General features: G+C 64.9%; 42 protein-coding genes (1 of these 42 only partly in view). 14 read left to right on the top strand and 28 right to left on the bottom strand.

Annotated features, from left to right (window positions below; all coding sequences use genetic code 11):
• Positions 1 to 2,000, top strand: the 3' portion of a protein-coding gene (locus tag HT579_18210; protein QKS30682.1) for a conjugal transfer protein TraG N-terminal domain-containing protein. The gene continues 952 nt to the left of window position 1, outside the view; 2,000 of the gene's 2,952 nt are visible here — the last part of the coding sequence; its start codon lies beyond the left edge, outside the window; it ends in the stop codon at positions 1,998 to 2,000.
• A gap of 13 nt (positions 2,001 to 2,013) precedes the next feature.
• Here the strand turns inward: HT579_18210 and HT579_18205 are convergent, their stop codons facing one another.
• The 8 genes from HT579_18205 to HT579_18170 form a co-directional block, all read right to left on the bottom strand.
• Positions 2,014 to 2,274: a hypothetical protein gene (locus tag HT579_18205; protein ID QKS30681.1), complete on the bottom strand. Its 261-nt coding sequence runs from the start codon at positions 2,272 to 2,274 to the stop codon at positions 2,014 to 2,016.
• A gap of 122 nt (positions 2,275 to 2,396) precedes the next feature.
• Complete coding sequence (locus HT579_18200) at positions 2,397 to 5,543, bottom strand: hypothetical protein (protein ID QKS30680.1); 3,147 nt, start codon at positions 5,541 to 5,543, stop codon at positions 2,397 to 2,399.
• A gap of 41 nt (positions 5,544 to 5,584) precedes the next feature.
• Complete coding sequence (locus HT579_18195) at positions 5,585 to 9,121, bottom strand: DEAD/DEAH box helicase family protein (GenBank protein ID QKS30679.1); 3,537 nt, start codon at positions 9,119 to 9,121, stop codon at positions 5,585 to 5,587.
• Positions 9,122 to 9,175: 54 nt separating this feature from the next.
• Positions 9,176 to 12,454, bottom strand: a complete 3,279-nt coding sequence (locus tag HT579_18190; GenBank protein QKS30678.1) for an ATP-binding protein — start codon at positions 12,452 to 12,454, stop codon at positions 9,176 to 9,178.
• A 41-nt stretch (positions 12,455 to 12,495) separates the two neighbouring features.
• Positions 12,496 to 15,732, bottom strand: a complete 3,237-nt coding sequence (locus HT579_18185) for a DUF1156 domain-containing protein (GenBank protein ID QKS30677.1) — start codon at positions 15,730 to 15,732, stop codon at positions 12,496 to 12,498.
• On the bottom strand, positions 15,729 to 16,385 hold the full coding sequence (locus tag HT579_18180) for a hypothetical protein (GenBank protein QKS30676.1): 657 nt from the start codon (positions 16,383 to 16,385) through the stop codon (positions 15,729 to 15,731). Before HT579_18180 ends, HT579_18185 begins: the two co-directional genes overlap by 4 nt.
• A gap of 4 nt (positions 16,386 to 16,389) precedes the next feature.
• Positions 16,390 to 17,208: an MBL fold metallo-hydrolase gene (locus HT579_18175; GenBank protein ID QKS30675.1), complete on the bottom strand. Its 819-nt coding sequence runs from the start codon at positions 17,206 to 17,208 to the stop codon at positions 16,390 to 16,392.
• 89 nt (positions 17,209 to 17,297) lie between these two features.
• A complete protein-coding gene (locus HT579_18170) occupies positions 17,298 to 20,873 on the bottom strand; it encodes a DUF3883 domain-containing protein (GenBank protein ID QKS30674.1) in 3,576 nt (1,191 codons plus the stop codon).
• A 226-nt stretch (positions 20,874 to 21,099) separates the two neighbouring features.
• On the opposite strand from HT579_18170, the gene HT579_18165 reads away from it, so the two are divergent.
• The 5 genes from HT579_18165 (at position 21,100) to HT579_18145 (ending at position 27,307) form a co-directional block, all read left to right on the top strand.
• The gene (locus HT579_18165) at positions 21,100 to 21,519 is read left to right on the top strand and encodes a MerR family transcriptional regulator (GenBank protein ID QKS30673.1); all 420 of its coding nucleotides are present in this window, start codon (positions 21,100 to 21,102) and stop codon (positions 21,517 to 21,519) included.
• Positions 21,516 to 23,870 (top strand): VWA domain-containing protein, encoded by a 2,355-nt coding sequence (locus HT579_18160; protein ID QKS30672.1) that lies wholly within the window; start codon positions 21,516 to 21,518, stop codon positions 23,868 to 23,870. The genes HT579_18165 and HT579_18160 overlap by 4 nt, the downstream gene beginning before the upstream one ends.
• Positions 23,871 to 23,962: 92 nt before the next feature.
• Positions 23,963 to 24,715 carry a hypothetical protein gene (locus HT579_18155; protein QKS30671.1) on the top strand — a complete coding sequence of 251 codons (753 nt, stop codon included), beginning with the start codon at positions 23,963 to 23,965 and terminating at the stop codon, positions 24,713 to 24,715.
• Between the two features lie 6 nt (positions 24,716 to 24,721).
• Positions 24,722 to 25,510, top strand: coding sequence for a hypothetical protein (locus tag HT579_18150; protein QKS30670.1), 789 nt, complete (start codon positions 24,722 to 24,724; stop codon positions 25,508 to 25,510).
• Positions 25,511 to 26,440: 930 nt separating this feature from the next.
• Positions 26,441 to 27,307 carry an integrase domain-containing protein gene (locus HT579_18145; protein QKS30669.1) on the top strand — a complete coding sequence of 289 codons (867 nt, stop codon included), beginning with the start codon at positions 26,441 to 26,443 and terminating at the stop codon, positions 27,305 to 27,307.
• A 163-nt stretch (positions 27,308 to 27,470) separates the two neighbouring features.
• Here the strand turns inward: HT579_18145 and HT579_18140 are convergent, their stop codons facing one another.
• The 11 genes from HT579_18140 to HT579_18090 all read right to left on the bottom strand — a co-directional run bounded on the left by HT579_18140 (position 27,471) and on the right by HT579_18090 (position 36,383).
• Positions 27,471 to 28,535, bottom strand: coding sequence for a DUF932 domain-containing protein (locus HT579_18140; protein QKS30668.1), 1,065 nt, complete (start codon positions 28,533 to 28,535; stop codon positions 27,471 to 27,473).
• A 134-nt stretch (positions 28,536 to 28,669) separates the two neighbouring features.
• Positions 28,670 to 29,263: a DNA repair protein RadC gene (gene radC, locus HT579_18135; GenBank protein QKS30667.1), complete on the bottom strand. Its 594-nt coding sequence runs from the start codon at positions 29,261 to 29,263 to the stop codon at positions 28,670 to 28,672.
• A gap of 88 nt (positions 29,264 to 29,351) precedes the next feature.
• Positions 29,352 to 29,792 carry a DUF3577 domain-containing protein gene (locus tag HT579_18130; protein QKS30666.1) on the bottom strand — a complete coding sequence of 147 codons (441 nt, stop codon included), beginning with the start codon at positions 29,790 to 29,792 and terminating at the stop codon, positions 29,352 to 29,354.
• 118 nt (positions 29,793 to 29,910) lie between these two features.
• Positions 29,911 to 30,246, bottom strand: a complete 336-nt coding sequence (locus tag HT579_18125) for a hypothetical protein (GenBank protein QKS30665.1) — start codon at positions 30,244 to 30,246, stop codon at positions 29,911 to 29,913.
• A gap of 50 nt (positions 30,247 to 30,296) precedes the next feature.
• Positions 30,297 to 31,235 (bottom strand): TIGR03761 family integrating conjugative element protein, encoded by a 939-nt coding sequence (locus HT579_18120; protein ID QKS30664.1) that lies wholly within the window; start codon positions 31,233 to 31,235, stop codon positions 30,297 to 30,299.
• Positions 31,232 to 32,647, bottom strand: a complete 1,416-nt coding sequence (locus HT579_18115; protein QKS30663.1) for a hypothetical protein — start codon at positions 32,645 to 32,647, stop codon at positions 31,232 to 31,234. Before HT579_18115 ends, HT579_18120 begins: the two co-directional genes overlap by 4 nt.
• Before the next feature lie 21 nt (positions 32,648 to 32,668).
• Entirely contained in the window at positions 32,669 to 33,043 is a 375-nt protein-coding gene (locus HT579_18110) for a hypothetical protein (GenBank protein ID QKS30662.1), read from the bottom strand.
• Positions 33,040 to 33,582 (bottom strand): DUF2857 family protein, encoded by a 543-nt coding sequence (locus HT579_18105; protein QKS30661.1) that lies wholly within the window; start codon positions 33,580 to 33,582, stop codon positions 33,040 to 33,042. The genes HT579_18110 and HT579_18105 overlap by 4 nt, the downstream gene beginning before the upstream one ends.
• On the bottom strand, positions 33,582 to 34,889 hold the full coding sequence (locus HT579_18100; protein QKS30660.1) for a ParB N-terminal domain-containing protein: 1,308 nt from the start codon (positions 34,887 to 34,889) through the stop codon (positions 33,582 to 33,584). The genes HT579_18105 and HT579_18100 overlap by 1 nt, the downstream gene beginning before the upstream one ends.
• On the bottom strand, positions 34,886 to 35,731 hold the full coding sequence (locus HT579_18095) for a ParA family protein (protein QKS30659.1): 846 nt from the start codon (positions 35,729 to 35,731) through the stop codon (positions 34,886 to 34,888). The genes HT579_18100 and HT579_18095 overlap by 4 nt, the downstream gene beginning before the upstream one ends.
• A 61-nt stretch (positions 35,732 to 35,792) precedes the next feature.
• Positions 35,793 to 36,383, bottom strand: coding sequence for a sigma-70 family RNA polymerase sigma factor (locus HT579_18090; protein ID QKS30658.1), 591 nt, complete (start codon positions 36,381 to 36,383; stop codon positions 35,793 to 35,795).
• 390 nt (positions 36,384 to 36,773) lie between these two features.
• On the opposite strand from HT579_18090, the gene HT579_18085 reads away from it, so the two are divergent.
• The 3 genes from HT579_18085 to HT579_18075 all read left to right on the top strand — a co-directional run bounded on the left by HT579_18085 (position 36,774) and on the right by HT579_18075 (position 44,393).
• Entirely contained in the window at positions 36,774 to 37,178 is a 405-nt protein-coding gene (locus tag HT579_18085) for an AlpA family phage regulatory protein (protein ID QKS31706.1), read from the top strand.
• Between the two features lie 190 nt (positions 37,179 to 37,368).
• Positions 37,369 to 40,497, top strand: a complete 3,129-nt coding sequence (locus HT579_18080; protein QKS30657.1) for a hypothetical protein — start codon at positions 37,369 to 37,371, stop codon at positions 40,495 to 40,497.
• On the top strand, positions 40,497 to 44,393 hold the full coding sequence (locus HT579_18075) for a helicase (protein ID QKS30656.1): 3,897 nt from the start codon (positions 40,497 to 40,499) through the stop codon (positions 44,391 to 44,393). The genes HT579_18080 and HT579_18075 overlap by 1 nt, the downstream gene beginning before the upstream one ends.
• Before the next feature lie 79 nt (positions 44,394 to 44,472).
• Here the strand turns inward: HT579_18075 and HT579_18070 are convergent, their stop codons facing one another.
• The 4 genes from HT579_18070 to guaB form a co-directional block, all read right to left on the bottom strand.
• Positions 44,473 to 45,240, bottom strand: coding sequence for a DUF429 domain-containing protein (locus HT579_18070; protein QKS30655.1), 768 nt, complete (start codon positions 45,238 to 45,240; stop codon positions 44,473 to 44,475).
• 9 nt (positions 45,241 to 45,249) lie between these two features.
• Positions 45,250 to 46,509 carry a tyrosine-type recombinase/integrase gene (locus tag HT579_18065; GenBank protein QKS30654.1) on the bottom strand — a complete coding sequence of 420 codons (1,260 nt, stop codon included), beginning with the start codon at positions 46,507 to 46,509 and terminating at the stop codon, positions 45,250 to 45,252.
• A gap of 297 nt (positions 46,510 to 46,806) precedes the next feature.
• A complete protein-coding gene (guaA, locus tag HT579_18060) occupies positions 46,807 to 48,372 on the bottom strand; it encodes a glutamine-hydrolyzing GMP synthase (protein QKS30653.1) in 1,566 nt (521 codons plus the stop codon).
• Between the two features lie 58 nt (positions 48,373 to 48,430).
• Positions 48,431 to 49,888, bottom strand: coding sequence for an IMP dehydrogenase (gene guaB, locus HT579_18055; protein ID QKS30652.1), 1,458 nt, complete (start codon positions 49,886 to 49,888; stop codon positions 48,431 to 48,433).
• Positions 49,889 to 49,950: 62 nt separating this feature from the next.
• On the opposite strand from guaB, the gene HT579_18050 reads away from it, so the two are divergent.
• A complete protein-coding gene (locus tag HT579_18050) occupies positions 49,951 to 50,406 on the top strand; it encodes a DUF4124 domain-containing protein (protein ID QKS30651.1) in 456 nt (151 codons plus the stop codon).
• A 10-nt stretch (positions 50,407 to 50,416) separates the two neighbouring features.
• On the opposite strand, the gene HT579_18045 is transcribed toward HT579_18050, so the two are convergent.
• Together HT579_18045 and HT579_18040 are read right to left on the bottom strand one after the other, a co-directional pair.
• Complete coding sequence (locus HT579_18045; GenBank protein ID QKS30650.1) at positions 50,417 to 50,731, bottom strand: RnfH family protein; 315 nt, start codon at positions 50,729 to 50,731, stop codon at positions 50,417 to 50,419.
• Positions 50,724 to 51,167 carry a type II toxin-antitoxin system RatA family toxin gene (locus tag HT579_18040; GenBank protein QKS31705.1) on the bottom strand — a complete coding sequence of 148 codons (444 nt, stop codon included), beginning with the start codon at positions 51,165 to 51,167 and terminating at the stop codon, positions 50,724 to 50,726. The genes HT579_18045 and HT579_18040 overlap by 8 nt, the downstream gene beginning before the upstream one ends.
• A 77-nt stretch (positions 51,168 to 51,244) precedes the next feature.
• On the opposite strand from HT579_18040, the gene smpB reads away from it, so the two are divergent.
• A complete protein-coding gene (smpB, locus tag HT579_18035; GenBank protein QKS30649.1) occupies positions 51,245 to 51,691 on the top strand; it encodes an SsrA-binding protein SmpB in 447 nt (148 codons plus the stop codon).
• A 19-nt stretch (positions 51,692 to 51,710) separates the two neighbouring features.
• Here smpB and HT579_18030 read toward each other — a convergent pair whose 3' ends face one another.
• On the bottom strand, positions 51,711 to 52,463 hold the full coding sequence (locus tag HT579_18030) for an FCD domain-containing protein (GenBank protein ID QKS30648.1): 753 nt from the start codon (positions 52,461 to 52,463) through the stop codon (positions 51,711 to 51,713).
• Positions 52,464 to 52,724: 261 nt separating this feature from the next.
• On the opposite strand from HT579_18030, the gene HT579_18025 reads away from it, so the two are divergent.
• The 3 genes from HT579_18025 to HT579_18015 are packed head-to-tail and all read left to right on the top strand — an operon-like array spanning position 52,725 to position 55,611.
• Complete coding sequence (locus HT579_18025) at positions 52,725 to 53,510, top strand: (Fe-S)-binding protein (protein ID QKS30647.1); 786 nt, start codon at positions 52,725 to 52,727, stop codon at positions 53,508 to 53,510.
• Positions 53,507 to 54,175 (top strand): lactate utilization protein, encoded by a 669-nt coding sequence (locus HT579_18020; GenBank protein QKS30646.1) that lies wholly within the window; start codon positions 53,507 to 53,509, stop codon positions 54,173 to 54,175. Before HT579_18025 ends, HT579_18020 begins: the two co-directional genes overlap by 4 nt.
• Positions 54,172 to 55,611: an iron-sulfur cluster-binding protein gene (locus HT579_18015; protein QKS30645.1), complete on the top strand. Its 1,440-nt coding sequence runs from the start codon at positions 54,172 to 54,174 to the stop codon at positions 55,609 to 55,611. The genes HT579_18020 and HT579_18015 overlap by 4 nt, the downstream gene beginning before the upstream one ends.
• 79 nt (positions 55,612 to 55,690) lie before the next feature.
• Here HT579_18015 and HT579_18010 read toward each other — a convergent pair whose 3' ends face one another.
• Complete coding sequence (locus HT579_18010) at positions 55,691 to 56,422, bottom strand: alpha/beta hydrolase (GenBank protein ID QKS30644.1); 732 nt, start codon at positions 56,420 to 56,422, stop codon at positions 55,691 to 55,693.
• 121 nt (positions 56,423 to 56,543) lie between these two features.
• The gene (locus tag HT579_18005) at positions 56,544 to 57,545 is read right to left on the bottom strand and encodes an AAA family ATPase (protein ID QKS30643.1); all 1,002 of its coding nucleotides are present in this window, start codon (positions 57,543 to 57,545) and stop codon (positions 56,544 to 56,546) included.
• Between the last annotated feature and the right edge of the window lie 126 nt (positions 57,546 to 57,671).

The raw sequence follows: 57,671 nt of genomic DNA, 5'->3' as shown, positions 1-57,671 counted from the left end.
CGTCGGTGAACTCCGCGTTCCTCACCATGGGCAAGATCGCCGAGCAGGCGCTGCCGCTGGTCAGGAACGTGATCGAGGCCGTCATCTACGCGGTGTTCCCGTTCGTGTTCCTGCTGTTCTTGCTGGCACAGGGCCGCGGCCTCGCGATGGCCATCAAGAGCTTCGCGATGAGCCTGGTGTGGATCCAGCTCTGGCCCCCGCTCTACGCCATCCTCAACTACGTTGCCACGCTGGCCAGCGCGCGCAACCTCGAAGCCGCGGCGAAGATGGGCACGGTTGCCCAGGGCTTGGCCCTGGAAACCGCCGCCAGTATCTACAGCGGCGCCGTCTCCGACCAGGCGATCGCCGGCTACATGGTGATTTCGATCCCGATCATCGCCACCGCCATCATCAAGGGCGGCGAAGTGGCGTTCCAGGCGGTGACCGGCGTCGGCGCCGTCCAGTCGGCGGCATCCAGCGAAGCGACAGCCACCTCAAAGGGCAGCATCACCCAGAACGCGGTCTCGATGGATCAGCAGCAGCTGGCTCCGACACGATCGTCCGCCTTCATGTCGACGACCAGCGACGCCTACGGCACCACCATCCAGGGCAGCGGCCCCGATGCCGGCGTCTTCCGATACCAGGCAAACCTGAGCCGGCTGGCCAGCACTTTCACCTTCACCGAACGGCAGGCGAACGCCCTGGGCGAAAGCGCACGCGAAGCCGAGACCCTTGCGCGCACCGAGCGCGAGGCCATGCAGCGCAGCCAGGCCACGGCGCTGACCCGCGCGCTCGCCATCCAGGAAGGGTACGAGCGCTCGCAGCAGCGATCGGGTGCGACCAGTGCCTCGGACGGCGGGTCAACCTCGACCCAGCTGCAGACGCTGAGCTCAGTGGCGAAGGACGTGAACCGCAAACTGGGGCTGAGCGAGGACTCGACGGTCGGCAAGAGCATCGCTGCTGCAGCGTCCGCCGGCGCGAAGATCCCGCTGACCGAGATCGGCGGCCAGCTCTCGTTCGAAGGCCGCAAGGTAGATCAGCAGCGGCTGCAGAGCGCCTACGACTACGCCCGCAAAGCGGTCGAGAGCTCGCAGCTCACCGAAGCCAGCGCCTTGATCAAGGACTTCAGGACTTCCGACGCCTACCAGTGGGCCCGCAGCAACCGCACGGCATCCACCGCCGGCTACGACTCGTCAGCCCGTGAGTCCATGGAGCGGCAAACCTCCAGCGATAGCGCCTACGGCCAGGCCCGAGAGCTGGCCCGCACCGCGCAGTTCATGCGCGAGTGGAGCAGTGGTACGCAGACCGACTTCACCAACTACGCGGCGCGGCGTCTCTCCGAGCGCGGACTCTTACGCGAGGAAGATCCAATCAAACTGCAGCGCGCTGTGACCGACATCGCCCACTCCTATGCGCGCGGCGGAAGCTCGGCAACGGGCTACGTCCCCAGTGACAGCCCGCTCGTTCCATCTCGGCCCCTGGCGGAAACCATGGGCTGGCCCGAATCGTCGCTTCGCGAGCAGTACGACGCCGGTGCACGGACGGGGAACGCCAGCACAGTTCGCGAACAGACTGCGACCAACGAAGCCGAGATCCGCGCGCGCCTGACTCGCCAGCGCGCCGTACCCGGCCAACCGGTGGGCAATGACCTCTCCGGTCGCGTCGGCGCCAGCGAGACCGAAGCGAGGAACAAGATCGACAAGGGCCGCAGCCAGCTATCTCAGAACGCCGGAACCCTCAGCGAGTACTACAAGGCCTCGGTGCGCATCGGCAAGGTCAGCCCCAACCACGGCGGGAACCAGGCCGTGTGGGACACGGTCGGCGCCAACGCGAGTCAGCCCGACCTCGGCACTCCGCCCAAGGTCGAGCCTATCGGCGAATGGCACTTCGACAAGGACGGCGTCCCTATGGCCGGCCCGAAACCGACGGCGCCAGAAACGGACGGCAAGCCACCATCGTCGAGCGCGGATGACAGCGTTGGTCGGTCGACTACCGGGAAGCGTGAGACCAAGAAACCGTGAGCGACCGCGCGGATTAGTCGTCGGCGGCGCCGATCTCCAAGCTGCCGAGCCCGTTGCGTGTCAAGTAGCCCGGCGCATCCTGACCGAACCGGCTGCCCCGGATCCGCGTCCCCATTCGTTCGTTGCCCGGCCCCGCATCAATCGCGGAATCCGCCTCCTGCTCGGCGGCGTCCTCCTTCGGGAAGCCCACCGACAACGCCGCCCGCACTTCGGCGGCGCGGCCATTTAGCCACGTCGCCAAGAAATCCCGCAGTCGCGCCCCAACTTCACTCACTTGCTTCACCTTCAGCAGGCAATGCGCATCTAGTCACAGCGATGGCTCTCGACAGACTACGCCGCGTAAGCAATGCTCGCAACGGACGGCATTGGACAGGCGAACGTTCGAGCTCCTGCCTCCTACCCTGCAGACCACAGCGCCTTCAGTCGAAGGAAGTGTGGCTCGGAGAAGCGAATGTTCTTCTCCTCCCCAACGATCCGCACGCGAATTGTGCGATCCCGCTCGTTGCCCCCCTCGACCGCCGGACGAAACGCCTTGATCTTTGCTTCAAGGTCGTCGACCCACTCGAATGAGCCGTAGAGAAACCGGGCCGCCATGTCGGCACTCAGGCAAAAAAGATTGCCGGGGTGATTGAGGTAGTCGGTCCCTTGGTAGGGAACGAGCGCGACTGCGACAAAGTAGTTCGAGCCGTCGGCCTTGGCGAACGTCTGTCCTGCAACCTGGCACGCCCCCTTGTACTGCTGATACAGAAACTGCCGCGCCTCCTTGTTGTCGTCTCGTTCCCGAACGACTACGAACCGAGGCGTGCGCACTGGGGGCGCGTTGGTCTTCTGATCATCAATCTCTTCGCGAAGCTTCGTTTCGTAACGGTGTGGGTTCCGGACATCGTTGGGGCGATCATCATCGCGCTCGTCCTGCGTCTTCTGGCGCCGATAGATCGCCCGAACTGCATCCCGAAAGCTCGGAGGCGGCTTCGCCGTTTCCGCCTTCGGCAGCAACTTCTCCATCCGGTCCAGGACATCGTCGGGGAGATCACCTCGCGCCAGCGTCTCAATCAGGCGTCTCTTTCGCTCGTCTCCGGCAGCGAGGGCATCGATTGCCTTCACCGTCTCTGGCTGCTTCATGCCCAAGGCCTCAGCCAGGCGCTTAGCCTGGGCAGACTCCCGATCAAACTCGACCGGCAGATCAACGAGCATCAATTGCGACGGCTTGTGAAGAACTCCCTCGAGGTCCGGAAGCCAGGCGGTGTCGCGCAGAAACTCGCCAGTCCCAGACCACTCCTCCCTCTTCCGGGAAGATTCGAAAGTTTGCCTGGATGACGATTCCACCTGCCCGCGAATGAGATGTGCATGTGGAACTGCTATTCGGTTCCACACGAATGCCGAGACCTGTGCGGTGGCCACAGCGAGCGCGGACTGCAACCCGTCAACCGACCAGCTCGGATCGAATCCCGCCAATCCGCGCTTATGATGTCCCCAGCTGTTGGCGAGAGTGACGTGTCCCTCGTACGAAGGGGGCCGGACCTTGATCCTGGGAGCGCGCGCCACGCCAAGCGCAACCAACGTTTCTACCTGCTCGTCCGTGTAGTAGCCCTCCGCGAGAAATCGCGCCTCAGCGTTGACTCTGAAGTACAGCTTCAGTTCGTCGCTTGGTACGTACGCATGGTCAGGCCCCACAAGATAGAGGGCGTCAGCTTCAGCGGCTTGCACCAGGATCCAGTTTGGCCCCTTCAGTTTCTCCGACAGCCGATATCGCTTTGCCAGGTCCGCGCCTTCAAGGGCGCCGAGGATCTTTCGGAAGTCGCTCTGCCAGACCTTGATCTCCACGCTCTTGCCGCCCGCATACCGAGGCAACACCGTCTCGATGACTTCATCGACGATATCCGGTGTCGATAGACCGAGCTCCTTGAGGAACTCGACAACCTGCTTGTCCTTGCAGAGCGTGCGCTTGACTGTTGGCAGTTCAGAGTCCGCCCCGGTGGGCAGATAGGCGTTCGGTGCGGTACGGTTGCCGGAGAAGGGCGGCACGTGCTTCCCGCTCTCGAGCCGAATCAGAGGGCGTGATGTGAAGTTTGTGTACAGCTGCCCGCGGCCTTCCTGAAGGAATCGGTACAGACTCAGGACCCATGCATCCGACTGGTCATCCATGAACTTCGCCGTGAGCTTCTCGGCGAAGTCCTCAACGCGGACCTCCATGCCACGGGCGAGCGGCTTGACGAGCCAATCCTTGCCCCACGCGTATTGCTTCGCCCCGACGAAGTAGCGGTAGAGCACTGGGTAGTTGTCGGCCGTGATGCCGGCATCCAGCCATTCGAGCTCTTCTTCTCCGAAGAGCGCGCCCAACTGCTTCGACGTCAGAAGTTCGGTCAACTTCTGACCCCGCGCAAGCTTGGCACGCACGGCGGGAACGTGCTTTCCCTTGGCGGTTGGTAGCAGTGCATCTTCCTTAAGAGCTGTCCGCACAGCTTCATACAGCGGCCTGAAGAAGCTGCCCTTCTCGAACTTCGACTCGTCCAAGGGGAGTCGAGACAACAAGTCTGCGTCCACCACGCCCAGTGGGCGCATGGCGTTCAGGCTATGGCGCAGCAGCGTTGCGGTCTCTGCCACGAGGTGCCGGTTGAACTCGTCATCGGCTGGGACGTTGTCGCGAGCGGGCGTGGTGCGGTAAGGCCCCTGAATGATCCATCCGACATGCGTTTCCTTGTCGGTTGGAAAAAACACCCACAGCTTGCGGGCGTCAGGCCCGTGCACGCGACCGCCGCTCTTGTACGACTTGTTGAGCTCTACCGCCACTGCGATGGGGCGACGCTCAGAATCGACCCCGTCGTCGTCGGGCCACGCGATCGCCCTTTCGTACACGAGGAAGTACTGGTCGCCGGCGTCTCCTGAAACGATCAACGTTTCACGCCCCCCTCCCCGGAGTGGGGTGTCCTCCCGCAGGTACTGACCGCTGCTCCGGCCATCCGACCACTGAATCTCCCTGAGCGTCTTGGTGAAGAGCAGCGTGGCACCCCCTAGGGCCTTGAGCTTGCTTCCGATTTCCGCGCGCGCCTTGTCGGCGCGCTTGAGCTTCGACACCTCGATATAGACGGGCCGCCGCTGAACGTGATCGAACGGCAGTATGAATCGCGTTCGTCCCTTCGGCAGATCCCGGGGGCGATCCACCGATCGCAGCGTGTATAGGTCGACCAGTTCGAAGTCGTCTTCGGTCGAATGAATCCTCGGTGATGCGGTGTAGGCGAAGACCGACTTGAATCCCAATCCGAAGTGTCCGATAGCGGTCACCTCGGTCTTCCCCTTTCCAAAGTAGCTGATCGCCCGAACGTCTTCCTCGTCGAACGGCTTCCCGTTGTGCTCAACCACGAGTCCATCGCTGCCGAGGACGAAGCTGATCTCTGTCGCTCCAGCGTCGTCCGCGTTCTGAAGCAACTCGTACACGAAGTGCGCGGTATCCGCGTACATCGCCACCTGCGACATTCGCGACTTCCGATCTTTCCCGAGCTGCTCCTCGTTGTATCGGGAGATCGCGTCATAGTCTCGCGGCATGATCTGTTCCCGCTGAAGGAATGATGTTCCGGGATCGCTTGTCAACCTGCCGCGGTGACTGGCTCGACCACGAGCACGCCGAAGGCAATCGGTTCAGCGACAACATCCGCACGCGCCGGCGCGTCGGCTAATTCGGCTGAGCGCCTTTCAAAATCGAGACCCGCGGTGTCGATCTGCGACTCGCGCATCCGCCGAATCCGCTCGTCGTTCGCCTGATCCCGCTGCTCCTCCAGCAGGGCAATGCGCGCTTCATGCGTTAGCCGGAGCGATGCGAGCCGTGCCGCTGACATCTGAGTGACCTGCTCGATGTGATCGGCGCGTGCCTGGCTCCACGCGGCGTAGTGCGCGGACTCCAGCTGCTTCTCCTGCTCTCGCGTATGCCCGTCGCCCTCCGCCGCGCTGGCAGTGCCGAGCAGATCCAGAAGTCGGGACGCGACGTGCGGGTCGCTACAGACCGTTTGAAACGCGAAGTCTTCCTTGAGGCCGAGCTTCCGCCACCGGTAGACCGCAAAGGGGTAACGGCCCTCCGTCACCTCATTGGTTCGCACAGCGATCACCGACCCGACTGCTCCGGTTGGACCGAAGCGCTTCGCCGCTTGTCTGACCAGTGGGTGCGTCGGCGTGATAAACGCGATGTCGCGCCGCTCGTCGGCGGTGGCCGGATCAAAGGTCAGCGTGAAGTACGGGTCGCTACTCTTAAGCCAGCGCTCCCACGCCCTTGCTGTGGCTCCACTCTGCGCGATATCTCGGAAATCCGTGAGCAGTGCTTCGCGCACCTCCCGCGCCAGCCGAAGGGTTGCGATCTTCTTGTCCCTGATGCCAGGCACTTCCCTCCCACCGGCAAGCGCTTCGAGGTAGTTCGCTACGAGATTCGCAAGCATCAACGGCGTCAGCCAGTAGCTTGATGCCTCGCGCACCATGTCCTCGAATGACCGCGACGGCACGGCGATGCCAAAGAGCTTCGACTGTTCATCCTCCAGTCGAGCTTGTTCCTGCACCGCCCTGACTTCGTTATCTGCAAGCTGCTGAAGTCTTGCGACCCGCTCCTCCGCCGTCAGCGTCAGGTTCTCCACGACGTCCCGAATCTCTCGGGTCAGTCTGCCGAGTATCTCCTCGCTGCCACCTAGCGCTTCCCGGAAGACGCCGATCCGCAAAAGACAGCGTTCGTAGATGTCAGCGTCAACCGTTCCTGGCGTCACGAAGTTGTAGACCGCCACGGTTTCGCTGCGCTGTCCGTAGCGATCGATGCGGCCAATCCTCTGCTCGACCCGCATCGGATTCCACGGCAGGTCGTAGTTCACAAGGCCGTCGCAGAACTGGTAGTCGAGACCTTCACACCCGACCTCGGAGGACATCAGAAGATCGATGGCCTCGGGGTTCGCGCGCGCAAGCCCAAACCGGTTGCGCAGCACCCGGCGCTCGTCCTCCGCGATGTCACCGTGGATCAGTCCAATCCTGATGCCTTCCACCGCTAGGCTGTCGAGCAGGTAGGCCAAGGTGTGCCGGAAAGTGCTGAACAACAAGAGCTTGTTGTTGGGCAGTTTCTGCTTGTCGCGAACGACTTGTCGTAGCGCTTCAAGCTTCGGGTCGACACGTGAGAGATTGCGCGAGCGCTTAATCAATGCCTCGATCTCAACACGGAAGTCCGCCAGCTCATCTCCAATCTGATCCGGCGTGGTTTCGTCGCCTGCCTCACTGAGCTCGAGCGCCGACAGGTGCCTCGACAAGATCGCCTCGAGCATCGGAGCCAGTCCGAAGATGCAGCTCGCCGCTTGCCGGCGGATAGTTGTCAGCAGGAACTGCAGGTTCGCATTGCCATGCCGGCGCTCCATGATCCGAGCGATCAACGCAAGCAGATCGTCATGCAAAGCCCGCTGCTCAACCGTGAACTCGACCGAGACTGTCTCTGGCTTACGCGTGGTAAAGCTGCCGATGTCGCGACGACGCGTGCGATTGATGTAGCTGGAGAACGTGTACGTCTCTTCGAGATTTCGAACGAACTGGAGACGTCTAGCCGCCTCGTCGCCCAATGAACCCAAGCTGTCGAAGGTCTCCTGAACCTTGGGGTTAGGCGCCAACACGGTCCTCCCCCAGGGCGTCGCGAACGCCGCCTGAAGGCAGGCGCGCGCTTCGCCCTCCCATCCTGGCTGTACCCGCCGCGCGAGTTCGATCGCACGGTTCAGATGCGGATTGGGTTCGGCCATGCGGTCGAAGTCGCGTCGTGAGGGAAGCACATCCGGCCGCAGGAGATGCAGAAGGTTGAATAGGTCGTTATCGCTGAGTTGTATCGGCGTTGCCGACATCAGAACGGCGGCCTCAGCGTTGTCACAGAAAAAACGGACGGTCCGATATGCCCATGTCTCCGTGTTGCGGATGTGATGCGCCTCGTCGACGATGACCAGGTCGAAGGTCGGGGGAGGATCGAGGTCGAGGAGCCCCCTCTGCGTCTTGTTGCCTTTCTGTCGGCCGCCTAGCAGCACTTCGTCGAACAATGAGTAAGGGACTATGGCCTTGGAGTACTGCTGCGGCCACAAACCGTCCAGATGAGTCTCTTCGATGCAATAGCGAAGGGCGTCGCCATCGAGGTGCACGAACTGTTCATCGAAGCGCTTCAGCTCCTCCAGCCACTTTCGCTCTGCGACGAGCGGTTTGGGGCATATGACGAGGACCGAGCGCACCTCCCGGCGGGCCTGCAACTCCTTCAAGATCAACCCGGCTTCAATCGTCTTGCCGACACCGACTTCATCCGCGATGAGCAAGCGCGGGCGATCGGACTGAATAAGCTTTAGGACCGGTCGAAACTGGTAGGGGACGAAGTTGATGCGGGCTGCATAGAGGGAATAGAGATTCGCAGTGCTGGGATGCAGCAGCTGACAGGCCGTCAGTGTTGCGTTCAGCTCCGGAAGCTGGACCCCGCGTGCTATAGAACGTGGCACCTCGACTGGTTCCAGTTGTGAGGCGTAGTACGTGGTGGTCGTACCGTCGTGAAAGACCACGTAGCGATCTTCAGGCGCGCCGGGTACGTGATCGACGACGGCCCCGGTGACCGCTGGCCTTGCCTTCAGTCGAACAAGGGTGCCGCGCCGCAAAGCCCCCTCGCTGTTCGACGCCTGAGGCTCTCCTGTTGGGGGCCGCCCGGCGCTGCCCAGCTTCTGCAATAGCGCGGCCTTCTCCTTGCGTATCTCGTCGAGACTGCTGGAGCTACCGCCAATAGCGGTCAGAAGCCGCTCCATGGTGTCCAGGTCCCGGTAGGTCTCGTCCGGTGGAAGACCGCTTGCGGGGGCATGGGCCCAGCGGTTGCGAATGGTCTGCGTCTCCTTCAGCCAAGTCCGCGCGATCGGCGGCAGATTGCGCAGCGGCGCAATCTCATGCCAGTTCTGGTCAAGCACGCGCATCAGGGCCGCCACATCGAGCCCGTCGAGAGTTGCGGTTCCACTCGAGCGAACGAAGCTTTGCTGCTGGAACGTGAGGCGGTCTAGTACGCGCCGTGTCCACCAATCGGTCTCGATGCGCGGAAGCGTTTCTCCCAGCAGTCGGCAGATCGCGTCACCGAACGCGTCAAGGTACCTTCGAACCATTTGCTTCCCCCTCTCTGGCGCAACGCGTGTGGCTTGTGGCTACGCACAACTTCGCTACTCGAGCCGCATCCCCTTCTTGATCCCGACCAGGATCTTGTTCATCTGTTCCACCACGTCGTCTGGCGGCGCCTTGTCGGTTCCCACCTGGATCTGAATCGAGAACTTCAGCTCGTGACCCGCGGCAGCCTTCGTCAGCTCGCCGAGCTGGTCGGCGAGGTCCTGGATCTCGTTCGGGCGCAGTTCGGCTGTGACCTGCTTTGCGCCGTAGCCCTTCTTCGGCGGCGGCTCCTTGACTTCGGTCCGAACAACCATCTTCACGCCGGCCGCGCCGCCGAAGTCGGTGGGCCAGTCACGGGAGTCGGCCGTCCGTTCGAGCACTCCCAATCGGAAGGCTTCGTCGAGCGCCTGCCGAACCGGTGCCCAGGGCAGGGGCTTGCCGCGCTTGTTCGACAGCGAGGCGTGGATCAGATGCGCGGTTGTGACCTTCTCCGTCCAAGCCGCCGGCAGATTCGCAGGCAGGAGATCGGCTGTCGACAACGGCGCTGGCGGCGGCAGCAGCTGCGCTTCGTCTGTCAGAAAGCCGGCAGGAACCTCATCACCGCAGACGCTGATCGTCCCGTTCAGCAGCCACACCCGCCCCGACTTGACGGAACCCGACACCGCAGCCTTGATCGCGTCCGTTGATGCGCCAGGGATCGACAGCGGCTCCGTGTAGCCTCCCTTGTCGATCTGCACGTAGTGCTTTCCGGAGAAGTACGCCGCGACATCGCTGAGCTTGATTGCATCCGTCTTCCACAGCTCCGGGAGAGCTCCAGGCGCAACCAAGGCGGGTTCGAGGTCAACCAACGTTGCAGCATCCGACAGCACCACTTCGAGCGACGGATCGCGCAGCGCCACGTCATCCGGCCGCGCCTTCCAGAACGTACGGACCGACTTGTCGGCCCGGGATACCTGCAGCACGAACTCGCCGGCCTCGCAACCGAGCAGCAGTGTGTCGAGGATCGCGCCCCGATTCAGCATCTTCGGCAACTTCGCGGTGGAAGCAAACGCGCCGACCAGGTCCTTCACGTAGCGTGACTTCTCGCCCGCCTGCCACAGGTCGTACGGCCCACCCGGCAGGAGCGCCTCGGCATTAACTGCGGTGCTCTCGATGCGGGCGCGCTTGTCGTTGACGATTTTGGTGAACAGCGGCTCGTTGTCGATGGCCAGGCGAAACGCCGCGACGTCGTTCGCCTCGTTCACGGTCACGACGATGCAGTAGGCCATGATCACCTGTGACGTCATCTCGCTGCGTGCCGCCTTCAGGTTGGCCTCAAGCTGTGCGAAGCGGACGGTGTCGACATCGTCGCGGCTCTTGAGCAGCTCCCGGACCTTCTCCCAGCCGAGCGCATCGCGCACCTTCTCGCGGGCGAGCTCGATGCCATCCTTGGACGGCACCGCGAGCACGACGGCGTTCCGGTTGGTGGCGCGGGGACGATCGGCCGCCGTGGTCTCGTCGATGAACCGCTTGGCCTCCGCACTCGGCTTGCCCGACTCGGACGCGGCCTTGGGGCCCAGCACCGCGTAGTGAAACTCGCCGTCGTCTTCGATATCCGAGGGCTTGGACGGCAGCATGTGGACCGCAGCGCCCATAGTGCGCGCGCCCTCGGTCAAACGCTTGGTCTGGCCGATCTCCTTCTCCAGCACCTCGTCCAGCACCGTCTCAGAGATGTGCTGCCGGGCGTCGTGGTGCATCTGCTTGAGGTTCGGCTTGGAGCCAAGCCGCCACACCTTCGGCAGGTTGCCTTCCTTCTCCGCCGTGAAGGTGTCATCCAGGTACCACGACACGTCAGCCCAGCGCGCAAGGCCTTTGCTCAGATCGATCTTGTCCGAGCCGTTGGCGCCGAGCATCACCATCAGTTCCCGCGTCTGCGCCTTCTGGCCGATCGGCTGGGAGTGCAGGAAAGTCGCGACCACGGCCTGCTCGATCTCGCGGAATTTGAGCCCAAAGCCCTCCTCCTGGATCTCGCGCGCCTTCTTGATCTCGCCTTCCAGGATCGCCTGCCAGTCCTGCCGCTTGCCCTCGTACTGCTCGGTGCGGGCGATCGTGGCCAATTCGCGCGTGGCATCGGTCAGCGCGACATCCGAAGGCGCGGACAAGAAAGCTGCTGGACCAACGTTGGGTGAAGGATCGCCCCACCTCTCCGCGTCCCGCAGGGCCATCGCGAAGGTCCGCAGTACGCCACGAGTGCGCTGGAAGCCCTCCAACTGCGTCCACTTCTCGAAGAACGCATCGGTCAGGTTCGGGTGGAACGGGAATGCCGCCAGGAAACGCTCTTCCTCGTGTGAGCGGTTCTTTTTCGTCTGGTCGTCGAGATCACAGATGCCGTTGAGCGCGCTCACCACCTGCTGCTTCCACTCGCCGCGGTTCGTGTAGCTGGCCGGAGTCAGCAGTCGCCGCCGCAGCACTTCGGCGACGTCCTGCCGTTCCACCGGCTGCACGCCAGCATCCGACACGCGCTGGAAGATCTCGTACAGCGCCTTTTCGATCTTCTTGCCGAGCTCGTCGCTCTTGGCTGGGTCAGAGGCCAGCAGCGAGGCCACCAGCGCGCAGCCCGGGACGCGCCCTGCCGCCTGGGTCAGGCACTGAAAGAAGTACTCCGCCTTGCCGAGCCAGGCCGCGTCGACGCCGACGACCTGCCGCGCCCACATCAGCACCTCGTCGAGCAGGATCAAGGTCGAGAGACCGTCCTTAGCCGGCAGCGCGAGCAGCTCTTCCAGGACGTTCGTCGCGGGCGCCGTGTCGCGCTCGCCGTCCTCTTTGCCCAGGACCTTCAACCCGGTCTTGCCGCCCAACTGCCAGGCCAATGCGCTCCACGGCATCTTGAACCGGCGCACCGTCCCGTCAGGGGCTTTGACGTCCATGCCCGTTTCGAGATCGAGCTGGTCGAAGGCCAGCGCGGCAATGCGCGCCTTGGGGGGCACGGTGCCAATGTGAGTGGTGAACTCCTCTACTGCCGGCAGCTTGGGCAGCTTGTCCGGTGCGGCGGTCAGGTGCACCAGCGTGATCAGCGCGTGCGTCTTGCCCCCGCCATAGGTCAGCTGGAGCTGCCGGACAGCCTTCTCCGACTTCCCGGCAAGCCTGAGGACCACGTCGCGCGCCAGATCGCGCAGCTTGGTCGTCGGATAGGTCAGCGCGAAGAACTCCTTCGGATCGTGGTAGACGGAGCGGTTGCGTTCCAACATCACGTCGTAGAGGTCCGCGGCGAACTCCTTCTGTGAAAGTTCGCCGCTGCGGATGTCCGGCCTCAAGTCGACCACCTTGTGCCAGGGCTTCGTGCTGATCTTGGCCATGTGCAAGTCCTTCTTCTGTATGTCGCGTCGCCGCTGCGCTCTCAAACGGGCAACGCACCTTGGGCTGCAGCGCCCAGACTGCGGACGTGATTCGAAAGGCTTTCAAGGATCGACCGCTCCTCGTCTCCATGCGGTGCAAGTTCGATCAAGGCCTGCAGCAGCTGCGCAAAGATGGGGCTCCGGCGCAGTCCACGCGAGTCGAGGTATTCGTTGACCTTGTTGACGTCGCCGCCCTTCCACAGGTGCATCAGCTTGTGCACCTGGTCGATCAGCGGCGCCGCGCGACCACCTTCGGTGTCCAGCCCCAGCATCCGATGTTTGCGATGCGACCATGCACGTAGCCGGAACGTGCCGCCCCCCCCGGTGGTCTCGACCTCCTCCGCGCCCTCCTCAGCCTCCGCATCCTCGTCTTCCTCTTCTGCGGCCGCGCCCTTGCCACGGCTGAGGATCTCGTACTGATCGGCCAACTGACCCTCCGAGAGGTTGCAGGAGACCGAGTACAGAATGCAGGCGCCTGCGGGCGCGTCCTTCAGACCGAAGTCGTTGCGGTGCAGGAGGTAGTACGTGGTCACGTCGTCGAGGCCAGCGCTGTCGGTCGCAACCGCGTCGCCCCGCGTCAGCACGCGGCCAACCACGAAGTCGACGACGATGCGGCGCACGTGGCGCAAGAACTCCGTCACCGTCATCAGCGCACCGGGTTCGGACGCCTTCTTGACTGCGGGATACTGGCTATACGCCTCAAGCGCCGGGCCAGTAGCCGCCCAAACAAAGTCTGGACCACGAATCCCTGAATCCCAAAAATCGCGAAGGCGCGCCGAGATCCGTGCCTCCATCTCCTTGATGACGGCGCTATCCCATCCTGCTCTGGCAGAGAGCTCTCGCTTGCGACAGACCAACCAGACCGAAGAGGCCAATGCCGCGGCCGACAGTGCGTTGCTGCGACTGGCACGCTCCGTTTGAATCGGCCACGACCCGTCAACGACAAAGCCGGCACGTATCAGCGCAGCAACCAATGTTTCCCATGCATTTGGCTGCTTGTTTGCAAACACAACAACAAGCCGTCCGTCTTGCGTCAGTGCGTCGTGGCAACGCGTGAACACGGCCGCCATGCCCGTCTCATATGCACGCCGCGACTGCGCACCGTCAAAACCGAATCGCGACGGCTGGTCGACAAGCTCACCAGAGGACGACGTCTTATCCCACTTCGGCCCAAGTGAGTCATGAAACGCTGTCGAATGCTCAGCAAGCACGTCCTTCACTGCACGCCTCAGCCAGACGTGATAGAAGTCCATGAGATCCGAATACGGGATCGCATCGTAGTAAGGGGGGTCCGTCAGGATGACATCTACGCTGGCAGCGCGCAGATCTGTGGCAGACGTTCGAAGGCACTGTGCATCGTGCGAGGTCCGTCCGGCTTCAAGAGCAAAGGCAACAGCCTCCGCGACCCAATCCATCGAATTCTCATAGCCCCCGGCGAGAGCAGATAGCGGGTTTATCTCTGTAAAGTCCCACACCATCGGGAGCGCAAATCTTCCGAACGTATGTCGGATACTGGTGGTGTTGCAGTTCCAGGAACAAATGGTGGTTGAGTTCGTCAGTAACTTGTCAAAGGATGCGAATAGGTACGCGATGAGGGCCTCGTGCCAGCCACCCAGTGAGTTTGCTTGGCGTATTGCATTCCAGGCGTCGTTGCGAGTCTTTCGGAGCACGGTTGAAAGCGCTAGCAGCTGCCGAGACGAGAAGATGGCCCCCCAGTTGTCGAAGCCGTAGCGAGTCAGGCCAGACGCCCCGCGCGTGTTCGGCGAGGGGCGATCTGGCGAAATTGGTTCGTTTGGAGCGCCGTAAGGGATCTGCTCAAACGCATCGGTTAAGGCGTCTCCAGGCGGCTGGCTTGCGGTCAATTCGTCTTGGGTTGGAGTTCGGAACTCCTTCCCGCCTGGCGAATCGACCACGACCGCGGTCAACACCTCGGATAGGCGGCCTGCACGACCCTCCAGCTGTATGTCCTCCATGGTCATGATCGCGGAACAACACGGACAGGTGGCACCCGATCGAGTCATGGTCCCGGAACCAAGTCGCTTGTCATGCTCGCGCCGCTGGGCGGCATTGCCGCCCTGGACTTTCGCTTCAGGATCGATACCGAACACCACGCCCGTGCGTTCGGCGTTCGGTTCCATCGTCAGCACGACCCGCTTGTTGTCCTTCTTAGCGAGCCAGCGGGTCTTCAATAACGGCACCGTGGCACGGCAGGCTTTGCACTTGACGGTACGGGCCCACAGGTAGGCGACTGTCGGCTTGGCCACCCAGCGCGGGTTCTTGTCATTGTCGAGGTACGTCTTCTTGTCGAAGCCGGCATTCAGCAGGTCGATCTGTGGCTCCCCTGCCTCATTGGTCGGCACCAACTTGAGCTGCTCTTCGGCTTCGCGAGCGAGCGGCACGCGCCGGTAGGGGTCAAGCGAGCAGAACTCGGCGTACGTTGGATAGAACCGTGCGAGTTCACGACGCGCCTCCCGCAGCACCCACCGTCCCCAGGCCCGAACATGCCAGGCGAGATCGGCCTCCAAGAGCGAGGGATCGAGCTGCAAATGCTCGAACATCTCTCCCTGGGTCTCCTTGGATGCGTGCCTGGCCAGCAGGTCGAGCTGCGTCCGGATGGCCGCAGGCTTGAGCCCCAGGGCCTTCAGGTAGGCCTCCATGAACTCGCGGTCAGCAAGCGCGAAGTCGGGCAAGCGCCGCTTCTGCCCGGCGAGCTTTTGGGGGTACTCCAGCGTGCACTTCAGGATGAACCACGCCACGGGGTTGATGTCGACCGCCGTCACGTCGCAGCCCAGGCGCATCGCCTCCAGCGGGATCGCGCCGCCACCGGCGAATGGATCCAGCACCTTCGGCGCACGCCCACCGTAAGCCTTGCGGATCTCCGCGCGGAACCAGTCCAAGTCCGGTCCGGACTCGCGCCCCCAGTGCAGGATGCCGCCCTGCGTTTCCTCGGAGACCACGTCTTCGACCTTGCCGGAGGGCAGCTTCTTTCGCTTGACCGACTGGACGACCGTGCCGCCGAGCCGCCTGAGCATCTCGTCGCGTTTCTCCTTGTCCCCCGGGTCGGGAAGAAGAGTCGCGATCAGTGCTGCGCGGGACGCCGCCAGCGGCCGCCGCGCGGGCCAGATGTGCAGCGTAGAGATGTGCCCGTGCCGAACGTTCTTCTCGTGGACGGAATCGATCGACGCCTGCTTCAGCGGGAAGGCGACTTCGATCAGCCGCTTGCCGTTCGGACCACTCATACTTTCTTCTCCGATGGTTGTTCTCTGGTCGGCAGCTGAAGGAACTGCACGAACAGCTCGCGCGCCTGGTGCTTTCCGAAGCGGTGCATGCGTGCGAGCGCAAGGCCGATTGCCACGCCCAAGCCGCCCACTACAGCCCAGTCGGCGGGCGTCGCGATCAATGCCATGACAAGCACCACGGCAAGGGCGGCGACTAGGCCCCGATTCAGGCCGTAGTTGCCATTGAGGGTCTGGATACGTGACCCACGGCCGGCCGCGTCGACGGCGGCGCTTATCTGGCGGGTGATCGAATACCACTGCTCGCGGCTCGTTGCTCGCAGGTCAACGTCTGGAAGCTTCAGTTGCTCGGCGATGGCCTTGGGCAGCACGGCTGCCTGCGACTCGGCCAAGAGGCACGTGGGGTTCTTGCGCACCCAGTCGGTAGGCATGCCCCCCCAAGCCTTCCACCAGAGCCATTCCGCGAGGTTGCCGACCGCCTGGACCAGGTGGCCCGCGACATAGGCAAGCACCACCAGCAGGCCGAAGCCACCGATGCTGAAATCCTTCACCGCAGACACCGGCATGAGACCCGGTACCAACATCAGCACGCCAGCCAGGGCGGCCGCTCCTGGTACGAGGATGCCGGTGAACTCGTAGAAGTCGAACTGGCGCATGCGCTTACCTGCGGCTGATCCAGACGAACCCCATCCCGGGGCCGTGCTGCGAGAGGCGAATGGCGCCGTTGTTTCGCGTCGTCAGGACGTAGCGCGTCTCACTGTCGAAGAAACGGACCCCTGCGGCATGCTGTCGGTACAAGGCGGCGGTCTTCTGGGTTTCATGTGCGACGCCCTTGTCGGAGAAGATCACGATCTCTGGCGTGCAGTATTCGAACACCTCCGGGCAGTAGCCACCCTCCCGACCGTGGTGTGACGCGACGAACACGTTGACGCCGCGGAGCGCAGCACGGAAATCGACGCGCGCCAGCAGTCGATACCAACCGGCACGCTCGAGGTCCCCCGGAAAGATGACACCCAGGTTGTGGTAGCGGAGGATCGTTACCAGGCTGAGGTTGTTTTCGTCGTCGAGCGCGGGGTAGGTGTTCCAGAAGTGCGCGATCTGCAGTGCACCGTAGTCCTGCGGGCCGACGACCGGCGCCGTGTAATGGTTGCCGGCCATGTAGGCGAGCGTGCCGATGCCGCGGCCGACCCCGTTCTCCGCCTTCAGCGCGTACAGATCGGCTGGACGGACCGAGGGATTGCGGACGAGCACCGGCACGTGCACGTTGCGCAGAAGGTCCGGCAGGTCGCTTACATGGTCCTCGTCATAGTTGGACACGACGAGGCTGTCGACTCGCGTGATCCCACGGGCAGGCAACGAACTCGACGGCCGCCAGTCAGTGCTGGAGTTGTGACCGCAGTCGAACAGCAATCGCTTGCCGTTGTCCGTGGTGACCAGGGCGCACGCCCCGTGCTCGACGTCAAAAATCTCGATCTCCATCCGTCACCCCAACCTGGCACAAGCACACCGCAAAGCACCAGCGCTGCGACAAGCGACTCGTGCGCAGCCGTTGGCCACTCGTTTCGCCGTCACGCCACCACCTCCGCCACTTCTCGGATCGCCGCCGCGGATAGAACAACCGAACCTTTGGCGCGTGCAAGGAGCCGACCGAAGGGGTCCTGCACACGGAACAACCTCGGGGACGACGAACCGCAGTTCATGACGACGTACAACCAATACCTGCCGCGGAGATTGATCGCTTTCGCCCATTCGTTCTCTGTCAGCTCGACATCGCCGGTTTCGACGCGTCCTTTCACCTCGATGGCTCGCTCGTGGTCGGAGCGCCTGGAGAAGACGTCGAATCCTGGGTAGTCGGTCAATCCCGCAAGCCGAGCCTTCTCGGGGGTGGATACATCGCGCGCGTCGGCGCCTGCTGCCGCCTCGAATGCCATGGAGATCTCCATGGCGATGCGCTCGACCTCGAAGTCGCGGGCCTTGACGTCCTCCGGGTTGGTCGACGGCTGCACGAGGGCGGTGGCAATCAGTTCGACCTGGCCTGGCTGGATCAGCTCGGCCTCGCGCCGGGCCTGCGCAATCGCGACATCGCGGCGCTCGTACAGCCCGCGCTGCTGCTGCTTAATGCGTTCGAGCTCGGCCAGGGCACGCTTATCGCCTTCCCGGGCACGTTCGGTGAAGCGCTTGCGTGCCGACGCCAGCTCGGATTCCTGGTAGTCGTAGGCGCGCCGCAGGTACTCCTCCGTGTAGCGCAGCCGGTCCATCGCTTGCAGGCGACGCACATCGCTCATTCGATGGAGCAAGGTGCCCGAGACGAACTCCTCAGCGGCGAGCCGGTAGGTGTTGCCTTGGGCAACGAAGCCGACGCTGGCCGCGTCCACCTTGGCGGCCGGTCGCAGGAGCAGCATCTGCTCAACGGAGGTCTCCTCGATGCGGTTGTCCGCGAACTGCTTGACGGCAACCAGGCACTGCTCAAGCACCTCTTCCTGGTGCAGGGCCGGAAACGCCTCGTCCACTCGCCGCACGACGCTCACGCGCATGACGTGAAGCAGATATGGCGCCGAAGCGGAGACATCGACAAAGACGGCGCCGCGCCGGCCAGCCAGGCCGCAGCGTTCCACCGCAAGGGCGGACATGCGCTCGAAGACCGGTTCACCCGGATGCAGAAACACCGCATCGCGGCTGTCGGCGGGGCGATACACGGTAAGTCGCGCGCGGGCAGGCTCGGGGTAGGTCTCCAGCAGTGGAATGACGCTGTCGAGCGCGCCCTTCCTCCGAGCACGAAGGAAGAAGGTGCTGTCGAGGTCGCCAACGAGATCGACGTCGATGGTCGGCGCGGCGTGCTCCAGGTAGCGGCGGACGTAACCGGGCAGCAGGCGGCGCATCTCCTCGATGTGCATCGCCTCCTGCAGCTTGGGCAGGTCCTTCGCCACCTCGCCGCCACGGCCGAATATCGCTTCCTCGCGCGCCGCGATCGCCCGGATCTGCTCCACCGTCAAGTGCCCGGCCAGATCGAGCGCTTCGCGATCGGCCGCGTCCTCGGAAACGATCGCACGCTGGATGTAGTCGTTGAGGGAAAGGCCCTCGAAGATGCGCCCGATGACGTCGAACACCTTGTCGGATCCCAGTTCCTTGCGGATCTCCTCCATCTTGTTGAGCAGGGTCTGCACGACACGACCTTCACGGGTCTTGCCAGCAACGAGGTTGAGGATCGCGACCCGATCCTTCTTCTGGCCGTAACGGTGGATCCGGCCCATGCGTTGCTCAAGACGCGCCGGGTTCCATGGCACGTCGTAGTTGACGAGCACCCAGCAGAACTGAAGGTTGATGCCCTCGGCCGCGGCATCGGTGCCGACGAAGAAACGGGCGCCTGATCCGTCAGGTCCGGCCTTGGCACCGTGCGGGCGGCGAAACAGCTCCACCTGTGCGTCGCGTGCCTCGAAATCCAGACCACCGTGGATGTATGCCACCTGCCCGGCGTACCCCATCGCTTCGAGCCGTCGCATCAGGAAGTCCAGCGTGTCGCGGTGCTCGGTATAGATGATCACCTTCTCCTGCTCGAACTCCGGGCTGCGCAGAAGCTCGCGCAACTTCTCGAACTTGCTTTCGAGGCCGCGCGCGTAGACAGCCTCCGCGAGACCAACAAGTTCCCTGACCTTCTCACGCTCGGCGACCAGCTCGGCCAGATTGGTGGCGACGAACGCGGCAAGTGCCTGTGCCTCGTCCTTCTCGTGCTCTTCGATGCCGCCCTCGGCGCCCTCCTCGTCGGCGGTTTTCTCGTCCAGCGTGTCGCGGACCTGGCGATCGAGCCGCCGCTGCTGCTCCCGCAACTGCTCCTCCGGAATGCGACCGGACTGGATGTCGTCAATGAGCGTTTCGAGTTTCTCCAGGCGGTTCCGCAGCGAGCGCAACAGCGCCCAGGTGCTGCTGGCAAGGCGGCGCTGGAAGATGGTCATCGCGAAGCGCGCCGCGGAGCGGTTGAGCAGCCGAGCCTGGTTGTAGAAGTGACGGATGTAGGCCGTGGTCTTGTCGTACAGCTCCTGCTCACTCAGCGGCCCCTGGCTCAGCTCGTAACTGTGCGTGTCGCACACGCGCAGCGGGTACAGCGGTGCGCCGCGCAGATTCACCATTTCTTCCTTGACCCGCCGGGCGAAGTACTTCTTGCGGTCATCTGCTGGAAACGAACCGAACGCCGTCTCGGTCGAGAAGATCTCCGGCTCGAGCAGTCTCCACAGGCAGTAGTACGGGAACGGCTTGCCCATGTGAGGCGTCGCGGTCAGAAGCAGGAGGTGATGAGCGCTCCACCCGAGGCGCCACTCGTCTGGGATATCGCGCACCCCAGCCAGCGCCTCGGCAAGCCGATAGCGGTCGGTTGGCCTGAAGGTGCCGTCGGGATCGCGGTTGGCGCTGAGCTTGTGCGCCTCGTCGAACACGACAAGCTCATACGGGGTCACGGACGGGTCGCTCAGACATCCGAACAAGGCCTGACCCCGGAGGCTGTCGACGCTGACGATCACGAGGTCGCTGTCCGCGCCCGTGAAGGGGTTGCCTTTCCGCGCGTCGCTGCCGGTGACGATACGGAAAGACAGTTGGAACAATGTCCGCATCTCGCGGTACCAGTTGCCCACCAGCCCGGCCGGAACGACGACCAGGACGCGGCGCAGCGTGCGTCGTGACAGGCTCTCGCGGATGTAGAGCCCCGTCATGATCGTCTTGCCGGCGCCGGCATCGTCGAACAGGCCGAACCGCAGACGCGGCTGAGGCAGCATCCGCTCGTACACGGCGATCCGCTGGTGTGGCAGCGGATCCACTTGGCTGATCTCGGTTGCGAAGGCCGGGTTGAACAGATGGCCGTAGCTGAGCCGCTCGCCCTCGACGAGCGTCCGCACTTGATTCGGGTCGCCGAGGAAGTCCAGCTTCTGGGCTTCTAGTTCTGCCGCGTCCACGGCAGCCGAGGGGGACGGCGCGGACGCCGACGGAGACTCCGCGCCCTCCAGTGCGCGCAACCGGCCCACCGCAAGCGCAGACGGACGGCTGCGCCCCAGTTCCCAGCGGGAAAGGGTCACGAAGTTGACCCCGAGCTGCGCGGCCATGGCCGCCTGGGTCAGCCCAAGCCTCTCTCGCAGCCTTCTGATCTCGGTCGCTTCCATCCAGCGATGTCCCTAACAAACTAAACAGCCGTTGCGTTCAATTCTGTACGCCACGCATCTTACATTTGTGATCGTGTGCTGTCAATGATAGTACTAGTCGCCTGCATAGTTTCGCGCTTGACCTGGCACATGATCGCCTGTCCCAACCCCGAACACCATCGGCGAGCCGCATCTCAGCAAGTCAAATCTTGTTTTTATGCCAGTTTCACTGTATTGTATCACTGTCATGCAAGACCAGAAGACCTTCACCCTCGACGAGATCGCCGCGCTGGCCGAGTTGCCACGCCGCACGGTCCGGTACTACATCCAGTCCGGACTGATCGATCGCCCGCAGGGCGTCGGCAAGGGCGCCTACTACACGCAGCGCCACGTCGAGCAGCTTCTCCTGGTGCGGAAGTGGCAGCTGGCGGGGTTGTCTCTGGAACGGATCGGCGAGTTGCTCAAGCAGCAGGCCACCGGCCCCCTGCCCCCGACGCCACGGCGCGCCGGGACGGTCGAGGTCTGGAGCCACCTGGTCGTCGCCGACGGCGTCGAGCTCACCCTGGAGCCCGGCCGCGCCGGCCTGACACCGGAGCAGGTGCGGGCCTTCTTTCGCGCGGTGACGCAGGCGTACGCGCAGATTCATGAAAGCGAGGAAAAGGAATGAACAAGCTGGCATCGGCCCTGACCGGCCTGGGGGGCGAACGCGTCGCCCTGTGCGACGTCTCGGTCTCTGCAGTCCTGCAGGATCTGCTTGCGGAGGTCGCGGTCTCGCAGACCTACCGCAACGACGAGCGCGTGAACATCGAGGCGGTCTACACGTTCCCTCTGCCCCTCGATGCGGTGCTTCTCGAGCTTGAGGTCGAAATCGGCGGGCGCCTGCTGAAAGGCGTCGTCGTCGAGAAGAAGGCGGCGGAGGGGAAGTACGAGGACGCGGTCGAAGCCGGGGATGCGGCCGTGATGCTGGAAGCGATCGAGCCGGGCCTCTTCACGATGAACGTCGGCAATCTGCTCCCGCAGGAGACGGCGAAGATCACCTTCCGCTACGCCATCCTCTATCGATGGGCAGGCGATCGGCTGCGGTTCTTCCTGCCGACCACGATCGCGCCGCGCTTCGGCGAATCGCCCCACCTGCCCCACCAGGCGCCGAAACCGTCACTCACGGTCGAGAACCAGTTCTCGCTGCGCGTCGAGGTACGCGGTGCGCTGCGCGACGCCCAATTCGTCTGCCCATCGCACGCCATCGAGCTCGTGAAGTCGCCGGAGGGCGTCGTGCTCTCGCTGAGCCAGCCCAATGCGGTCATGGACCGCGACTTCGTCTTGAACGTGAAGGCTCCGCAGGCGACGCGCAGCTTCGTCCTCTGCGGCCAGGACGGCGTCGGGCTGGCTGCCGTCGCGAGCTTCCAGCCGTTCTTTCCAGGACTGCAGCAGCCGCGGCCGTTGAACCTCGCCATCGTCATCGATTGCTCCGGCTCCATGCAGGGAGACTCGATGGAGCAGGCGAAGCAGGCGCTCGAAGGCATCCTCGATGGGCTGCAGCCGCACGATCGAATCGCGCTGATCGCGTTCGGCAACTCGACCAACGTGTTGTCCGATCGGCCGCTTCCATGCAACAAGACCAACCTCGCCAAGGCCAAGCGGTTTGCCAAGGCGCTCGACGCGAACATGGGCGGCACCGAGATCGGCAACGCTCTGCGCGAGGCCTATGCGGTGGCCGGCCGCTCGGAATCGGCCGACGTCTTTCTGATGACGGACGGCGAAGTCTCCGATTGGGAGACCGTCGTCGACGATGCGAAGAAGTCGGGCCACCGGATCTTCACGGTGGGCGTCGGCAGTGCAGTCTCGGAGGCTTTCGTTCGCGAACTCGCGGCAGTCACCGGTGGCGTGTGCGAGCTCGTCTCGCCCCGCGAGGGCATGGCGGACCGCGTCGTCCGTCACTTCGAACGTATGCGCGCGCCGCGGGCGAAGCGGGTGGCAGTTCGCTGGCCCGATGGCGCCGCGAACATCACTCCGGCCCGGATCGGCGCGGTCTTCGAGGGTGACACGGTCGTCGCCTGTGCACGCTTCGATCGCGCGCCGGCGCAAGGCGCCGCGATCCTAGAAGTCGAGACGGACAAGGGCGAGACTGTCCGACAGGAGTTGGCGTTTCCAGCGACAACACCTACCCCGGACGGCTTGTCTACGGTGGCTCGCGTGGCGGCTGCCGCCCGCTTGAAGGAACTGGATGATGGCGTGGGCTTGGAAACGGCGCTCCGTTACCGGCTCGTGAGCCCTTGGACCAACTGGCTGGTCATTGCACCCAGGACCGACGAAGAAAAGGCCCAGGACCTTCCGGCCCTGCGCAAGGTCCCGCAGACGTTGGCGGCGGGCTGGGGTGGCGTGGGCAGCGTGGCGATGTCCCTCAGCATGGATGCGTTGGCGGCCCCGCGTGCGATGTATTCGCGCAGCGTCGATTTCGCGGCCATGGAGGACTTCGACCTCTCCGAAATCGAGACGCCGCGGCGTTCACTGCCTCTCGACCTGCCAGAGCCCTATCGCCGACTGCTCGAACTTGTCGATGCGAATGCTTCCCGGCTCGACGTTGCAGGCGCGCTCGATCTACTGACGGAATCCGGCCTTGCAGCCGAGTTCGACGACCTCTTCCGGCACACGGCCGACCTCGGCCTCAGTGTCGACGTCGTTGCCGCGATCGTCCTTGCCCGCCTCCTGGGCGGTCCTCTCGGCGAGCCTCTTTCCGGCGACGCGCAAGTGGCGTTGGCATCTCTGCAGGAGCGGGCCCGGGAAGCTACGGACGCGCTTCAGCAGATGGGACGTCACGGCGTCGCCCTGGCTCGCCTGACGCAGGAGCCGGCTGCACGCGAGGTACTTCGGCGGCGTTCCGACGGCGAAGACCTGGAGCGCTTCGCGCGGATGCGAGAACTGCTCGACCATCTCGACGAAGCAGTGCGCAGGTCGGGAGAGCGCTTGCAGCACGAACGAGCCCGTCATGCACACCGCGAGGGAGGCGCGATCGCGTAGCACGCCGGTCGGGAAGGCTTGAGACCGCACCGGTGAATTGGCCCATTCGCTTCACTACCCAGAATCGCGCTCTCCTACTGAAATCCAATCAGATGAAGCTGCAATGGCAAATCGAAGACAAGGACGTTGTTCGCGTGAAGGAGCTCGTCGCCGGTCAGGCGGGTAATGCACTGATCCGTGCACGCCAAGAGCACAACTTGGCAAAGACGAAGCCGGCCGTCACCAAGGAGCGCTTCTGGCGGGCCATGGTCTCCATGCGGCTAACCACCCGGCAGAAGTCTGGACCCGAGAGCCACGTGGCACGGTTCATCCGCTTGAATTCGTTTCCCCTTACGTACCCGACCGTCCACCAGGCACGCGATGCCGGCGTCCTGATCGCGAAGGTCCTCAGGAAAGCGGGAGGAATCCGGTTCGCCGACAAGATCGCGAGCGAGCTCGCCCAGAACCTGGAGATTCTCGAAGATGGCTTGTGGACCGACACGCTCGCCCAGTGCAATCGGCTGACGCAGTTGGTGTCAAGAGATGTCGAAATCGAGGTGGCGCGGCACATTCAGGATCACTTCCTCGGCTTCGGACCGAAGCAGTCCCGCAACCTGCTGCAGTCCTTGGGACTGACCCGCTACGAGATCCCGATCGACAGTCGCCTGACCGACTGGCTGAACGAGTTCGGGTTCCCAGTGCGCCTGACGGCTACAGCGCTGGGGGACGACAACTACTACCGTTTCATCTCGGATGGCATTCAAGCTCTCTGCGAGCGCAGCGGTGTACTGCCCTGTATCTTCGACGCGGCGGTGTTCGCGTCGCGAGATTCCGTGGCGTGGACCGATGACAACGTAATCTTCTGAACGCCCGTGCGCATCACCAAGAACGGCCAACTCATTCAGTCCGTCGAAGATTGGTTTCGATACGCGCCGCCGAAGGGCGGTGCCGACCAATGGCGTGACGGCCGCAGTGCGAAGGAGTTCGCCCGGGCGTGGGTCGAGTCCGGTTCTGTTTCAGTGCCAGATGAACTTGTGGCATTGCTCTCATCACACCCGGATACGCAGTCCGCAGTGCTGGAGAATGGTGAGCCCGAGGCGCGACTTGCATTCGATAGGCGCGTCGGCGAAGTACGCAATGCGGACTTGGCAGTACGGGCGGTTGCAGGCAGTGCGCCACTCGCCCTGACCATCGAAGCGAAGGCCGATGAGCCATTCGATCAACTGGTTGCTGACACCCTCGCAGATGCGCTCGATCGCATTCTCGAGCGTGGCCGCGGCGGTGGCGTTGACCGGGTGCGTGATCTCGCGACCTCTCTACTGAATCCTCCCGCGCGAGGGTTACCTCCGCTTCGTTTGCTGCGATACCAGCTATTGACGGCAGTCGCCGGCAGTCTTGCATGGGCGCGACAGCTTGAGGCGCCGCGTGCGGTACTCGTCATTCACGAGTTTCAGACGAGCCAAACTTCTACTCGCGAGCTCCAGAGGAATGCTCAGGACCTCGACCTCTTCGTCACGAGGCTCACGGCTGGCACACTGCGCGGGCTTGCCGTCGGGTCGCTCGTGGGTCCCATCCGCGTGCCGGGCGATCCGCTGTTCGACAAACCTGCCGATTTGTACCTTGGCAAGATCGTCAGGCGCGTTTCGCCACCCGGTCCTTAGCCGCGTCCCACAACGCTCGGAAGGGAGAGGCTTATCCACGGCCGCGCGATCGGCGCCTCACACGCAAGACTCGCGCGGCGGTGGGTAAGTCGCCTGCACGGACCGAGGGCTGTCCCGGCCGTCCGCAGTGCTGACGATGTTGTCGAATGCTTGGACGACGTATGCCTGCCGCAGTCGACCACTGCGGTTGCGCTCCGGAAGGCGTTGGCGCAGGATCGTTGCCGCTTACGCTGGCTGAGTCAGCCCGGTTGATGCCCGACACCGCATCGCCCCTGCCCGCATCCGTGGGCGCATACGCCGGCCTCATCTCCTGAAACCCGGCGGCCAAAAGGCTTGGAGATACGCGTCAGGCTTCGGAGACGAAGCGTCTGCCCTGCCCCAATCGAGCATGCGGGACCGTAGCGGCATCAGCCGAGACGCCACTGCTGCAATCACGCCCGCACTCTGCCCCAGCCCCCTGCGCCAACCGCGTCGTCACTACGCGGTGCCAGCCAGTAGTGACGACGCGCACGCTGCCCCAGCGCACGAGCGTTTTGCCGGGGCTGTCGCAAGTGATGACCCCACGTGACGGGCTCCCTGGCGCGTCAAAACCTCGGACCGTGCAACGCGGTCTGCACCCGCCCGCTCCCCGCGGGCCATGTCAGCCATGGCGCCAACCGGCGCACCCAGGGCCTTGGGGCAATGGCTCACCCGATGGATCACCTTCCCGCAGGAAGCGCCATCGACGCCAATGCCGCGTGCCGCGGCGGCCAGCAGTAACTCGGCACGAAACGGGAGTGGTGTCCCGTGTCCCTCGTGGTTCCCGCAACGCCCAGGCGTTCGGGACGGACAGAAACACTGACCTGACCGATCACACACCAGCGACAACGAAGCATCTCGCCCCAGGGGCAACCGACAGGAACGAGGACGGCAACCGACAGCAGCAATCGAATGCGTAACCTGAACTACGAGCTGAAGCAGCTGTGCCGGCGCAACCGCGACGGCAGCTTCGCGACCCAGCGCGACCGCGAGCGCGTGCTGGACCTGGTGGCAAGTCAGCTTCACGAACTGGGCTATCGACACATGGCTGCAGCAAGCCTCAAGCCCAAGCACGTCGAGGGCTTGGTGGAGCGATGGCAGGCGGAAGGCCTCGCCGTGGGCACGATCAAGAACCGGATGGCGGAGCTGCGATGGTGGGCCGAGAAGATCGGCAAACAGAACGTCATCGCCCGCGAGAACGACCACTACGGCATCGGCAACCGGCAGTACGTCACCAATGTCAGCAAGGCGCGGCAACTGACCGGCGGCGATCTCGCCAGGATCACGGATCCTTACACGGCGATGTCGCTGCGGCTGCAGACGGCCTTCGGCCTGCGGCGCGGCGAGTCGATCAAGATCCGTCCCGAGTGGGCCGACCGTGGCGACCGGCTGGCGCTCAAGGACACCTGGACCAAGGGTGGGCGGCCGCGCGAGATCCCGATCCGCAACGCGGAGCAGCGCCAGGTCCTCGACGAGGCCAAGGCGCTGGCCGGCAGGGGGAGCCTCATCCCGGCCGAGCGAAGCTACGTCGAGCAGATGCGCCGCTTCGAGTATCAGTGCGCGGCGGCCGGCGCGCACCGCATCCACGGCCATCGCCACCAGTACGCGCAGACCCGCTACCGCGAGCTGACCGGATGGCCGGCGCCGGCGGCCGGCGGGCCGCGGTCGAGAGACCTCACACCCTCGCAGCGCGAGGCCGACCGCGAAGCGCGACTCACGATCAGCGAAGAGCTGGGGCACGAGCGCGAGCAGATCACGGCGGTCTATCTCGGCAGATGAGTTTCTCGTTCGCTCGACCGACCGACAGCCGGGGCAGCCGTCAGCACTGCTGACAGACGAAAAAATGCCCGGGCAACCGTGAGGCTGCGCCGGGCGAGGGGGGAGGACTTCAATCAGGGGCAGGAGTCCCGAAGCACCGCCGGTAGCGGTGCTTCGGGGGTTCTCAGGCGGCGTGGGCCAATTCCTTCCAGTCGCCAGGGGCCAGCTCGATGAGCTTGCCGCCCAGCGCCTCAAACTCGGTGGCACGGTCGTAGTCCTCGACGTCCTGCGAGAAGTGCGTGACGGCGTTGACCAGCCCATAGGCACTGAGATCGCCTTCGACGATCAGGTGCCGCAGCACGCCGGCCCGCTCGGTGTCGTTGAGCGTGTAGCGGTTGGCCAGCACCTCGACGGACTTCACCGGGTCGCCGGTCAGACGGATGTCGCGCGTCTTCTGCAGCTTCTGTGCGACCTGGCGGAACGTGGCTTCGGACACCGCAGCCTCGACCACATCCCGCACCTTCAGGAAGAAGGCCCGGTCGTCTGCGGCCAGGGTGTCGTCCCTGAACACATTGACCGACTCCGCTTCCGTGGTCAGCGAGCGCCCGACGTGCGTCTTTCGCAGCGCATGGTCCGATGCGATCAGACCGTTCTTGCACACCAGCCGGTAGATCAGCGGCTGCACCGAAAGCGTGCCGCAGCCGACTTCCGAGTTGGTGATGACGATGCCGGCCTGCACGATGTCGCCGGGGGCGACCTCGAACTCGACGCGAGGCGTGATGACCTTCAGGTACATCTTCGTCTCGGTCAGTTCGACCGATTCGAAGCGGGCACCCTCCAGCCGCTGCAGGATCGGCAGGACGTTCTCCGCAAGATCGAAGTTGTCCAGTCGGCGATAGCGGTCCGACAGCACCGCCCTCACCTGCCCGTCCAGCGTGCGGATCATCCGGCGGTCGCCGTCCGATTGCAGCCAGGTGTTGACGTTGCGATCGAGCAGTTGCGGCTGCTCGGTACGCATGCGCTCGAAGTAGGCGAACGGGATCTTGAGCTTGTCGGCGAGCTGCCGACGCGCCAGACCCGTGACGCCGTATTCGCCGTCTCCCTGGCAGGAGTCGACGATCAGCTTGAGGCTGCCATCCTCATCGGTACGGCACTGCAGGAAGGACGAAGGCACGACCAGGTCGCGCTTGGAGGAGATCTGGCGCTCGAGTTCACGGGCCAGATCGACGAGAGAACGTCCGCTCTTCATGGTGAGACTCCAGAGAAGTTGCAGGAACGGCCCCCCGCCATGCGGGGATGCACATCCCCGCTGGGGTGAAGAACCAGACCGGGAAGTCCCGATCCGGATGGGATGCGCGACGGGCGTCGCGCAGGGTTCACGGGCTACAACAGGCCGCGTTCGGCGAACGACGTGGCGTTGCTGCCTGCGATCACGATGTGGTCGAGCACGCGGATGTCGACCAGGGCCAGTGCGGAACGCAGCGACTGGGTCAGGAACTCGTCGGCCCGGCTGGGCTCGGCGACGCCTGATGGGTGGTTGTGCGCCAGGATCACTGCCGCAGCGTTCAGCGACAGCGCCCGCTTGACCACTTCACGCGGGTACACGCTGGTCTGCGTGAGCGTCCCTCGAAACATTTCCTCGGGCGCGATGACCCGGTTCTGTGCATCGAGAAACAGCACCATGAAGACTTCGTGGTCGCGCTGGGCCAGCATGATCCGCAAGTAGTCCCGCACCGCGGCCGGTGAGGCCAGCATGTCCCGCTCGCGCATCGTCTCGGCAAGGGCACGACGGACCAGTTCCCTGGCCGCCATCAGCTTCGCTCCGACGGAGGACGACGGGACTTGCTGCGCTACGTCTGCGTTCAGCAGCCGCGACAGGCTGCCGCTCGCGTCTTTCAACAGGTTCGCTGCCGTTCGGGGCCCGACAAGTGTGCTGAGCAGGGCCGCGTCCGACATCGACTCGATCGGTCGACACATGGAGTTCTCCTTCGTATGACGAATGGGGAACTCCTCCCCCAGGGAGCGAGCTCCCCGGGGGATGGATTGAGACTGACGGTGCCGGCGGTCAGAACGGAACGCTCTCGTGTTCCTCCGCGCGCGCCGGTTGCGGCACATCGATGGGTTCGCCGTTGACCTTGGCGAACTTGATGCGCAGCAGTCGACCCTTGATGCTGACGCCCGGCTGTCCTTTCCTGTCGCCCTTCTCGAAGGTGAACATTTCGGGATAGATGTCGGCGATCCGGAAGCCGATGATCACGGACTTGTCGGCCGCGACATCGTTTTCCAGGCGCTTGACGATCGCCTGAGCGTCAGCACCGCTGACACGGCAGTCGAACTTCGTGTAGCTGACGTCACTGTCGCTGCCGCGGAGGGCAGCCACGGTGCAGGCCAGGAACTCCTGGCCCTTCTTCGGCTTCACGGTGCGAACACGATTGAGATAGCCGACGCCTTCGACGTGCAGGTTGAAGTACGACGGCTGGCTGCTGGCTTGGGATGACTCGGACATGATGGCCTCCTATGACATGGAAAACATGAAAATGGGGAGACCATCCCAGTACGGGGATGGGACTCCCCGGCTGGGTAGAAGCACTGACGAAATCTCCGGACCTTGCGGCCACCGGTTCTCAGGAGATCTGACCGGTTTCGGGCGATGCGTAACGGGCATCAACCGGGCTGACACAGCCAGCGAGAGACTCGGAGTGACGCGCAGCGATTGCCGGCGCACGCGAGTGATCGATGCGGCATGCTGATCCCGGGTCCGATCGGAATGCAACTGCAATGCGGACACTGTCGAGCGGCTCGCCGCCGCGATTGCCAGCCAGCGTGATCTCGACGAATGCGCCATCCGTCCCGGCGGTGCAGAGGCGCGTGGCAGCGACGCGATAGCCGCGGAATGACAGCTGCGCGGCACCGTGTAACGTGGCGTCGGCGAGTGCCTCGCGCGCAAGCACGCGAAGCATCGCCCACTCCTGCGCACTGGGGTGCCGTGCCGGCGGGCATATCCCCGTCGTCACAGGAGCTGCCCTTCCGATGGTGGCGGCGGCCCGGCGTCCGCGCCGAGCGAGACCTGCTGCATCAACCGCAGTTCCGCCGCGGTCGGGGTGACGCGCCGCTGCGAGTGCCGTGGCGCCTCCTCGCCGGTAAACACTTTGCGCGGAAGTTCGCCGAACAACGCCACCGCGGCCCGCACGCGCTGCCGAGCCGCTTCGTCGGCGCCCGGCAGGAAGTCGCGCCGGCTCAGCGGGAGCATTTCCTCGCGCAATAGGTTGCGCTCCCAGCGGATCGGCTCGAGGAAGAGCGCGCGCAGGCCGCGGCCGATGGCGCGGATCTCGGCCCTGCCCGTCTCGTCGCTCATGCGGTCCTTGAGGACGAGGGTCTTGACCATGCGCACGTGGTAGTCGAACTCGACGATCGCCTCGGCCGTGGCGTAGCCATACGGACTGCGAAACCCCAGCTCCACCGTGACCGGGCTGCGCGACGCGAGCACCGACAGCGCAAGCCCTCGGCGGCGAAGGCGCTCGAACTCGGCCTCGCGCTCTTCGATGACCTGACCCATCTGCGAGCGGATGCCGGACAGCGACTGGTAGACACGGATCAAGATCCAGTCGGCGTAGGGGTTGTCGTTCGCCGACAGGTACCAGATCGCCTTGAGCACCGCCGCGAAGCGCCGGCCGCCTGGAATGGCCGGCGCGTTGCTCGCCGGATCGGCGGCGCGGCCGGTGAACATGCGGTACGCGTCCTGCGTGTGCAGGGTCATCGCATCGGGTGTCTCGTCGACGAGCTGGCCCAGCGACGATCCTGCGGGCCGTGCTGGCGCCGCAGGCGCGGAGATGGCTGGCGCGGGGTCGGGCACCGGACCGAGTGAGGACGGCGCGTCTTGTGCTGTCATGGCGGACTCCGTGTTGGCGTGTTCTGGCATCGACGGGGCGGGGGCGCGCGGTGTGCTCATGGTTGCCTTCCGGTGCTCATGCGCGTCTTGAGCTCGCCGAGCATCTGCCTGACCTTCTCGCGCTGCGCGCGAGCCCTGGCCTGGTACTCGGGCGTGGCGCGTTCGGCCGCGAGACGCCGTTCCTCGGCTTCGCGTTCGCGACGCAGAGCGGCCTCCTTCTGGCGCTGCGCACGCGCGGCCGCCACGCGGAGACCGAGCTCCGGTACGAAGCTGCCGGCGCCAGCGCGCGCGATGAGCCCGCGCAAGTACGCGACCGAACTGCTGCGCACGCCGCCCATCTGCAGGCGGCCGGCCAGCTCGTCGAGCAGAGCCTGGGCGTGATCGCCGCAGGGGCGAAGCAGCACGCGTGCTGCCTGGCGCTCGTCCGGCAGCATCTGCTCAGGAAAGATCAACTCCCCACCACCATCCACGGCGGCCGGCGCAGGCGTCGGCGAGCTAGTGTTCTGTGGTTGTAGTGATTCACCTGTACTGTGATTCATAAGAAGAGCGGCGCTTTCGGGTGAACCGTGTTCGCGGGTCGGGCCGAACTGTGGTGGCGGATTCGGCGTGGCAAGGCTGCGGGGATGCCACAGTCTTGAATCGCTCTTCGGTGAATCGTTGGCTGCGCCAAGGTCACGCTCTGGATCGACGCCGCGCAGGTCGGTGGCCCGTGCCGGCGAGACGTCTTCGGTCAGCAATGTCAGCAGGCAGTCGAGCCTGATGCGTGCCACCAGGCTCGGCGGAATGCCCCGCAGGCACTCCTCCCAGAGCCCGGCACGCACGAGATCGCGCCGCGCCGTTTCCTGTTCGCGCCGCGTGAGACCGAGCTCCTCGAACCAGCGCGCGGCCGAGCTGACGATCCACTGGTCCAGACGACGTCGAACCTGCAGCCGCGTGAGGTGCAGCGCGCGCGACAGCATCAGCCCGCCGTGCACGCCACCCGCGACCTCGACGAGCGTCCGGTGGAAGGCCACCGACGGACCGAGCAGTTCCGCGAGCACGAGTCGGTCGCTCCAGTCGACCGCTTGCGGATCGCCGGCAATCCGATCGGCGAGCCGCGCGCCGAGCTCGTCCAGCCTCAACCTGAAGTGCAGCCGCGCGGGAATACCGATGCGCTGGTCGTCCAGGAGCGCGAGATTGCGAAGCACCTCGCGCGCGCTGGCCTGTTCCTTCGGCGACAGTCCGGTCTCGATCGCCCACTGCTCCGTCGTCTTGTGGAACCAGCCGCCGTTCCGGGCGATGTCCCGACCGTGGCGCGTCCAGTAGATCGACTGCGACAGCAGGAGCGCCGCCTTGACGCTGGACGTGAGATCCACCAGCCGCCGATGGAAGGCGATGTGACGGCCCAGCAGCGGCCAGATGACGGCGAGCGGCGCGGCGTCGCCAGGCGCCGCTTGTGATTCCTCGTGCTCCCGGCGCGCGTCTTCATTCACGACGGCTGCCTCCTCCGGCGCTCACCGGTCAGCCGCCCCGGCATGGGCCTGCAACGCGCGCCAGACCGCATCCGCGCGGACCCGGAACCAGAGCTTCGCCGGCATGCCAACGCGACGTTCTTCGAGCAGGCCCGAGCGGCGCAACGCGCGGCGCGCGGTCTCCTGCTCCCAGCGCGAGAGCCCCGTCTCCTGTGTCCACTGTTCCTGGGAGCGGAGGAACCAGCCGTCGGCAGAAGGCTCCAGCGCCTGACTGGTCCAGATCGCCTGCGACAGCATCAATGCCGATGTGACGCCGCCGGTGATCGGCACCAGGCAGCGATGAAAGCTCACCGGAATGTCGAAGACTTCGAGCAACAACTGCGGCGTGATGCCGAGGCTCTCCATGCGCGCGTTCATTCGTCGGCCTCGAACTCGCGGACGACCGCCTCCAGCACGGCGATCGGGATGTGCTGGAACTCCTGGTGCAGCCGGTAGTAGCGAGCGCGGGGCGACGGATCGGCGATAGCCCGCCACGCCTGGTAGATGCGCTCGCGCGTCGCGTAGTCGGGCAGCGGCACGCGACCGGCCGGACGCCGGGCACCGATGTCTCGTCGGCGCTTGAGCGTCAGCTTGCGGCGGAGCTTGAAGAGCGCGGTCATCAGGTGCGTGGACGCACCGTGCCGGATGAAGTACGTCTCCAGCGCCTTGGCCTCGTTGACCAGGGCCACCGCGCGCAGCCCGGCCCTGAGGGCCGCACCGTCGAAGGTCACGCCGATGGTCAGGCTGCGCATCGCGGCGAGGCGACTGAGGTCGACCGCCGAGAGTTGCCGAAGGTGCGCCAGCTGCTCCATCTCGATGCCAGCCGCGTGGAGCTCGTCCTGCGCGGCGTCGGCCAGACGCACCGTGACGTGGTTGAGGAGGACGAGCCGCACCTGGGCGTCCTGCAGCGGGAGCATCACGCTGCCTCCGAGGCAGAAGCCGCCTCGCCCGCGACGCCGGGTTGCCGGCGAAGGCCGCCCGATCGCCTGGCGCAAGCCAGCAGCTCCCAAAACGCCGTTGACGACGGGTCGTCGGGATCGACGAGCCATTGCAGGAACGCCGGCTCCGGCGCGTTCGACGACGCCGCGTTCGGCTCGAGCTGGCCGAGGAGCGTCGCGAGCAGGCACCAGGCGCGGTGGCGCGCAGGATCCTCCGCGTCGCCGCCGGTGAGCGTCGCGACGCGCAAGCCGGCGGGGGACTGCTGTTCCGGCTGAATCACGCCGGAGATGCCGACGGCGTCGGCAAAGCGCCTGGCATGCATCAGCAGTTCGTCCACATCTGCGCCATCGGCGGAGGAGCGGGCCACCGGCGTCGACGGGTCCGCCTGGGACTCGCGCTCGCCCTTCGACCTCAGTGCCAAACGTAGCGACTCCACGGGTTCGCCAAGGTGATGAGCCAGGCCGACTTCGCAGGCCTCGCAGGTGGCGGAGACGCTGAACGTGCCGGTGTGCGGGCACTGCTGCGCGATGCGTCGAAAGACGGGTTCGAACACCTGCGCGTAGAGGTCGTCTTCGGAGATCGAGCTCCGCGTCTGGGCGTAGCGCTTCAGCGCATTCAGCCGCGGCTGCATCGTCTTGACGTCGAGGCCGGAGAGATCCGTCACTGCTTCGCCGAGGGTTCGCAACCGCTCGGTGGCGAAGAGATGGAGACCGAGAGTCGCGGTGTTGACCGCCAGGCCCAACGCGTGGAGCGCGTCCTCCAGCGGCCGCAGCGTCAGGGTGCGGCCCTGCTCCGCTTCCAGGCGGGACTTGAGCGCGACGATGCCGCACGCCTTGTCCCAGAAGGTCATCTCGCCGCGCTGTTCGTTCTCGATCAGGTGCGCAGTTAGGACGTGGCTCTCTGATCGCCACGGCCGAAACAGCGCCACCAGCTTGCGGAAGCGCGGATCGCGCGTCTCGGCCCACAGTTGCCGCAGCGCGAGCAGCCGCGTGTTGCCGCCCGCCTCGACGATGAAGTGCGATTCGCCGGGGCGGCGGGTCACGGTGAGTGGGCTTCTCAGGCCGCTGGTGCGGATCGACTCCTTGATGTCATCGAACTTCGCGTTCGTCGCGCGCCGCGGGTTGTGCTCGTAGGGGTGGATCTCGTCGACCGCGAGCTCGATCTGCGATTCAGTTCGCGGGTCGACCTGGCCGGCGAGATCGCGGGCGTTGTTGCCTGGGTTTCCGACGCGCAACGACTCGGCGACCAGTCGCCGCCGCTCGTCGACCGACACCTTGCCGCTCATGCCGATCGTTCCTCGGCAGCGGAGTCGCCGGCGTGAACGCCCTGGAGGCTGGGGATCAGCTCCCAAGCGAGCTGGTGCATCACCGTGGACGCGCTCGGCATGACGCCGTCCCTCCGAGGCTCGTGCCGGTGCACCGGGATCCGCAGAGTGGCCGCCTCCTTGTAGGCCTTGGCGTGCGGCACGACGGTGTCGAGCACCGACACCCTGCCCTTCAGGCGGATGAAGTCCTCGCGGATGCCGCTCGCGATGAGACGGGCGTCGGCCGTGCGGTCCTGCCGGTAGATCACCGCCTTCACCGGCCCGAGCGTGGCGCCCAGGGCGCTGCCCGGCTCCAGCCGATCCAGCAGCTCCATCGTGCCGTCCTTGAACTCGCGCGCGGAGAGAACCTCCGGCGTGATCGGCGAGACGAGCATGTCGGCAGCCATGAGGGCCGCGTCCTGCAGAGGGCCGATAGCACCCTGCGTGTCGATCAGGACGCAGTCATAGGCGTTCGCCACGACGGCAGCCTGCAGTGCGAAACGCAGCCGGAATCCGCGGTCGATCCGGTTGAGCAGCCAGTTGGGGAGATGGCCTTCGGGGTCGTCCGACACGACGATGTCGAGGTTCGGGAAGACCGTGGCCGTGATGCACGCCGCGGTCACCTCGCCGCGCAGGATCACCTCGGTGAGGCCGGCTGCCGGCTGCGCCTCCGCGAGCGGGAAGTACTTCGACAGCGAGGGCTGGACGTCGGCGTCGACCAGAAGGACGCGCAGCCCCATGTCGGCCAGCAGGGCGCCGAGGTTGGCCGTGAGCGTCGTCTTGCCGACGCCGCCCTTGGTGCTGGTGATGGTGAACTTGATCATCGATTCCGTGCCGATTCAGGTCGGTCCTCAGGCATACGGAATCGCGTCGAAAAGTGTCGGGCTACTCCTTCAGATAGTCGCCAAGCCCCTGATCTGCGAACACCCGACGGATGCGCTTGATCTCCTCGTACAGGGTGCCGCGGGGGATTCGGAGCCGCTCGGATGCCTCTTTGATCGTCAGCCCCTCCTCGCCGAGCATCCGGCACAGCTGCCGCTGGACCGGCGTCAGCCGAGCCAGGGCGCGGCCGATGTCGATGCGCGCGTGGTGGCGATCGACGGCACCAGCCTCGTCCTGCTGGGCCGACTCCTCTTCGGCCAGCAGGTCGGCCAGCGTCAGGCCATCGTCCGAGCCGTCGAGCGCAGCATCGAGCGACAGCGCCTCCCGCTCTCCGGCGCGCTTGTCGGCCGCCTTCTCCCGGATCAGATCCGTGAGCTTGTTGCGGATGACCTGCGCCATGTAGCCCACGGGTGGCGCATCGGGATCGGGCGCGAGCTTCCGTCGCACCACGATCCAGTGCGCCAGGCACTCCTGCATCAGATCGTCGAACTCCTCCCGCTCGAGGCTTCGAGACCGCCTCCTGAACTCGCCCACCAGTTTCTTCGTAACCGCGATCTCCCATCGCTGGAGACCCTCTCCCGCCTTGAGCGCCATGACTCTCCCCGTCGGTTGCCGGACGGGGAGGAGATCGAGCGGGGGTCAGCGGAAGGAAAAGAGCGACAGGTGACCTAATTCGTAGGGCCGACAACGGCAGTGGTGGTCGATGTGTCCCGACACTTCTGCGCCGGATTCCGTAACCGGAAGCCAAGGGCCTCGCGATAGCTGGCGAATGCCGGCGATCCATGGCGGAAGGCGCCAGGACGCCACGTCGGAGCCCCGAGGCTCGCGAGCCGCCGAGTCGGTGGCGGCGCGCGAGGTCGACGGTTCGGAGAGTCGGTCGGGGACGCTGCGGTGGCCCCTGGACCGACGACGGAGGTGCGGATGAAACGTGGGAATCAGTTCGTCAATGTGGCGCGCGCGGCCGGCGCCGGGAGGGCGCAGGCGATGCCAGCTGCACTCGACGGGGACGTCTCCGACGATCGTGATGCCGGGCGAGATGGCGACTCGGCGCTTCGCCAGACGGTGCGAGAGACGGAGCCGACGGGCGCGTTCGACGCGCGCGCGATCCGGGATCTGTACAAGGCGGCGCCGACGGATCCCAAGGGATTGCGGCGCACGATTCGACGCAGCGAGCTACGTCAGATCGTCCCGCTGGCGGACTCGACGATCTACGAGTTGGAGCGCCGCGGGGAATTTCCGCAGCGGTTCTATCTCACGGCGCGCTGCGTGGTGTGGGACCTGGCCGAGGTGATGGCCTGGCTACAAAGCCGGCGGCAGGCTGGGAGCAACGGGGTGAAGAAGGCGCCGATGCCGGACTTTCGACGAAGGGCGCATCGGAGACCCGGTTAGTCGAGAGCGCGCCCGCCAAGGAAGCGATCGAGCTGCTGGACCAACCTTTGGCCAGGGGCGTGGTTCTGCCTAGTTATTGAGCAGTGACGGCCGAAGCAGCTAAACTGCGTCACCAATAGTCGAAATCCACCCACGAGCTTGGTCGGCTTGTGGCGTGAAGTGGCCTACCTGCCAAGAAAAGGAGTCGACCATGTCTACCTCCCCCTATCGGGGCGGGTCGAGCGTATCTGCTCGCTCCGTCACCCCCTCCCTCCAGCTTGCGAAGCTGGCTGAACTTCTCGCCAATGCGTTGCCCCCGACGCAGGATGCGCCGCAGACGGCCCTTCCGTTGGTGAGCGTTCGTGACGGGCAAGTTGTCGTCAACACCCGCGGCGTACTTGCCCGCCTGTTTCGCAACCCTGAGTTCGCCAAGCAGTTCGAGCCTGGCGACGGCAGTGGCTTCATTCGCGACATGGAACCCCCTCCGCGTGGGACCACAGCGCGCGTGGGCGGCCGCCTGCAGCATGGAACCGAAGCCGCAGCCGCGAAGAGTCTGGAGAAGTTCTACTCGGTCGTTTCCGACCTGGTGGATGAGGCGCTGAAGGGCGTTGCACCGGGGAGCTTGGCAATGGCCTCGATGGACGAGGCTTTGCAGCGAATGGCTGACTCGGTGAATGAACGCAAGCCTTCCGCCCCGTCGACTGCTTCGCTGGTTCCGGTGGTGTTCGCTTCGAACGACCGACGAGCGGACGAACGTCTCAAGGACATCGGCAAGGTCCTCACGGCCATCGAGACGGTGGAGGGCCCCGACCGCCTAGAACTGCTCTGCCAGGGCATTGCCAACAAGCTCCGCAAGGAGGGCATGGAGGACGACGAGGTCGACGAGACGCTGGACGCCATCCGAGCTCAGCGCAACCGACCAGGCAGCCAGATTCGCGACTTCCTGGACTTTCTCGACGACGAAGCGCTGGCGCGCGTCCGGCTCCAGGTGACGATGGGCTTGATGGACGCCCTCAGCAGCCAGAGTACGAAATCGGGGTTCAAGGCCTACGTGCGGCACGTCAAGGACTGCTTCGCCCGGTTTGCTGGCGTCAAGGGCGCGGCCCTCTTGCTGGACCCGAGCCTCATCTACGGGCAGCAGAACGTGTCGGACCTTGCAGAGCACCTCCGCAAGGCGTTGTTCTACTCGTGCCTGCCCGTGTGGGCCGAAGGCTCAGCGCAGCTATTCGAGACGCGCACCGAGCCCGCACAGGGCGTGGCCACGCTTCGTGAGGTCTCCTACCGGTTCCGCGTCAATGGCAACAACCCACAGACTGGGAAATCGGCGTTCGAGTCGCGGCTCGACCGCCTTCGGGAACGCCTGTTCGAGGGCGAGGAGAAAGACCTCTTCGTCCGACGCGACGTCGCCGAGCTCGTCTTCCTCTACCTGGTCATACCGGACACGATCGACCAGGTCGCTGGCCTGGATGTTGCGGAAGCGGCAAAGCGCATCGCCGAGCAGCTCAAGAAGGACCCCGCAGCAACGTTACGGCACCTGCACAAGACGTTGGTTGCCAGAGCAAGCGTCGTGGAGGCAATTGCCAGCGAGCTCATTGAACTGCTTCGCAGCAAGGTCAACAAGGTCGTCGCACGTGCCAGCGACAACGCCGAGCGCTTCACGGTGTCCTTGCACCGCGGCATCGTGAGCTGGGAAGCCGTCGACTCCATTGGTCAGAAGGCCGACATCCTCGTCAAGGCTGAGCGCGGCGACGACTCCATTGCGTGGTTCGAGCACCTGACCATCTCGCAGGAGCCGGTCGTGGCTGGCAGCATCGCCTCCTACACGGTCAAGACGGAGCTGATGGAGCGTTCGCTGGCAGTTGCAGGCGACGCGCACGACGTCGTGATGAAGCGCGACATGGCGTATCCGGTCCTGCCGATTCGCTTCGTACCGTACCGGTGGCTGCGACAGGAACAGGAGTGGGTTGCCGACTTACCCCACGAGGAGTACTTCAAGACCGATGCGGGTATCGAGGTCCAGTACGACCTCGACATGCTCAAACTCAGCCGCGACCGGGACGAGAAGGAAAAAGCCCGGTCCGAGCAGCTGCGCTCCGCGAGCATCGTAGCCTTCGCAATGACGGTGTACGTCGTGCTCTGGGAGCTTCAGCGACGGGTCCGGGCCGAGAAGCCTGATGTCGCGCTGAGCATCGTGCGCCTGCAGCACACCGGACGAAAGCTGAAGCGAGAGGACGACGCCAAGGACCCGAACACGGCGGTCTATGCCGTGAGTCAGGCACTCGAAAGAGCGCTTGCCCGCGAAGGGGCTGTGAAGTTGCAGGGCCTGACGACTCAGGCCGACGCCGGCGGCAGCACCCGGAACCTGGAGTGGAAGCGCAAGGGCGCGCTGCACGCCTTGCTGGGCGGGCAGCCGTTGCAGTTCGCCCTAGAAGGGTCGCTCGACAAGGTGGCGTTGCTGACCTACGTCACCCGGCCGTGCGACTCCCACCCCGCGTATGCGGACGCCGACGGCTATCTCTTCGTGAGTCGAACCTATACGGCCGAACGGCAGGGGGACACGAGCATTCTGCGAGCGCAGCGGATGCGCTCACGTCTGGTAGAGAGCCGGCAGGAGTTCAAGAACCCCCAGCCCATCCTGGAAGAGATTGCCCGGCTGCGAGCCGACGGCTTCAAGCACGTCATGCTGCTGTCCCATCACTTCGGCAGTCGCCACATCGGTCGTGCGGCCGAGCGGCACGCACCGCACGGGACTCTCGAGTTTCTGGATGCGGCGATGAAGCGCTTCGATGACCTGCACCTCTACACCCTGCGTCGGGATGTATTTCCTGCGACACGACTGCGCAAGCGCGAAGCCACCGAGAGCGGCTTCGAGGTCGTGAACTTCAAGGACCACCAAGCGATGTACGCCTCGCTGTCGCAGGAAGTCCTGCGAAGCGTCGTACCCGTTTACACCTTTGCGACGCTCACCGTTGTCGGCGAGGAGAAGGAACGGCCGCAGTCCGGCTTCTGCACCTACTTCTACGAAGTCGAGCAGCGCATCTCGAACATCGAGGCGGCCAAGACCGCAGAGATGAACATCCTTGGCATCGGCCAGGCATCCGACGTCCGAAAGTCGCTCGTCAGCGTCCTGCGTGCCATTCACTTCATGGAGAGCGAGAAGCCGGCTGCGAAGTCGATGCTGCTGCCGGTCCTCGACCCCTTCGACTGGGCGAACCCGACCAAGACGACGCAAAGCGGCGAGATTGAAGTCATGAACCGCCGAGGCAGCCGTTCGGTGCTGCTGTCACTGCCGGCGGTATTGGCTCTTGTCACCAAGGTGCTCCACAAAGAGGTCTCGTGATGGAGGCCGTCACCGAACTCGGCTTCCGGCAGCAGGCCGTGCTCTGGGGGCAAGCCTACGAGGTACTCGTCAAGCGCGGCGTCTTGGCCTGCCTGATTGAACAAGGCCTGGTGCCGCGCGACCGTCCCGGGCTGCGCCGCTGGAATGACACGAAGCTGCTCGAGGTTTCCCGACAGCTGTCCCGCGAGCTGGACATCATCGACCCGGCGGGTCGCGATGTCGTCAATGCCGCCGTGCGCCACCTGGCGATGACAGCGTATGGGGTCGGCTACACGGCGACGCGCGCCTACTTGAAGCAGGTCAAGTCGCACTTCAAGAATCCGGCCGACCTCAAGGTCCGGGCTCTCTGGTGTCCGCTGACCTTGCCGGGGGAATCGACACTCGAGCAATCTGCGCGCGCCGAGACAAGACAGGCTTTCTACGAGGAATTCGGGCTGAGCGGCCTCGTGGACTCCGACTGGTCACGCAAGGGGCAGCCCGCCAACTCGGACTTCACCCTGTGGCTCACCGGCCCGGACTCGCGAGACGACTACCTACTCGTCCAAGAGTACTCGTACAGCATGCCCCCGCAGCTGCAAGACTTCCGCGAGCAAGGTGCCCATCTGGACGAGCTACTGCGGCATCGGCGCATCGTCGACTCGCGCAGCGTCTTCGCCCGCTTGACGGCCGAGGTCGACGGCGAGTCGTTCGAGCTGTCCGGCGACATCAAGAACTACCTCGGGGCGCTGACCTCGCACGACAAGCCTCTCTACAAGCTGTGCCAGGCCAGTTCCTACGCGGAGGCGACGGTTCAACTGTTGCAGAAGCGGGGACTGCTGAACAAAGCATGCACTGCGCGCGCGCTGGCCGTCACCCCCAACGGGCTCGAAAGCCTGGCAGCCCGCTTTGTCCCGGGGACCGAGCCAGAGCCGCGCGGCAAGCTGATGTCCCAGTTGGGGCAGGCGTATCGCGAAACCGCCAAGCTGGCCGAAGACGACGCAGCGGCCTTGGAAGCCCAAGTCGAAGCGGTGTTCAAGGGCATGGTCGCCAAGCTTCCGCCTCGGCTACGCAAGGCCTTTAAGGGCCTACCGGAAGCAGCGCTCCGGCCCGGCGAGGACTTCACCTTCAACCTGGACGAAGCTGTCCCGAAGTTCTCGAACCCGGCGCAGGAGTTCACGCTGGACGCAGCGATGTCGATGGTCGATGAGACCGAGCCGCTGCAGGAGTATTTTGGTGCGTCACCACGCGAAGCCGTGGGTGCTGTGATGCGCGAGTTTGCGCAAGGCAGGACGGCCCTCTCGCTGCGCGACATGCACGCGGCAGCCATCGTCGCGGGGCTGAAGCGTTCCGAACGTGGCGCGCTGAACGTGCTGGCCCTTGAGGGCAACCCAGGTATCGGCAAGACCACCGCCATCCGCAGTCACCTCAGCCAGAAGTCGGACGGGTACCTCTTCCTGTACGTGAGCCCGCGGGTTGTCATCAACCGCGACGTGACGGAAAGCTTGGCGCGCGGCGAGGACGGCCAGCCGACCGGCATCCTGACACTCACCACGAACGCCCAAATCATCGCCTCCGCGGAACGCTGGCATGCCAAGCAGGTCGAGTTGGGCCGGGCTACGAAACACAAGGTCTCGTGCGCTGTGGTGGCCGACGGGGTCCGAGACCTCGTCAAGCCCGTGAACTCGCCGCTGCTGGTGTTGGACCCCAAGGAAGAGGAGGACATTGACGCCGAGCACGCAGCCGCCAAGGTGCGCAAGGACCAGCTGTCAGAACACGAAGACTTGGTCCAGGATCGCCCGCTCATGGGCGTGCTCAAGGGCATGGCGCTCACAGCCAAGGAGCTTTTGCAGCTCAACCCTGAAGTCACCCGCATGGTCTTGACCGCGGCTCTTCAAGGCTTCCGAGAGCGGGCCAACCGCACGACGACCATTGAAGCGCTGTCGAGTCTCTTCGTGAACCCTGCGTCCAAGGCTGCTGGCCGAGAAGAGCGTCGGTTGTTTGCGAAGAAGATGCCGACCATCGTGGTGATGGTGGACGAACTGGCGGGCGACGGTGCCGGAGCACTCTTCGTCCACGCGGTCGCCGAGTGGCTAAACAACGAGTTCCTGGCCTGTTTCGAGGACGCCGGCGAGCACAGCCCGTTCAGCGTGACCCTGGTCGTCTCCGATGCTTCACTGGGCAACGAGGTGGTTCTCGAACGCTACTTGAACGCCGGCGACAGCACACCCGACAAGGTGCTGGTGTCCAAGTCCCCGGGCGAGCGGCCATTTCGCATCGCGGTCACCGATGTGCGCATCGCCCGACGCAAGCGCAAGACGCTTCACGTCATGACGAACAGCTTCCCGGCCAGCGAGCTACACATCCACTACCGGGTGAAGATGACGGCACTGCGGCTGGAGGCATCGAAGCGCACCCCGGGAGAGATGCAGTCCCCGCGCGAAGCCATCCGCGATCAGGCGGGCGACGCGATGAAGCGCAGCGCGGCGGACGAGGTACTGAAGGCATTGGCCGCAGGTGCTCGACAGGTCATCTACTTCGCCCAGGACAAGCTGTTCCTGCGAGACCTGCGCGCGATGCTGCTCGAGGAAGCGCCGGAGGAATTGCACCCCGACAGTATCCACGTGCTCGACGCGTCGGTCCCCGGTTGGCGGCGCAAGAAGCTCGTCAGCCCAAAGACGCGCGACGCCACCCGTGTGTTTCTCATGACGTCGTCCGGCGCGCGAGGAGTGTCGTTTCCGCTGACCGACTGGATCATTGCCAGCGTGCCGCGCTTCAACATCGAAGCCGCACTCATGGAGATTGCCCAGCTCATCTACCGGGGGCGAGGTCGGTACAAGAACAGCGCAGGCGAGACTGTGTCTGGCGACAACGTGCCGCGGCACTTGGTGATGACCGTGGACGACTACATCGTCTTCGAGAACGCGATGGACAAGCGCCAGTGGTTGGCGCAGGCCATCGACCTCGTGACATTGCTGGTGATGCTTCGCTCGACCATTCTGACCCGCATCACGGGCGATTCTGACCTGCGCCAGAAGGTTGCGCTGGTTCCTGTTGGAGCGGTCGGGCTTGATGAGATCATCAGCTTGATGTCGCAGTACGTCTCGCAGTTCATGAGAGAGGCCGAGCTCTTCAAGAAGCACGGCAAGAGCAAGGAGCTCCAGGCTCTTGCCGGCCGCGCCCAAGCCAACGTCGACGAGATCTTCTCGTTGGCGAAGCTTCACGGAGTTGCAAAGCGCGGAACGGACGGGCGAACGTTGGTCAAGAACGAGTGCATGCGCGATCTCGTTGAGCTCGTCGCGACCCCGATTACCTCTCTGCTTGTGGCTGTTGACGAGGGGACAAGCCTCCCTGACCACGTGAGCTTTTCTGGCCCGGTTGTCGTGGAGAACTGGGCCGGCTTCGAGAAGCAGGAAGTCTTCGCGTTCGAGGGCCACGAGACGCAGTTGAACCGCGCGAGCCGCGCACTCATGGGCCAACTAAAGGCCATGGACGAGAACAGGGAGTTTCCGCCGGCGCTGCGCATCCCCGCGGCCAACCTGCGCAAGCTGCTCCAGCGAGAGCAACACGACGCCGCCAACGAGTTCCGCACCCTCAAAGAGCTGAAATCCCCGAACACCTGGGTGGCGGTGCCGGCCGGGCACTACCAGTTCATGTTCTCCGAGACCGCCGAGGACGGGAAGCCCTTTCGGCTCGACGACCAGCCGCTGTGGCAAGAGGCACTCGGGAGGACGCTGAACGCTGGCTCGGCCGTGATGCCCCCGCTGCCGAAGTACGAGTCGTTCCCGTGGGCCGCAACAGTCGGCGAGGTCAGTCCGTTGAAGCTGGACCTGGTGTTCGACGACCGGTACTTCATGGCGTCGAACGAGCTGAACCTGCTGAACACCTTACTGCTCAGCAGCAGCGAAGGTGTCGATTGAACGGCGTCGGACCCCTACCCGGCCTGCGTCACTGATTCAGAGCCACAGTGGTCATCTTCTGGATAACACCTCCGGCCAATCAACTGCCCGGCCGTAGCGGGGTCAACTGGTGTTCGCAGAACAGCATCTGCATTGGCAAGCCTTCGTCGTCTTCCGATGGAATACCAACGAGGCGCCGGAGCTCCGCTTCGACCGTGCGTCCAGTGACATGAGCCACAAGGGCGTCGAGTACGTCATCAGCTAGGACGTCTTGACGACGGGTCTCGCGAAGAACTCTTTGCAGAAGATGGTCCGCCGCGGGCAGCCGAACCGAGAGCGTGGCAAGGCGCTCCCTGACGCCCTCCGGTTTGCTCTTCCGATGCCGCATCGGCTTGCCGCCGTTCAGCCCCCAGAAGCAGACCTCCGGATGGACCTCAAAGACCTTCCGGTTCGCGCTCGTGTCTTCGAGCAGCACGCGATCGACCTCCACGATCTTCTTGCAGATTCCCCAGGCCTGAGCGGACAGGCTGCGACCAACTTCATCGAGGTTCCACGCGCGAGCCTGTCCAACGTTCGCGGCCCTCGAGGCGCGACGCGAAGGTGGCGAGAACACGCTCGAGGCTCGCGGCCCAAGCAATGCACGGGCCTGCCGATCGCAGGGACGCGACGGACAATCTCTCCAAGGTAGACCGATCGGAATGTCGACGAGGATCCTCTGGGCTGTACTCCACGACGCGAGGAGCTCTGCGAAGCTCGCGTGCAATCGATATGTCAGCCCGCCGCCCACGTCAGCGACTGCGATCCATCCTGCACGGCATCCATCCACGCCGACGCACAGCGGCGCTTCAGGCTTGTGGATCGCGTCCAACTCCAGCCCTCAAATCGGCGCCGCCGTCGTTGCCACCTTCATCGTCGGCGGCAGCAGCGTCGGCGTGTGGGTCTTCCCCGCCACCCAGGCATCGATCATGTCGGCCCACTCCTGCAGCATGTGACGCCGCTGCTCTGCGTACTCCGCCTTGTTGTAGACGCCGCGCGATGAGCGCCCGTCTTCGTGGGCCAGGCACTTCTCGATCCAGTCGCTGTTGAAGCCGAGTTCGTTCAGGATGGTCGAGCCGGTGCGGCGCAGGTCGTGCACGGTGAACGGTTCCAGCGGCAGCTTCGCTTCCTTGGCTCGCTCCGCGACGATCTGGGTGACCCGGTTCAGGGTCGCCTTCGACATGCAGCGGTCAGCGTCGTAGCGCGAGGGCAGCAGGAACTTGGACCCGCTGGCACAGGTGCGCAGCGCCACCATGATGTCGAGTGCCTGCTGCGACAGATACACGTTGTGGGGCTTGCCGGCCTTCATGCGGCTTTTCGGGATCGTCCAGACGGCGTTCTCGAAGTCGACCTCGTCCCAGGTGGCCTCGATCAGTTCGCTCTTGCGCACGAGCGTCAGCAGGATCAGGCGTAGCGCCAGGCGGATGGTCGGCAGGGTCGCCGTGGCGTCCAGCACCCGGTGCATGACGCGGATCTCGGACGGCGACAGCGCGCGGTCCTTGGCCACGAAGGTGGCGATCGACGAGGGGCCGACTTCGTCCGCCGGATTCGGCGCCTTCTCGCCGTGCAGGGCTGCGAAGCCGAAGACCTGCTTGACGATGTCGCGCACGTGCACGGCGGTGGCCGGCGCGCCGCGCGCCTTGACCTTGGCGCACAGGTTGCGCAGGTCTTCCGGCCCGATCTCGGCCATCAGCCGATTGCGGAACACAGGCAGGATGTCCCGGTCAATGATGCTCTTGCGCATCGACTTCGTGCTCTCGGCCATCCTGGCTTCTTCCAGCCAGCGCTTCGTGAACTCTTCGAAGGTCTTGGCCTCGGCCGCCCTGCGCTTCTCGCGCTGCTTCTCTTGGGACGGAGACCGGCCTTCGGCGATCGCCTTGCGCGCTTCCACGCAGCGCTCGCGCGCCATCAGCAGCGAGATCCCGTCCTTCGACCCGTAGCGACCGATCGTGAGCGTTTCACGCCGGCCGTTGAGCCGGTAGTCGAGACGAAAGGTGATCGTGCCCCTGGGGGAGACGGTCACGTACATGCCGTCCCGGTCGGCGATCTTGTAGGTGGTGGCCTGGGGCTTGATGCCCCTGAGCGTGCCATCGGACAGCATCGGCAGTCCCTCCTCTCGGAGGAATTTTACCGTCACGCCAAAACGGCCGCTACAACTTCACTAAGTGCTTGATTTATATGAATTTCATGCCATCTTTTTTACCGTCAGTGCTCGCTTTGAGCTGACGGTAAAAACTTTGGAGACATCCGGTCGAAGATTTTTACCGTCAGATTTACCGTCAGATCGAAAGGCATCTCACCGATAGATGCCGATAGATCTCAACAGACATTTCTTATGTAGGACAAAGACTTAGATGAACTTTCCGACAGGCCTCGATAGACCCTGAAAGACGCCGAATCATTCCCACTCGATCGTCGCCGGCGGCTTGCTCGAGATGTCGTAGACGACACGGTTGATGCCGCGCACTTCGTTGATGATCCGGTTCGCGACCTTGCCGAGCAGGCTGTGCGGCAGTTCGGCCCAGTGCGCGGTCATGAAATCCTGTGTCTCGACCGCGCGCAGGGCGACGACGTACTCGTAGGTCCGGCCATCGCCCATGACGCCGACCGAGCGCACCGGCAGGAAGACGGCGAAGGCCTGGCTGGTCTTGTCGTACCAGCCGCTGGCACGCAGTTCGTCGATGAAGATCGCGTCGGCGCGGCGCAGAAGTTCGGCGTATTCGGGTCTGACCTCGCCGAGGATACGGACACCGAGGCCGGGACCGGGGAAGGGGTGGCGGTAGACCATCTCGCGCGGCAATCCGAGCGCGATCCCGAGTTCGCGCACCTCGTCCTTGAACAGCTCGCGCAGCGGCTCGAGCAGCGTCAGGTTGAGACTCTCGGGAAGGCCGCCGACGTTGTGGTGGCTCTTGATGGTATGTGCCTTCTTCGTCTTCGCTCCCGCGGACTCGATGACGTCGGGGTAAATCGTTCCCTGCGCCAGCCAGCGCGCATTGGGGAGCCGGGCGGCCTCGCTCTGGAAGACCTCGACGAATTCGCGGCCGATGATCTTGCGTTTCTGCTCGGGGTCGGTGACGCCCTGCAACTGTTGCATGAAGCGCGCCGCGGCATCGACGTGCACGACGCGCACGCCGAGGTTGCTGGCAAAGGTGCGCAGAACCTGCTCGGCCTCGTTGAGGCGCAACAGGCCGTTGTCGACGAAGACGCAGGTCAGCTGGTCGCCGATCGCACGGTGGATCAGCGCTGCCGCCACCGATGAGTCGACGCCGCCCGACAGCCCGAGGACGACTTCGTCGCCGCCCACCTGCGCGCGAATCCTGGACACGGCCTCGACAACGTAGTCGGGCATGTTCCAGTCATGGCCGCAGCCGCAGATGTCGCGCACGAAGCGGCCGATGATCTGGCCACCCTTGAGCGTGTGCGTCACCTCGGGGTGGAACTGCACGGCGTAGAAGCGGCGCTTCTCGTCGGCCATGGCCGCGATCGGCGTCGATTCGTTGCTGCCGATGACGGTGAATCCGGGCGGCAGTTCGGTCACCTTGTCGCCGTGGCTCATCCAGACGTCGAGGAGACCGTGACCCTGCTCGTTGCGGCGGTCCTCGATGCCGCTGAACAGCGCCGAGTGGCCGCGGGCGCGCATCTCGGCGTAGCCGAACTCGCGCCGCTTCGAACTCTCGACGCGGCCTCCGAGCTGTGCCGCCATCGTCTGCATGCCGTAACAGATGCCGAAAACCGGCACGCCGAGCTCGAAGACAACGGGCGGCGCGCGGAAGTCCTCGACTTCATACACCGAGTTCGGGCCACCGGAGAGGATGATTCCCTGGGCGCCGAAGTCGCGGATGAAATTCTCGCCGACGTCGTACGGATGCAGCTCGCAATAGACCTGCTGTTCGCGCACGCGGCGGGCAATCAGCTGTGCCACCTGCGAGCCGAAATCGAGGATGAGGATTTTCTGATGGGACATGGCACGGCCTCAAATGAAGCGGGCGGCTCGTCGCCGCCCGTCGGTCGTCGATCGCGGTTCAATCGACGTGGTAGTTTGGCGCTTCCTTGGTGATCTGGACGTCGTGGACATGTGACTCGCGCACGCCCGAAGAGGTGATCTCGACGAAGCTCGCGCGCTCGTGCATCTCGCCGATGCTGCGGCAGCCGAGGTAACCCATCGACGCCCGCAGGCCACCCATCAACTGATGAATCACGGCCAGCACCGAACCCTTGTACGGAACGCGGCCCTCGATGCCTTCGGGCACCAGCTTGTCGAGATTGGCCGTGTCCTGGAAGTAGCGGTCGGCGGCGCCCGCAGCCATGGCACCGATCGAGCCCATGCCGCGGTAGGATTTGTAGGAACGGCCCTGATAGAGTTCGACGTCGCCCGGCGCTTCCTCGGTGCCGGCGAACAGACCGCCGAGCATCACCGCGTCGCCGCCGGCGGCGATCGCCTTCGAGATGTCGCCCGAATAGCGGATGCCGCCGTCGGCGATCATCGGCACGTCGCTGTCCCTGATCGCCTCGTGCACCATCTGGATGGCGGTGATCTGCGGCACGCCGACGCCGGCGACGATGCGTGTGGTGCAGATCGACCCCGGCCCGATGCCGACCTTGACGCCGTCCGCGCCGTGGTCGAGCATGGCGCGCGCGGCATCGGCGGTGGCGATGTTGCCGCCGATCACCTCGACGGTGGGAAAGGTCCTCTTGACCCAGCGGACGCGGTCGAGGACCCCTTGCGAGTGGCCGTGCGCCGTGTCGACGACAAGGACGTCAACGCCTGCTTCGGCGAGAAGCTCGGCGCGTTCCTCGGTGCCCGGGCCGACGCCGATGGCGGCGCCGACGCGCAGGCGGCCAGCCGCATCCTTGCTTGCATCCGGATGTTCGGTGGTCTTGATGATGTCCTTGACGGTGATCAGGCCACGCAGTTCAAAGGCGTCGTTGACCACCAGGACGCGCTCCAGGCGGTGCTTGTGGATCAGCGCCTTGCCCTCTTCGACGGTCGCTCCCTCATGAACGGTCACCAGTCGCGGGCGTGGGGTCATGATGTTGCTCACCGGTTGGTCGAGCAGCGTTTCGAAGCGCAGGTCGCGGTTGGTGACGATGCCGACGACGACCTGGCCATCGACCACCGGTACTCCGGAGATCCGGTGCAGACGGGTCAGGCTGAGAACGTCGCGTACCGACATGGTCGGCGGGACGGTGATCGGATCCTTGAGGATGCCGGACTCGAAACGCTTGACGCGCGCCACTTCGGCCGCCTGCGCCTTCGGCTTCAGGTTCTTGTGCACGATGCCGATGCCGCCTTCCTGCGCCAGGGCGATCGCCAGACGGCTTTCGGTGACCGTGTCCATCGCCGCGGAAACGAGCGGCAGGTTGAGGCTGATGTTGCGCGTCAGGCGCGTTCTCAGAGTGACATCGCGTGGCATGATCGTCGAGTGGGCGGGAAGGAGGAGAACGTCGTCGAACGTCAGCGCCCTTTGGATTACACGCATGGCCTTTGATCCGCGGTCACAAAAACGTATTATACAGCGTGCTCTCACACGGCTGAATGACCATGAAACGCCCTGCTCTTGTCGCCGTCATCCTGGCCACCGCGATCGCTGCCGAGGCGCAGGTCTATCAATGGCAGGATGAGAACAACAAGACGGTGATCTCGGATCGCCCGCCGTCGGGTCCGGTGCGACAGCTGCGCCGGATCGACACCGCGGCGCCGTCGCCGGCGAGCGAGCCGGCTGCGGCGCCGGCGAGGACCCTCGCCGACCGTGACATGGAGTTCCGCAAGCGGCAGCAGGAGTCGCGTGATGCGGCCGAGAAGCGTGAAGACGAGCAACGGGCGAACGCGAGGAAGCGCGAGGATTGCGAAGCATTGCGTCGATACCTGCGCAGTCTCGAGTCGGGCGAACGGATCCAGCTGAGCGACGGCAAGGGCGAGCGCTATTACCTCGACGACAGCGAGCGTGCGCAGGCGATCGCGCGGACGCGCGACGACGTGCAGCGCAACTGCAAGTAGCCACGTCCCGTCATTCGCCTTCGCCGGCTCCCTTCTTCATCACCTTGCCGGCGGCCGCCCGCTGCTTGCGCACCTCCTTCGGATCGGCGATCAGCGGCCGGTAGATCTCCACCCGGTCGTGATCGTGCAGCACTGCGTCCGGCTTGCTGAGCTTGGCGAAGACGCCGATCTTGTTCGTCTTCACGTCGATCTCCGGGAACTTCTGCAGCAGCCCCGAGGCGTCGATGGCCTGCTGGACGGTGCTGCCCGGTGGCAGCCTGAGGGTGACCAGATGCTGCTTCGTCGGCAGCGCGTAGATGACCTCGATCGTCAGCATCTCAGGCATGCGGCGCACCGTGGATCTCGTCGGCACGCTTGACGAAAGCCTCGACGAAGGTGTTGGCGATCTGGCTGAAGACGGGACCGATGACTTTCTCGAACATCCGGCTGGAGAACTCGTAGGAGAGCTGGAACTCGATCTTGCACGCTTCGGCGGTCAGCGGCTTGAATCGCCAGAGGCCGTCGAGGCGGCGAAACGGTCCATCGACCAGCGTGATCTTCATCCACAGCGGCGACTCCTTGTCGTTCGCCGTCGTGAAGTGCGACCTGACGCTGCGGTAGTTGATGTGCAACGTGGCGACCGTCCGCCGCTCGTCACGGAACTCGCAGTGGGTCTGGCTGCACCAGGGCAGGAACTGCGGATAGTCTTCGACGCGATCGACGAGATCGAACATCTGCTGCGACGAATGCTCGATCAGCACCGACTTCTTGACCATGGCCATCGTCTGCCACACCTCGCGAATCCTGTAGAATCGCGGATTCTAGCACTCCGGAACCCGACCAACCGAGATACGGCCGCATGAGCATCGTCGCCAACAAGAAGGCCTTTCATGACTACTTCATCGAATCGAAGCTGGAGGCGGGCATCGTTCTCGATGGCTGGGAGGTCAAGGCGATCCGCGCTGGCCGGGCGAGCATCAAGGAAGCCTACGTCGTCGTTCGTGATGGCGAGGTCTTTCTTTTCGGCATGCACATCACGCCGCTGCTGGCGGCATCGTCGCATGTGCGGCCGGACCCGGTGCGGACGCGCAAGCTGCTGCTGCACGGCAGGCAGGTCAGCAAGCTGATCGGCCAGGTCGAGCGTGCCGGCTACACGCTGCTGCCGCTCGACCTGCATCTGCAGCGCGGCCGCATCAAGGTCGAGATCGGCCTCGCCAAGGGCAAGAAGCAGCATGACAAGCGCGAGGCTGAGAAGGAGCGCGACTGGGTGCGCGAAAAGGCGCGCCTGATGCGCGTCAAGGTCTAGCCCGCTCGCGGGCTGGCGGTCAGCTCAGGTGGCGCAGCGATCGCTGCCGCCTCTGCTCGGATTGCGTGGCGTCGAGCAGCCGTTGCCGGACATGTCTGATGTGCGCGTCGGATGCCAGCCGGGCGGCCTCGGCCTGGCGGCCGACAATCGCGTCGCGGATTGCCGCGTGCTGCTGCATCAGTTGCCGGCCGGTTTGCGGGCTGACCGACATTTCCTGCAGGGTGTGGCGCACGTGTTCGTGCAGCAGGCGCAGGATGCTCGCCAGCAGGTGGGCGAAGACGGCGTTGTGCGCCGACTCGGCAATCGTCAGATGGAAAGCAACGTCGGCGGCGACCTGTGCGCTGCGGTCACTGCCGGCATAAGCCGCGTCGAGGCGCTGGTACGCCTGTTCGAGACGTTCCAGATCTCTGTCCGTCGCCCTTTGTGCTGCCAGAGAGGCGGCCGAGGCTTCCAGCAGGTGGCGGAATTCGAGTACGTCGTCGTGCAGGAACGGGTGTTCTGCGAGCAACTGCTGCCAGGGATCGCTGAAGCTCGTCGTCAGCCGGTCGGTGACGAAGGTGCCGCCGCCATGGCGACTCAGCAGCAGCCCGCGTGAGACGAGCTGCTTGATCGCTTCGCGCAGTGAGGGGCGCGAGACGCCGAGTTCGAGCGCCAGTTCCCGTTCGGCCGGCAGACGATCGCCGGGCTTCAGTGAGCCTTCGATGATCCGCGTCTCGAGCTGATGCGCGACGGCATCGGGAATTCGCGGCAATTTGAGTTTGCTGTAGGTCATGCGCTCGCGCTGGCGTCCTCTGGGCATCGGCGTCGGATTATTGCAGGAAGAATCTGGTCTGACCAGTTGCCATGAGGGCTGAGCGGTCACCGGGTGGCCCCATGCCCGGGTGTGCGGGAGTCCCGGGAATGCCTTCAGGCCAACCGTCCTGGAGGACGATTGGCACAGGTGTGGCAAGGATTGACAAAAGATCGCGGCAAACGTAAGTTAACCTGAAGTGGTCTTACCACTCTGGTTTCGGTTTTCCCGCAGGAGTGTGCCATGGATGGAACAGAGCGCCGCCGGTATCCCGAGAAGCCGGCCCGGGTGTACCTTTTCGGAACCTGCCTGATCGATCTCTTCTGCCCGCAGGCCGGGCTGGACGCTGTCCGGCTGCTCGAGCGGGAAGGAATCGAGGTGATCTTTCCCGCTGATCAGACGTGCTGCGGACAACCGGCGCACAGCAGCGGCTTCCCCGATCAGGCACGCGCGGTGGCGCTCGCCCAGTTGCGGCTGTTCCCCGAGCCGTGGCCGGTGGTCGTTCCGTCGGGCTCCTGCGCCGGCATGATGCGCCACCACTACCCGAAGATCTTCGCCGATGACGCGCTCCTGCAGGCTGAAGCGCAGGCGCTTGCCGATCGCGTGTTCGAGCTGTCGGAGTTCCTGCTCGAGGTGGCGCGGGTACGCTTGACCGACCGCGGGCCGCGCGAGCGGGTTGCCCTGCACACCTCGTGTGCCGCTCGCCGCGAAATGGGCACGCACGTGCACGCCCGCGCGCTGCTCGATCAGTTGCCGGCGGTCGATGTCGTGGTGCATGCCCACGAAGCGGAATGCTGCGGCTTCGGTGGCACGTTTTCGCTGAAGCATCCGGCAATCTCGGGGGCAATGGCCGGCGACAAGGCGGATGCGCTGCAGGAGACGGGAGCGACGACCTTCGTTTCCGCCGACTGTGGCTGCATGCTCAATCTCAACCACACGCTGCAGAAGGGGGGTGGCAGCCTGCAGGGGCAGCATCTGGCCAGCTTTCTCTGGCAGCGCTGCGGCGCCGATTCCGGAGAAGCGCGGTGAGCGCGCGTGACAACATCCTGCAGCGATTGCGGCAGGCACCACGGGGACCGCTGCCGTTGCCACCCGACGTGTGGAGCCACCAGGCGGCGCTCACCGCTGCGGCAGGAGCCGGCGATCGCGGCGAACGGATCCGGCTGTTCTGCGAGAAGATGGCTTTCTGGCACGGCGAGGTCGTCCGGGCCAGCCGCGGAGACTGGCCGAAGCAACTGCGCGACCTGTGCCTGGCGAAGGGGGTGCGCTCGCTGCTGCATGGCGAGCGGCACGCCGCGGCGCTCGCCGGCAGCGGGATCGCTGGCCTGCGCGCCTACGACCGGCCGGTCGAGGACTGGAAGGCCGAACTCTTCTGCGACGTCGACGCCAGCCTGACCTCGACCCGCGGCGGCATCGCCGAGACCGGCACGCTGATCATCTGGCCGGACGCCAGCGAGCCACGTCTGATGTCGCTGGTGCCGCCCATCCATTTCGCGCTCCTCGATGCCGATCAGATCCATGCCGACCTATTGGCGGCGATCAGCGCCCAGGACTGGAGCGGCAACCTGCCGACCAATGCGCTGCTCGTCTCGGGGCCGTCGAAAACCGCCGACATCCAGGTGACGCTGGCTTACGGTGCGCACGGACCGAAGGAGCTGATCGTCCTGCTGCTCGACGAGGAGGAACTGCCATGAGCGTACAGCCACTCGGCTTCGTTCCCGCCAGCGAGTTCCGCGAGCGCGCGGCCGAGGCGGTTGCCGACGAGCACCTGCGCCGCAGCTTTCGCGGCGCGATGGACTTCCTGATCGGCAAGCGGGCGGCGCAGTTTCCCGATCTGGCTGCCTTCGAGCGTCAGCGCGCGCTCGCCGAACAGATCCGCAAGTACAGTCTGGCGCGCCTGCCGGAACTGCTCGAGTTGCTCGAGCGCCGGCTGACCGAGAACGGCATCCGCGTGCACTGGGCCGAAACCCCGGACGAGGCGAACCGGATCATCATCGACATCGCCCGTCGGCACGCGACGAAACTGATGGTCAAGGGCAAGTCGATGGTCAGCGAGGAGATCGAGCTCAATCATGCGATGGCCGATGCCGGCATGCAGGCGCTCGAGAGTGACATGGGCGAGTACATCGTCCAGCTCGATGGCGAGAAGCCGTCGCACATCATCATGCCGGCGATCCACAAGACGAAGGAGGAGATCGCCCGCCTGTTCGCCGACAAGGTGCCGGGTGCCAGCTACACCGAATCGGTCGACGAGCTGATCGGCATCGGCCGCGCGGTGCTGCGTGAGAAGTTCATGGCAGCCGAGATCGGTCTCTCGGGAGTCAACTTCGCCGTTGCCGAGACCGGCACGCTGTGCCTGGTCGAGAACGAGGGCAACGGTCGCATGTGCACGACGGTGCCGGACGTGCACATTGCGATCACCGGCATCGAGAAGGTCGTCGAGAAGCTCGAGCACGTGCCACCGCTCTTCGCGCTGCTCACCCGCTCGGCGACCGGACAGGCGATCACCACCTACTTCAACCTGATCAGCGGGCCGCGCAAGCCGGGCGAGAAGGATGGGCCGCGCGAGGTGCATCTGGTCCTGGTCGACAATGGGCGCACCCAGGCCTACGCCGATGAGCAGCTGCGCGCCACCCTGCAGTGCATCCGCTGCGGCGCCTGCATGAACCATTGCCCGGTGTATACGCGCATCGGCGGCCATGCCTATGGCGCGACCTATCCCGGCCCGATTGGGGAGATCATCTCGCCGCACCTGCTCGGCCTGGCGGCGACACACGTTCTGCCGACCGCCTCCAGCCTCTGTGGCGCCTGTGGCGAGGTCTGTCCGGTGCGCATCCCGATTCCCGACCTGCTGATCCGGTTGCGGGGCGAAGCGCAGCACGAAACCCGCGTCGGGCAACAGCCGCTGCTCGGCCAGGGGGCGGCGCGCAGTCTGGTCATGGACGCCGTCTGGGCAGGCTGGGCAGCGCTGTACACCCGTCCGCTGCTCTACCGTGCCTTCGGCTGGCTGGCGACCCGCCTGCGGCTGCTGACGCCGCCGCGGCAATCGGGATGGACGCAGAGCCGAACCCCGCTGCGGCCGGCGAGGCGGACGCTGCACGAAGAGATGGCGGCCAGGAAACGGCGCTGAGCGGTCGTCAATTCACCCACGGCGCGACGCCGCGGCGGCGTGGACCGCTCGCGACTGCGGCACGACGCCGGCTTCGGGATCAATCGGCCGCAGTGAGCAGGAAGTCGATCGCCTGGCGCCACCAGTTCGCGTCGAGCCGATAGATCCAGTCGTTGTGATCGGCGCCCTCGATCAGCGCCAGGCGCTTGGGTTGCGGCAGGCCATCGTACAGCGCCCGTCCGAAGCGGGCGGGGACGATCCGGTCGTCCGCCGCGATGGCGACCAGCACAGGCCGCTGCAGGCCGGCGAGATGGCTCGTGCTGTCGTAGCGGTCGCGCAGCAGCAGCCTGACCGGCAGCAGCGGGTAGTGGTGGCTGGCGACGTTCTCCAGCCTGTCCCACGGTGTGATCAGGAGCAGGCCATTGATCGCTGCGCGCTGGCGCACACTGGCTGCCGCTGCCACGCCAGCCCCGAGCGATTCGCCAATGATCAACAGCGGTCCGCCGTAGCGGCTGTGCGCGAGCGCGATCGTCCGTTCGGCGTCGGCCACCAGGCTCGCCTCACCGAGATCACCGGTGCGCGGGCCGTAGGCCGGATACTCGGCGAGGATGACGCGCAGGCCGAGTGGCGCGAGTGCGTCACTGTAGAACTGGCGGTGACCGGCATGCCCGGCATTGCCGTGGAAGACGATCGCCGTCGCGCGCGCCAGAGTGGCCGGCTCGGCAAGCAGGCCGCGGAAGTCGTTGGCGCTCGGCCAGGGAGCGAGCCCGCCGGCGGTCATTTCGCCAACGCTGGCGCGCTGCGGGAAGTAGAGCAGATGGTTCTGGAACATGGCGATTCCCGTGCACGCGAGCAGATAGGAAACGATGCAGAGGGCTGCGACGCGCAGCGCTGCGGCGGCCGCAGCGCGCGCGTCCGGCCAGGGCCTGGCGCCGGCAGCGGCGGGGCGGTTGCTACTTGCGCCGGAAATAGCGGGCGTCTTCAAACAATGACGAGATTTCAACCTTGCAGATCTCCGGGTTGTCCGGTATCAGGTAGAGGATCGGCGTGATCAGTTCCTCGAAGATGCCACGCAGGCTGCGCGCGCCGGTCTTGTACTCGAGCGCGAGCTCGGCGATCTGCTCGAAAACGCGCGGGCCGATGCTCAGTTCGACCCCTTCATCACGGAAGATCTCGATGTACTGGCGGTAGATCGAATTCTTCGCCGTACTCATGATGCGCACCAGCATCGGCTTGCTCAGCTCGTGCAGCCTGGCGATCACCGGCAGGCGACCGGTGAACTCGGGGATCAGCCCGAACTCGAAGAGGTCGGTCGGCTTGACGCGTTTGTTGAGCCGGTCGAGGATGTTCTGGTTGTCGTCGGCTGAGGTGGCAATGAAGCCGAAGCCGTGCGTCCGCGCCATGATGTTCTCGAGACCGACGAAAGCGCCGCCGCAGATGAACAGGATGTTGGCCGTGTCGATGTAGCGGTTGTCGTTCAGCTTGACCGGCGATCCCTCCATGATCTTCAGCAGCGCATGCTGCACGCTCTCGCCCGAACTGCTCCCGGCGGCCGCGTTCGAGCTTCGCAGCTTGTCGATCTCGTCGATGAAGACGATCCCCTGCTGCGCGTGTTCGATGTTGCCATCGGCCTTGTCGAGCAGCCGTTGCAGTGCCGCCTCGATCTCCTCGTTGGCGTACTTGGTCTGCGCCAGCGAGGTTGCGTCGGCGGTGACGAACGGCACCTTCAGCATCCGCGACAGCGTGTCGCAGAGCAGCGTCTTGCCGGTGCCCGAGGGTCCAACGAGGAGCACGTTGCTCTTGGCGATCGCCCCCTGGTCGTTGCGCAGCGTGGCGATCTTGCGGTAGTGCGAATAGACCGCGACGGCGAGGACCTTCTTGGCCTCATCCTGGCCGATGACGTACTCATCGAGGTACCTGACGATGGTACTGGGTGTCGTTTCTCTGGCGAGCAAGCTGTTCTACCCCGGATCCAAATGATGGTCGTTCGACGATTCGCGGCCGGCGGGCGGTGCCTCGCGGGCACGATTCGCCATCCCCAGGCTATCTTACGGTGAAACGGCCGTGGGCGGGCATCCGCA

The sequence above is a fragment of the Candidatus Accumulibacter similis genome (assembly GCA_013347225.1).
Classification (GTDB): domain Bacteria; phylum Pseudomonadota; class Gammaproteobacteria; order Burkholderiales; family Rhodocyclaceae; genus Accumulibacter; species Accumulibacter similis.
Note: the sequence above shows the minus strand (reverse complement) of the source record. Positions and strands in the feature narration are given on the sequence as shown.

What these genes read in the sequence shown, in the direction of transcription:
- HT579_18175 (QKS30675.1), bottom strand. Translation starts at nt 17,208, where the DNA reads ATGGAGATCGAGATTTTTGACGTCGAGCACGGGGCGTGCGCCCTGGTC.
- HT579_18190 (QKS30678.1), bottom strand. Translation starts at nt 12,454, where the DNA reads ATGGCCAAGATCAGCACGAAGCCCTGGCACAAGGTGGTCGACTTGAGG.
- HT579_18165 (QKS30673.1), top strand. Translation starts at nt 21,100, where the DNA reads ATGCAAGACCAGAAGACCTTCACCCTCGACGAGATCGCCGCGCTGGCC.
- HT579_18075 (QKS30656.1), top strand. Translation starts at nt 40,497, where the DNA reads ATGGAGGCCGTCACCGAACTCGGCTTCCGGCAGCAGGCCGTGCTCTGG.
- HT579_18105 (QKS30661.1), bottom strand. Translation starts at nt 33,582, where the DNA reads ATGCTCCCGCTGCAGGACGCCCAGGTGCGGCTCGTCCTCCTCAACCAC.
- HT579_18195 (QKS30679.1), bottom strand. Translation starts at nt 9,121, where the DNA reads ATGGTTCGAAGGTACCTTGACGCGTTCGGTGACGCGATCTGCCGACTG.
- HT579_18090 (QKS30658.1), bottom strand. Translation starts at nt 36,383, where the DNA reads ATGGCGCTCAAGGCGGGAGAGGGTCTCCAGCGATGGGAGATCGCGGTT.
- smpB (QKS30649.1), top strand. Translation starts at nt 51,245, where the DNA reads ATGAGCATCGTCGCCAACAAGAAGGCCTTTCATGACTACTTCATCGAA.
- HT579_18170 (QKS30674.1), bottom strand. Translation starts at nt 20,873, where the DNA reads ATGGAAGCGACCGAGATCAGAAGGCTGCGAGAGAGGCTTGGGCTGACC.
- HT579_18010 (QKS30644.1), bottom strand. Translation starts at nt 56,422, where the DNA reads ATGTTCCAGAACCATCTGCTCTACTTCCCGCAGCGCGCCAGCGTTGGC.
- HT579_18025 (QKS30647.1), top strand. Translation starts at nt 52,725, where the DNA reads ATGGATGGAACAGAGCGCCGCCGGTATCCCGAGAAGCCGGCCCGGGTG.
- HT579_18040 (QKS31705.1), bottom strand. Translation starts at nt 51,167, where the DNA reads ATGGCCATGGTCAAGAAGTCGGTGCTGATCGAGCATTCGTCGCAGCAG.
- HT579_18080 (QKS30657.1), top strand. Translation starts at nt 37,369, where the DNA reads ATGTCTACCTCCCCCTATCGGGGCGGGTCGAGCGTATCTGCTCGCTCC.
- HT579_18100 (QKS30660.1), bottom strand. Translation starts at nt 34,889, where the DNA reads ATGAGCGGCAAGGTGTCGGTCGACGAGCGGCGGCGACTGGTCGCCGAG.
- HT579_18050 (QKS30651.1), top strand. Translation starts at nt 49,951, where the DNA reads ATGAAACGCCCTGCTCTTGTCGCCGTCATCCTGGCCACCGCGATCGCT.
- guaA (QKS30653.1), bottom strand. Translation starts at nt 48,372, where the DNA reads ATGTCCCATCAGAAAATCCTCATCCTCGATTTCGGCTCGCAGGTGGCA.
- HT579_18045 (QKS30650.1), bottom strand. Translation starts at nt 50,731, where the DNA reads ATGCCTGAGATGCTGACGATCGAGGTCATCTACGCGCTGCCGACGAAG.
- HT579_18065 (QKS30654.1), bottom strand. Translation starts at nt 46,509, where the DNA reads ATGCTGTCCGATGGCACGCTCAGGGGCATCAAGCCCCAGGCCACCACC.
- HT579_18120 (QKS30664.1), bottom strand. Translation starts at nt 31,235, where the DNA reads ATGAGCACACCGCGCGCCCCCGCCCCGTCGATGCCAGAACACGCCAAC.
- HT579_18130 (QKS30666.1), bottom strand. Translation starts at nt 29,792, where the DNA reads ATGTCCGAGTCATCCCAAGCCAGCAGCCAGCCGTCGTACTTCAACCTG.
- HT579_18180 (QKS30676.1), bottom strand. Translation starts at nt 16,385, where the DNA reads ATGCGCCAGTTCGACTTCTACGAGTTCACCGGCATCCTCGTACCAGGA.
- HT579_18160 (QKS30672.1), top strand. Translation starts at nt 21,516, where the DNA reads ATGAACAAGCTGGCATCGGCCCTGACCGGCCTGGGGGGCGAACGCGTC.
- HT579_18110 (QKS30662.1), bottom strand. Translation starts at nt 33,043, where the DNA reads ATGAACGCGCGCATGGAGAGCCTCGGCATCACGCCGCAGTTGTTGCTC.
- HT579_18145 (QKS30669.1), top strand. Translation starts at nt 26,441, where the DNA reads ATGCGTAACCTGAACTACGAGCTGAAGCAGCTGTGCCGGCGCAACCGC.
- HT579_18200 (QKS30680.1), bottom strand. Translation starts at nt 5,543, where the DNA reads ATGCCGCGAGACTATGACGCGATCTCCCGATACAACGAGGAGCAGCTC.
- HT579_18015 (QKS30645.1), top strand. Translation starts at nt 54,172, where the DNA reads ATGAGCGTACAGCCACTCGGCTTCGTTCCCGCCAGCGAGTTCCGCGAG.
- HT579_18085 (QKS31706.1), top strand. Translation starts at nt 36,774, where the DNA reads ATGCCAGCTGCACTCGACGGGGACGTCTCCGACGATCGTGATGCCGGG.
- HT579_18140 (QKS30668.1), bottom strand. Translation starts at nt 28,535, where the DNA reads ATGAAGAGCGGACGTTCTCTCGTCGATCTGGCCCGTGAACTCGAGCGC.
- HT579_18185 (QKS30677.1), bottom strand. Translation starts at nt 15,732, where the DNA reads ATGAGTGGTCCGAACGGCAAGCGGCTGATCGAAGTCGCCTTCCCGCTG.
- HT579_18155 (QKS30671.1), top strand. Translation starts at nt 23,963, where the DNA reads ATGAAGCTGCAATGGCAAATCGAAGACAAGGACGTTGTTCGCGTGAAG.
- HT579_18030 (QKS30648.1), bottom strand. Translation starts at nt 52,463, where the DNA reads ATGACCTACAGCAAACTCAAATTGCCGCGAATTCCCGATGCCGTCGCG.
- radC (QKS30667.1), bottom strand. Translation starts at nt 29,263, where the DNA reads ATGTGTCGACCGATCGAGTCGATGTCGGACGCGGCCCTGCTCAGCACA.
- HT579_18095 (QKS30659.1), bottom strand. Translation starts at nt 35,731, where the DNA reads ATGATCAAGTTCACCATCACCAGCACCAAGGGCGGCGTCGGCAAGACG.
- guaB (QKS30652.1), bottom strand. Translation starts at nt 49,888, where the DNA reads ATGCGTGTAATCCAAAGGGCGCTGACGTTCGACGACGTTCTCCTCCTT.
- HT579_18125 (QKS30665.1), bottom strand. Translation starts at nt 30,246, where the DNA reads ATGCTTCGCGTGCTTGCGCGCGAGGCACTCGCCGACGCCACGTTACAC.